Genomic DNA, 56,324 nt, shown 5'->3' with positions numbered 1-56,324 from the left:
TTGCGCCAGCGCTCGTCGGCGAGGAACTGCTGGAAGGTCATGGGGTGCCGCACGGGCGCGCCCTCGCCGCGGTAGTCGGGGATCCCGCTGTCCGTGCTCACGCCCGCCCCGGTGAGGACCGCGACCCGGCGGCCCTCGAGGACGTGCACGAGGGCGTCCAGCTCGGCGGGGTCGGGGTGGTGGCCCCCCTCTGGGCCGCGGGCCCCGGCGGGGGCCGGGGAGGTGGCGTGCGACACGGTCGTGCTCCTTCGGTGCGGTGCCAGGAGCCTACCGCCGGGCGGCGGGGCGTCCGTCGGGGGCCGGTACCCTGGGGTCGATCCGACGACCGGCAGGAGGCCCGGCCCGCGCCCGCCCCGCCGGTCCCGTCGGCCCGACCCCAGGAGCACCGTGCGCATCACCCGCATCACCGACCTCGACCGGCCCGAGCTCGCGGACTACTCGCGCCTCACCGACGTGGCGCTGCGGCGCGTCTCGGAGCCCGAGGGCGGCCTCTACCTGGCGGAGTCGTCGAAGGTCATCGAACGGGCGCTGGCGGCCGGCCATCGCCCCCGCTCGGTGCTGCTGACGGAGCGCTGGCTCGACGACGTCGCGCCGCTGGTCGCCGACCACGACGGCGAGCTGTTCGTGGGCGAGCCCGCCCTGCTCGAGACGCTCACGGGCTACCACCTGCACCGCGGCGCGCTCGCGTCCATGCACCGCCCCGAGCTGCCCGACGTCGCGACGGTGCTCCAGGGCGCGCGGCGGGTCGTCGTGCTCGAGGACGTCGTCGACCACACGAACGTGGGCGCGATCTTCCGCGCCGTGGCCGGGCTCGGCGCCGACGCCGTGCTCGTCACCCCCCGCTGCGCCGACCCGCTCTACCGGCGGAGCGTGCGGGTGAGCATGGGGACGGTCCTCCAGGTGCCGTGGACCCGCCTGCCCGACTGGCCGGAGGGGGCGGCGCAGCTGCACGACGCCGGGTTCCGCATCGCGGCGCTCGCCCTCTCGGACGAGGCGGTGACCCTCGACGCGTACGCGGCCGCGCCTCCTGAGCGGGTGGCCCTGCTGCTCGGCACCGAGGGCGACGGCCTCAGCCGCCGCGCCCTGGAGGCGGCGGACGACGTCGTGACGATCCCCATGCTGCACGGCGTCGACAGCCTCAACGTCGCGGCGGCCTCGGCGGTCGCGCTCTGGGCCCTCCGCGTGCCCGGCGGGGCGGCGTGACGGGCGACCCCCGCGCGCGGCGTGCCCGTCGGCTGACCGTCGCCGGGCTCGTCGCGCTCGTCCTCGTCGCCGTCGGCACGTACGTGCCCGTGGCCCTGCTCGTGCCCGTGGCGCCGACGGCGCCGTCCGTGGTCGAGCTCGCGCCACGAGCCGTCGACGCCCCGGAGCTCGCGCTGCCCGGCTACGGCGCGGCCGCGGTCGAGGCCCTCGACGTGCCCGGCACGCGGACCCTGGCCGGCGACCGGGGGCGACGGTCCATCGCCAGCATCAGCAAGGTCGTCACGGCCCTCGTCGTCCTCGACGAGCGTCCCCTCGACGGCGGCGCGGGGCCGAGGGTGACCTTCAGCGACGACGACGAGGCCCTGCGCGAGCGGTACCTCGCCGTGGACGGCAAGGTCGCGCCCCTGGCCGCGGGCACGGCCCTCAGCCAGCGACAGGTGATGGAGGTGATGCTCGTCGAGTCGGCGAACAACTACGCGACGGCCCTCGCCCGCTGGGCCTTCGGCGACGACGCCGCCTTCGTCGAGGCCGCGGGGGCCTGGCTCGCCGAGCACGACCTCGACGACACGACGATCGTCGAGCCGACGGGCCTGTCGCCCGACAACCGCAGCACGACCGCCGACCTGCTCGAGCTCGCGCGGATCGCGCTCGACGACCCCGACGTGGCGGAGATCGTGCGCACGACGAGCCTCGAGGTGCCCGGCGTCGGCACCGTCGAGAACAGCAACGGCCTGCTCGGCGTCGACGGGGTCGTCGGCATCAAGACCGGGACCCTCGACGCCGCCGGTGCCTGCCTGCTCTTCGCGGCCGACCAGGTCGTCGACGGCGGGGCCACGACGGTGGTCGGCGTCGTCCTCGGGGCCGCCGACCACCCGTCGCTCGACCGCGACGTGCGCGCCCTGCTGGCGAGCGTGTCGGCGCGCACCGTGACCGTGACGCCGGTCCGCGCCGGGGACGTCCTCGCGACCTACGAGGCCCCGTGGGGCGCGCGGGCCTCGGCGGTCGCCGCGGAGGACGCGACCGCCACCGTCTGGGGCGACGCCGACGCCCGGGCCGAGGCCGAGGTCGAGCCCGTGCGGGAGGGGACGGCCGGCGACGTCGTGGGCGACGTCGTGGTCGAGGTCGGCGACGAACGGGTCGCCGTGCCGGCCCGCCTCGACGGCGACCTGCCGGGCCCCGACGGCTGGTGGCGGCTCACGCACCCCGACCGGCTGTTCTGAGGGGCCGGCGCGTCTCGGCCCTGGCCCTGCGGCCCGCGGTCAGGCGCCGTCGTCGCCGCGGTAGAGCACGGTCACGGCCTCGGGCCGCTTCGGCAGCACGCCGTCGCCGCTCGACTGGTGCCGCAGGCGGCGCACGACCCACGGCACGAGGTACTCGCGGGCCCAGCTCGCGTCGTCGACCCGTGCTCGCCGCCAGGTCCGCTGCTCGAGGGGCTCGGGCCGCCACGGCTCGAGGTCGTTCTCGACCGCGAGCGACGCCAGCACCATGCGCGCGATCGTGTGGTGCCCGAGGGCGCTGAAGTGCAGCCGGTCGGGGGCCCACATGCGCGGATCGGCGAGCTCGCGCAGGGCCCACATGTCGGCGACGACGGCCTCCTGGCGCAGGGCGACCGCCCTCACGTTCTCGTTGTAGACCGCGACCTTGCCGCGCAGTCGGCCCAGCACGGGCGTCGCCCCGATGTCGGGCCCCGTGAAGACGACGACGGTCGCGCCCTGGGCGGACAGCCCTCGCACGAGGTCCTCGAAGCGCCCGGCCACCTCGTCGGGATCGGTGCCCGGTCGGAGGATGTCGTTGCCGCCCGCCGAGACGGCGACGAGGTCGGGGTGCAGCTCCAGGGCGGCGGGGGCCTGCTCCTCGGCGATCTGCCGCAGCAGGCGGCCCCGCACCGCGAGGTTGGCGTAGGCGAAGTCGTCCGTCGCGGCGCCCAGCACCTCGGCGACGCGGTCGGCCCAGCCGCGGTGACCGCCCGGCGTCCGCGGCTCGGGATCGCCGATCCCCTCCGTGAAGGAGTCACCGATCGCCACGAACCTCGACCACGGATGTTGCTGCGTCATGCCCGCGAATCTACCCTCGACCCGTGACCGACAGCGCAGCGATCCCTCCCGGCCCGTCGTCCGGGCCCACCGACCCGTGGGCGCCCGGGGCGGTGCTGCCCGACGCGTTCCTCGACGAGCTGCGCCGGCGGGCGGCGCGCCACGACGCCGACGGGACGTTCCCCCACGACGACCTGGCCGACCTGCGCGAGCGCGGCTGGCTGCGCCTGGCCGTCCCGGTCGGGTCAGGAGGCGCGGGGCTCGGCCTCGCCCCCGTCGCGGCCCTGCAGGCCCGGCTCGCCGAGGCCGCCCCCGCCACGGCGCTGGCGATCGGCATGCACCTCGTCTGGACGGGTTGCGCCCGCCTGCTGCAGGACCGCGGCGACGACGGCCTCGCCCTCGTCCTCGACGAGGCCGCGCGCGACGAGCTGTTCGCCTTCGGCGTGAGCGAGCCCGGCAACGACCTGGTGCTGCTCGACTCCGTCACCCGGGCGGAGCCCGCGGGCGACGGGGCCTACCGCTTCACCGGCACCAAGACCGCCACGTCGCTCGCACCGGCCTGGACCCGCCTGGGCGTGTTCGGCCGGGACGACGGCGACCCCGCGGCGCCCGCCCTCGTGCACGGCTTCGTCCACCGCGACCAGCCGGGTCACCACGACCTCGGCGACTGGGACGTGATCGGCATGCGCGCGACGCAGAGCCACACGACGGTGCTCGACGGGATCGTCGTGCCGGCGGAGCGGATCGTCCGGCGCCTGCCCGTGGGGCCCGGCCCGGACCTCCTGCCCTTCGGGATCCTCGTGGCGTTCGAGACGCTCGTGTCCGCCGTCTACCTCGGCGTCGCCCGGCGCGCCCTCCAGCTCGCCGTGGAGGCCGCGACGACGGGGCGCTCGCGACGGGCAGGGGGCGCGCCCCGCTCGGCCGACCCCGTCGTGCGCTGGCGGATCGCGGAGGCGGCGATGGTGCTCGACGGCCTCGAGGCCCAGGTCGCCCAGGTCGCCGCCGACGCGGACGCCCTCGTCGACCACGGTGCGGACTGGCCCCGGCTCGTGACGGGCCTCAAGACGCGCGTCACCGACGGCGCCCGCGCGGTCGTCGACCAGGCCGTCACGGTGGCGGGGGGCGCCTCGTACCGGTCCGCCTCGGAGCTCGGGCGCCTCCAGCGGGACGTGCTCGCCGGGCGCTTCCACCCCTCCGGCACCGACTCGGCCCACGCGACCGTCGCCGCGTCGCTGCTCGGCCCGCTCGACTGACCGCGGAGCCCGACCGGTCGGAGCCCGACCGGCAGGGGCCCCGCCCGTCGGCGGGCTCCGCGGCGCCCGCTGTCGGTGGTGCGTGCGAGGATCCTCCGGTGAGCAAGCAGGACGGCAGCGGCAGGCAGGTCACGACCGCGCCCACGGACGACGTGACGGCGACGGTCCTGCACGTCGACATGGACGCCTTCTTCGCCTCGGTCGAACTGCTCGACCGCCCCGAGCTCGTCGGGCGCCCGGTCGTCATCGGGCACCGTTCGGACCGCTCGGTCGTCACGGCCGCCACCTACGAGGCGCGGCGCTACGGGGTCAACAGCGCCATGCCCATGGCCGTCGCCCTGCGCCGGTGCCCCCAGGCCGTCGTGCTCGAACCGCACTTCGAGAAGTACCAGCACTGGTCGAGCGTGGTCATGGCGATGTTCGACGACGTCACGCCCCTCGTCGAGCGCCTCGGGATCGACGAGGCGTTCCTCGACGTCCGCGGCAGCATCCGGCTGCTCGGCACGCCGTGGCAGATCGCGACCGACCTGCGCCGCCGCGTGCACGCCGAGACCGGGCTGCACTGCTCGGTGGGGGCCGCCTCGACCAAGTTCGTCGCCAAGCTCGCCTCGAGCACGGCCAAGCCCGACGGCCTGCTCGTGGTCCCGCACGACGACACCCTCGCGTTCCTGCACCCGCGACCGATCAGCGCGCTGTGGGGGGTCGGCGGCAAGACGGAGGAACAGCTGCTGCGGCTGGGACTCCACACGATCGGCGACGTCGCCGAGGCCCCGCTCGACTTCCTGGTCCGCGCCGTCGGCCGCGCGGGCGGAGCGAAGCTGCACGACCTCGCCCGTGGGCACGACCCGCGCCCCGTGACGACGGGCGCCGACGAGAAGAGCGTCGGCAACGAGATGACCTTCTCGACCGACGTCACCGACCCCGAGGTGGTGCGGCGGGAGCTGCTGCGCCTCAGCGACAAGGTCGCCGGTCGCCTGCGACGCGCCGGCCTCGCCGGTCGCACGGTCGTGCTCAAGCTGCGCACGGCCGACTTCGCGACCATCACGCGGTCGCGCACGCTCGCCGAGCCGACCGACCTCGCGCGCCGCATCGCCGACGAGGTCCGCGCGGCCTACGAGTCCACCGGCAAGCAGCACGAACGCGTGCGCCTGGTGGGGGTGCGCGTCGAGCAGCTCGGCCCCGCGGGCGGCGCCGCCTCCGTCGCCCTGTGGGACGACGACGCCGACTGGCGGGGGACCGAGACGACGATCGACGCGCTCCGGGCACGCTTCGGGGCGTCCTCCGTCACGACCGCGTCCCTCCTGCGCCGACGCGACGACGGTGCCACGCCCGTGCCCCGCTCGACGCCCGACGAGAGCTCGGGGCGTCCCGGTGGCGGTAGGCTCTGATCCAGTGAGCACCGCGCAGACATCCGGCCCCGACGGGGGCGACGCCGCAACGGTCGAGGTCACCGAGCTCGGCGCGAACGCGGGCAACGCCGCTGCCGAGCAGCTGTCGCCGGCCTTCCCCGAACGCGCCGCCTGGGGCACCGCGGGCAAGCTCCGCGCCTGGCAGGCCGAGGCCCTCGAGAAGTACTTCCGCGACATGCCCCGGGACTTCCTCGCCGCGGCCACCCCCGGCGCCGGCAAGACGACCTTCGCCCTCCGCCTCGCCACCGAGCTGCTCTCGCGCGGCGAGGTCGACCGCGTGACGGTCGTCGCACCCACCGAGCACCTGAAGCGCCAGTGGGCCGACGCCGCCGACCGCGTGAACCTCCGGCTCGACCCGATGTTCAAGAACGCCGACGGCACCTTCGGCCGGCACTACCACGGCGTCGCCGTCACCTACGCGCAGGTCGGCACCAAGCCCGAGGTGCACAAGGCGGTCACCGAGGCCGGTCGCACCCTCGTCATCCTCGACGAGGTGCACCACGGCGGCGACGCCCTCAGCTGGGGCGACGGCATCCGCGAGGCCTTCGGCGGCGCGACCCGGCGGCTCTCCCTCACGGGGACCCCGTTCCGCTCCGACACCGCCCCCATCCCCTTCGTGCGGTACGCGCCCGACGCGAACGGCATCCGCACCTCCGAGTCCGACTACTCCTACGGCTACGGTCGCGCCCTCGCCGACGGCGTCGTCCGGCCCGTCCTCTTCATGGCCTACGCCGGGCAGATGCGCTGGCGGACCCGGATGGGCGACGAGATGAGCGCGAGCCTCGGCGAGCCGGTCACGAAGGACATCACGGCGCAGGCCTGGCGCACGGCCCTGTCCCCGCAGGGCGACTGGATGCCGGCCGTGCTCTCCGCCGCCGACAAGCGGCTCACCGAGGTCCGCCGGGGCGTGCCCGACGCCGGCGGCCTCGTCATCGCCACCGACCACACGGCGGCGCGGGCGTACGCCGCGCAGCTGACGGCCCTCACGGGGGAGCGCCCCACGGTCGTGCTCAGCGACGAGAAGGCGGCCAGCGACCGGATCGCCGCGTTCTCCACGGGCGACAGCCGCTGGATGGTCGCGGTGCGCATGGTGTCCGAGGGCGTCGACGTGCCCCGCCTGGCCGTGGGCGTGTACGCCACGAGCGCGTCCACGCCCCTGTTCTTCGCGCAGGTCGTGGGCCGCTTCGTGCGCGCCCGGCGCCGCGGTGAGACCGCCTCGATCTTCCTGCCGAGCGTGCCCAGCCTCATGGGGCTCGCGAACCAGCTCGAGCTCGAGCGCGACCACGCCCTGGACCGCCCCACCGATGCCGACGACGGCCTCTTCGCGCCCGAGGAGGACGTGCTCGCCGCGGCGAACCGCGAGGAGAAGGCCTCGAGCCTGCTCGAGCAGCAGCCCTTCGAGGCGCTGGACTCGCAGGCCTCGTTCGACCGCGTGCTCTACGACGGCGGCGAGTTCGGCACCGGCGGCGAGATCGGCAGCCTCGAAGAGCTGGACTTCATCGGGATCCCCGGCCTGCTCGAGCCCGACCAGGTGCGCGACCTGCTGCGCCAGCGCCAGGCCAAGCAGGCCCGTCGCGCGCCCAAGACGGGCCTGCCGACCGCCGCGCCGGCGCAGGAGGCCCGCCCGCTCTACCAGACGATCAAGGAGCAGCGGCAGGAGCTCAGCCGGCTCGTCTCGATCTGGTCCCGGCACTCCGACGAGCAGCACGGGGCGATCCACGCCGAGCTCCGCCGGATCAGCGGCGGCCCCGCCGTCGCCCAGGCGAGCACCGAGCAGATCCAGAAGCGGATCGACGTGCTCCGCGGCCGCATCGGCAACCGGCGGTAGGAGGCCCCGTGCAGACGTTCGTCCCCTGGCCCGACGCCGCCGAGAGCGCCCGGTCCCTCGACCAGGCACGGCTCGGCAAGCAGCGGGTCGAGGCGCTCCAGGTGCTCCGTGCGATCACGCTGCCCGCCTACGGGTGGCAGTCCCACCCGGCGATCGCGATGTGGCGCGGCCACCGCGCGGCGTTGACGGCGTACTCGCTCGCCGTCACCGACGAGTGGATCGCCCAGGGGCACGCCGACACGGTCCGACCGCAGATCGCCGAGTTCGCCCCCGGGGTCGAGGCCGACGCGTCGGGGCTCGAGCTGCCGGCGTGGTGGGGCGACGAGGCCGTGCACCTCAGCCACCGGTCCAAGCTCGTGCAGAAGGACCCCGAGCACTACCGCGGCGTGTTCCCCGGCACCCCGGAGGACCTCGAGTACGCGTGGCCGCCCGCCGACCCGGCGGCGCCCCGCCCGACGGACGACGACGCCCTCGCCGTCGAGCACGCCTGGGTGGTCCGCGCCCCGACGGCGGCCGCCCGTGAGGGGTGGCTGGCCTCCGGCGTCGTGACGCTGGGGGAGTCGTCGCCCCGCGGTCGCACGGGCACCGCCTGGCAGCACCAGCTCGAGGCCTTCGGCGCGCTGCCCGTCGGTGCCGACGTGCTCGTGCCCGACGCCGAGGGGCGCTCGTTCGCCCGTGGCACGGTGACGACGTCGGTCGTCGCGGCGCTCGACGACGACCGGGGGCCCGTCCTCCTGCGGCACGTCGAGCTCGCTGGCGAGCTGCTCCGCTCGGACCTGCCCGACGCCGCCCTGGCGCAGGACCCGCGCAGCGTCTTCCCCCTGGCCCTGCGCACCCGCGCGGCGGCCGACGTCGAGGGGCGTCGTGCTCGACCCGGCCGGTGAGGGGCGCTGGTTCGTGCGCCGCGACGCCGACGCGGCGGCCGAGGCCGTCGTGGAGCGGTTCGGGCAGGGGTACCGCCTGACGCCGTGGACCCTCGACGCGGCGGAGCCCGTGTCGCTCGGCGTCCACACGGCGGCGCACCTGGCCGAGACGGCCTGGTGGCGCCACCTCGACGCCGCCCCCTGAGCCCGGCCGCGAGGCGCTGTGCCGCCCCCGGCACCACCTCGACGCCGCGCCGCGGGACCCGCCCCGACGCGCGGCACCGGTCACCCGGCGAGCCCGGGCGAGAGCACGATCCCCACGCCGTCGTCCGAGCAGACGAGCAGGGCGTGCAGGCGCAGCGAACGGCCCTCGAGCCCGCTCGTGAGGGCGTCCGTCCAGGCGTGGTCCGACGCGCGCAGGAGGCCCGGGCCCGGCCGTTCGTGGACGACGACGACGCGGGTGGCCCCCACGTGGCGCCCCACCTGCTCGAAGGCGTCGAGCAGCGCGGCGAGGGGCTCGACCGCCGGACGGACGGGGATGCCCTCGACGGGCACGACCATGGGCAGTTGCACCAGGTCGTCGTCGAGGAAGCAGACCCAGAGCTGGCGGCGGAGCGCCTGGTGCAGGAACGCCCCGAACCGGTCGAGGAGCACGTCGGGCGTGCTGAGCGGACGGTGGTCGGTGAGCGGCGGGGCCGCGGGATCGAGATCGGTCACGGCACCCACCCTGGGCGCGGGACCCGCCGGGCGCCCCCGCCGCCTCCTGCGCTCGTGGACGGTCGCGATGGCGACCGCCCTGGGGAGGAGCAGTCGGGTCAGGCCTGGACGGCCGGCTCGCGCAGCTCGTCGCCCGAGAGGATCCGCAGCGCGCGCCGCAGGGCCGTGCTCGAGGTGCTCACCGTGTACGGGAAGTACACGACCTCGACGCCCACGGCCGCGAACTCGCGCTCCAGGCGGAGGCCCTTCTCGGTCCCGCGCCAGTCGTCGCCCTTGAAGAAGACGTCGAAGCGCAGCTCGCGCCAGACGTCCATCTTGTCGGGGACGGTCTCCGCGTGCACGGCGTCGACGACGTCGATGTGGCTCACGATCTCGAGCCGCTCGGCGAGCGAGACCACGGGCGTGATGCCCTTGGTGAGGGCCAGCATCTCGTCCGACACCACGCCCGCCACCAGGTGGTCGCAGTGCTGGCGCGCGTGCCGCAGGAGGTTGAGGTGCCCGACGTGGAAGAGGTCGAAGGCCCCCGCGGCGTAGCCCACGCGGGGTCGTCCGCCGCTGCGGGGCGCGCCGGCCGTGGCGGAGGTCGGGAGAAGGGTCGAGGTCACGGGTGCACGCTCCGGGTGGTGGGGCCGACGGTGCCGGCGAGGCTGGTCGAGGGGCGGGGGCCGACGACGTCGTCGACCGTCCAGGTGGGGCGGAGGAGGACGCGTCGCCGCGACGGGACGCCCGTCAGCACGACGCCGAGCGGCTGCACGCCGTGGCTCTGCAGCTCTCCCAGGAGGGCCCGGAGCTCGCCCACGCCGCTGCGGCCGGCCCGGGCCACGAGGAGCACGGCGTCGGCCTCGGGCAGGACGGTCCGCAGGGGCGTCGGCGTCGAGTCGGAGGCGACCTGCAGGACGGTCAGCTCGTACGTCGCCCGCAGGTCGGCGAAGAAGCGGTCCACGCCCGTCCGCCCGAAGCGCCGCGCGCTGGCCGTGACGACGTCCGGCACGGGCACCCGGTCGTAGCCGGTGGGATCGACGACCACGGTGCGGGGCAGCGCGAGGTCGGTGTCCGTGGCGGAGCGCGCCAGGTCGTGCGCCTCGGGATCGGCGTGCACCAGCGCGCAGGTCGCGCCGAGCTCGACGGCCGCCCGCGCCAGTCCGGCGTCGACGCCGACGGCCCCGGCCGCCCGGTCGCCGCGCGCCAGCAGGAGGACCTGGGGCAGGCGGTCGCCCGACAGCACGCGGACGTTCTGCACGGTCTCGCGCAGGGCCGTCCGGGCCTCCGGGTCCAGGTCGTGGCCGCCCTGCCGCGACGCCCGTCGCACCGACGGCGGCAGCTGGCCCACCACCGGCAGCCCCGTCGCCCGTCGGACGTCGCGGACGCCCGTGACGCGCTGCCCGGACCCGACCAGCAGGAGGGCCGTGAGGACCCCGGCGAGGACGCCGAGCAGCGTGCCACCGGTCCCCGGTGCGAGACCGGCGAGCACCGCGCCGACCGTGCCGCCGACGACGGCCGCCACGACGACGACCGCCCACCACCGCGTCGCGGGACGGACGCCCGCCTCGACGCCGGTGCGGTCGCGATGCGCGACCGGCCGGCGGGTCACGACGTGGACCCCTGGGCGCGGGCGACCGGTGCGGTGCCCGACGCGTCGCGCGGCGCCGCGGCGAGCTCGCGCCACCACTTGGGCAGGGCGAGGGCCAGGTAGAGCGTGTTGGCGACCGCGAGGGCCAGGTAGACGACCGTGAAGCCGGCCGGCCAGGCGAGCAGCGCGAAGGCGAGGCAGAGCAGGCCGTAGTCCGTGGGCACCACCGCGAGGCTGTAGAGCACGCCCGTGCGGGGGCGGCGGGGCTTCGCCTCGCCGCGGCGGACCGCCTCGGTCCGGCGGAGCTGCTCCGTGAGGATGATGGCGAAGAACGCGACCGTCGCGACCACCTGGTAGGCGAAGGGGACGGCCACCAGGCCGCCGCGGTCCTCCGGCGAGCGGATCCACGCGACGCCGACCGCGAGGTGCAGGACGGCGATCTTCGTGGCGTCGACGACGTGGTCGAGCCACTCGCCGGCGGGCGATCCGCCGCCGCCCAGGCGCGCCAGCTGGCCGTCGGCCGAGTCGAGCGCGTAGCCGACCACGAGCAGGAGGGGCACGAGCACGGCCACGAGCGGACCGGCGGGCAGCAGGGCCAGGAGGGCGATGCCCGCGAACGTGAAGACGGCGCTGACGGCCGTCACCTGGTTCGGCGTCGCGCGCAGCACCCAGGCGACGGCGGCGAGCCAGCGCCCGAGCCGGCGGTTGACGAACCGCGAGTACGCCGGGGCGCCGCTCGAGGTCTTCTGGGCGGTGGCGAGGGCAGCGAGGGCGGCGCGGACCGTCCGGGCGGGCGGACCCTGTCGATCGGCGACGACCGACGGGGCGGGGGAGACGGGCGCGGGCGAGGGGGTGAGCAGCTCAGGCATGCTGCACCGCCACGACCGGGGCGAGCGCGTGGCCGAGCTCGCGCTCGACGACCTCGACGAACCGGCCGCGCATGCGCTCCGGCGTGAAGCGGGCACGGTGCACCTCGGCGGCGCGCCGACCGGCGGTCGCGAGCGTCGGCACGTCCAGGGAGCGGAACAGGTCCGCGAGGGCCTCCGCGTCGCCACGGTCGAAGAGCCACCCGGTCTCGCCGTCCTCCACGACCTCCTCGGGGCCTCCTGAGCGACTGGCCACGACCGCGCGTCCCTCGCTGAAGGCCTCCAGCGCCACCAGGCCGAAGCCCTCGAGCGCGTCGGTGGGCAGGAGCACGCAGTCCGCCGACCGGATCCACTCCGTGGCGTCGTCGACCTCGCCCACCACGGTGACGGTCTCCGGACGGCTCACGACGGCCCGGACGAGGCCGGGCACGTCGACGCCGGTGCCCGCGGCCGGCGGACCGCCGAGCACGACGAGCTCGCCGGGGCAGCCCGCGGCGTTCCAGGCGGTGAGCAGCGTCGCGTGGCCCTTGTGCGGGTTCCAGCGGCTCGCGACGACGTAGCGCGGCCGTCGCTCCTCGCCGACGTCCACGGGGGTCGGGGCACCGAGCGGGACCCCGTTGTGGACCACGACGCTGCGGGCCTCGGCGGGCAGGGACGCCGTCTCGAGCACCGAGCGGGAGACCGCCACCACGGCGGTGCAGGCCCGCGCGAGGGGCGCGAGGCCGCGGCGGTCGCCGCCGGTCCAGGGCTCCTGCAGGTGACCGACGACGCTGGGCACGCCGGCCGAGCGCGCCAGGGGCGCCACCACCAGGCACGCGCTCGTGGCGCACCAGACGAGGTCGAAGCGCCCCGCGACGAGGCGCGCGCGCGTCCGTGCCGCGTCACGGGCCACGGCCAGGAGGCCGCGGACGTTCAGGTTGTTGCGCCGCAGGATCGGCAGCGGCGTGCGCTCCACGCGGGCGCCCCGGTCGCGCAGCAGGGGCCCGAGCGGGCCCCGGGCGACGTCGGAGGGCAACCAGACGGTCACGTCGAGGTCGTCCCGCCGTGCCAGCTCGTCCACGAGCTCCGCGACGATCCGGTCCGAGCCGTAGAGCTCGTCGGAGGAGTGGACCACCAGGATCCGCGTGCGCCGGGAGCCCCAGCGCCGCGCGGCGACGGGCACGTCCGCGACCGACGTGGCGCGGTCGGCGGGGGGAGCCGCGACGGACGCCGTGGTGGTCGGGGTGGTCGTGACGGTCGGGTCGAGTGCGATGGTCATGCGTGGTCCCCTGTGCTGGTGGTGCTGGTGGTGGTGCGGACGTCCCGGTGCGGGCGGGCTGGTGCGAGGGCGGGCGGTGCGGTCGTGGCGGTCACGGGTCAGTAGGCCCCTTCGTGGCGGAGCAGCACGCGGACGGTGCGCCAGATGATGACGAGGTCGCCCACGAGCGACCAGTTCTCGACGTACCAGAGGTCGAGGCGGACCCCCTCGTCCCAGCCGAGGTCGCTGCGGCCGCTGACCTGCCACAGGCCCGTGAGCCCGGGGCGGCAGGACAGCCTGCGGTGCACGTGCGTGGCGTACCCCTCGACCTCGGCGGGCAGGGGCGGGCGCGGCCCGACGATGCTCATCTCGCCCCGGAGGACGTTCCACAGCTGGGGCAGCTCGTCGAGGGACCAGCGCCGCAGGACGCGGCCGACGGTGGTGACGCGCGGGTCGGCGCGGAGCTTGAAGAGGAGCCCGGCGCCCTCGTCGAGGCCCCGGAGCTCCGAGAGCCGGGCCTCGGCGTCGACGACCATCGTGCGGAACTTGAGCATCTCGAAGACGCGACCGTCGAGCCCGACGCGGCGCTGGCGGAAGAACACCGGTCCTGCGCTGTCGACGCGGACGGCGAGGGCGACGGCCGCGGCCACGGGGGCCAGCAGCAGGAGGGCGGCGGCGGAGGCGAGGACGTCGAAGGCCCGCTTCGCGACGTGGCCGGGCCCGGCGAAGGTGGGCAGCTCGACGTGCACGAGGGGCAGCCCGTCGACGGGGCGGAACTGGACGCGCGGGCCCGCGACCTCGGCGAGCCTCGCTGCGAGCACGAGCTCGGTCGCGCGCCCCTCGAGCTGCCAGGCCAGGGTCCGGAGCTGCTCGTGGTCGGTCCAGGCCCCACCGGCGACGATGACGGACTCGGCACCCAGCCTCCAGACCGCGCGGTGGACGTCGTCCGGGCCGCCGACGACGGGGACCGAGCGATGTCCGACGAGGACGTCCTCGCGACCGCCGTCGGTGACGACGGCACCGACGACGTCGTAGACGCTGGACGCGGCCCGGTCGAGCCGGTCGACCACGTAGGCGACGTCGCTGCGCGTGCCGACGACGACGGCGCGGGCCAGGTGCTGGCCGGCGGCACGCCGGAGGGTCAACCAGCGGCGGAGCGCGCGCCGCCCCACGAGGAGCGCGACCGTGCCGAGCGGCAGCGCGAGGACGGGCACGTGCGGCGACCAGGCCACGCCGCCCAGGGCGAGGACGACCGCGAGGGCCACGAAGGCGACGACGCAGGCGTTGGCCACGCGCTTGTACTCCTGGCTCCCCGAACCGATGACGGCGAGGTCCCGGGTGCGGTAGAGCGCGAGGCAGGCCGCCCAGACGAGGCCGAGCCCGATCCCCAGGAGGATCGCGGGCGTCCCCGTCGCGTCGGGGGCGACCGGTCCGACCGCGACGGTCAGGGCCACGACGGCCGCGACGATCGCGTGGTCGACGAGGCGGACGCGACGACGGTACCGCAGGGCCCACCGGGCGCCCGTCTCCGTCTCGCCACGGCCGGCGCCGTCGGCGGGCGTGGCGGGGGAGAGCGAGGCGGCGGCCAGGGGTGCGGTCGACGACGGGGTCGCGGGGGTGCGCTGCATCAGGGACTCGTGCTCGGGTAGGCGACGACCCTCGCGCCTTCGGGGGCGCGTGGGGGCGGGGTGGGCGCCCGGCCGGTTCAGGACGGCCGGGCGCCCGGGGCGTCGGCTCCGGGGCGCTGCGCGGCGCAGGGGACGCGGCGCAGGTGGGTGCCCCGGTCGCCGACGGATCGGCTCGACGGCACTTCGGGGTGCTGGGTCGACCGACCACGGGGGCAAGCGGTTCGGGGTGGTGCGGGTGCCAGGTGCTCCGCCGCCGCCGAGGGGCTCGGCGGCGCGACCGCCAGGGGTTCGGGTCCCTGGGCGGGACGTCAGGGGTTCGGGTCCCGGACGACGGGGCGTCAGGGGTTCGGGTGCCTGACGACCGTGGGGCGCGACGTTTCGGGGCGTCGGCCGTGCGGATGGTGCGGTCCGGACGGGGTGGTCCGGGAGGCCCCGGTTTCGGGTCGGTGCCTCACGAGAACTGTACGGGGCGTGCACCCCCCGGTCCGCGCCCCCCGTTCGGGGGAGGGTACGCCCCCCGGGCGGGGGTACCACCCGCCCTCACCCTTCCGGGGGACAAGGGGTGGCCGTGCACGACCCCAGGGCGCCGGGCGCCGTGGGCGACGCCCGGGGCTGGAGCGCGGGGGTGCCGCCACGCCCCACGCCCGTCGCGAGAACCCCTGGTCACGGCGGTGACGAGGGCGGTCCGCGTCTCCCCGGCGAGGCCGGACCGACGCCGACCCCTTCGCCGACACCTGTCGCCCACAAGGGTCGAGCTGGGAAGCTGTCCCACGTGAGGGGGACAACTCCTGCCCCCCACGGTTCACCTGTCGTCTCACCCGCGGACACCACCCTGCCGGCGCGTCGCGCGACCGGCGCGGCGCGCCCGGGACCGGGTCAGGGGCGGGTGACGAAGCCCTGCTCGAGCATCCAGTCGAAGGCGACGTCGGCGGGCTCCTCGCCGCCCACGTCCACGCGCAGGTTGAGGGCCCGGAGGGCCTCGTCCGTGATCGCGGGCGAGATCTGCTCGAAGACGTCGGCGAGCTCCGGGTGCTCCTCGAGGGTGGCCGTGCTGAGCACCGGCGCCACGTTGTACGACGGGAAGAAGGCGGCGTCGTCCTCGAGCACGGTCAGGTCGAGGGCGTCGATGCGGCCGTCGGTCGTGAAGACCTCGCCGAAGTTGCACCGGCCCCGGTCCGTGGCCGTGTACACGGTGCCGGTGTCGAGGATGCTCACGTTGCTCGTGGGCACGCCGTCCGGCGCCCCCAGCTCGAGCCCGTAGTGCGCCAGCATCGGCGCGAACCCGTCGGCCCGCGAGTTGAACTCCGCCTCGACGCAGAAGGTGCGCTCCTCGACCGGCAGCGCGGCGATGTCCGACAGCGTCGCGACGTCGTCGAGCTCGGCCACGGCCTCCGAGCGCACGGCCATGGCGTACGTGTTGTTGAGCGGCGCGGGCTCCAGCCAGGTGAGGCCGTTCGCCACGTCCGCGTCGCGGACGGCCTCGTACTGCTCGGTCGTGTCGGGGATCCCCTGGGGCTCGCCCAGGTACGTCAGCCACGCCGTGCCCGTGTACTCGTACGTCATGTCGGCCTCGCCCGAGGTCATGAGCTCGCGCACGGCGACGCTCCCGGGCACGTTGGTCATGTCGGTGACGGTGAAGCCGGCCGCCTGCGCGGCGAGCACGGCGATCTTGCCGAGGATCAGCTGCTCGGTGAAGTTCTTCGCCGTGACCGTGATCCCGGTGCCCTCGGGGAGGGCGTCGACGCGCTCGATCGAGCCCGGTGCGACGGCGGGCACGAAGGCCGTCGCGGGCTGCAGGCCGCACCCGGCGAGCGTCGCCGCGGAGGCGGCGACGACGAGGGCGCAGGAGGCGCGGCGGACGCGGCGCAGGGCGCCGCCGCGGGACGAGGTGGCCGGCGGGTGCGTCATGCGGGGCTGAGTCCCTTCGGGCGGGCGACGTGCTCGACGACGCGCCCCACCCAGTCGATGAGGAGCGCGAGCAGCGCGATGAGGAGCGCGCCCGAGACGAGGACGCGCGGGAGGAACAGGTTCACCCCGGTGGTGATGAGCAGTCCGAGGCCGCCCGCCCCGATGAAGGTGGCGAGGGCTGCGGAGCCGACGAGCAGCACGAGGGCCGTCCGGATGCCGGAGAGCATGACGGGCACGGCCAGCGGCAGCTCGACCGTGAAGAGCACGCGGGTCGAGCTCATGCCCATGCCCCGGCCCGCCTCGACGAGTCGGGGGTCCACGCTCTGGAGGCCGATCATGGTGTTGCGCAGGACCGGCAGCAGGGCGTACAGGACGAGCGCGACGACGGCAGCGCGGAACGAGAAGCCGAGCCAGAAGGCCAGCAGCACGACGAGACCGATCGCGGGTGCGGCCTGCCCCACGTTGGCGACGGCGAGGACCGGGCCGCTGATCCGGCGGAAGGGTCCGCGGGTGAGCAGCACGCCGAGGGGGAGGGCCACGACGAGCACGATGACGGCCGACGTGAACGTCAGGGCGAGGTGCTCGCCCGTGTAGGCCAGGAGGTCCGCGGGGTTGAGCGTGGTCCGCTCGCCGTCGGTGAGGTCCGCGGTCCGCAGCCAGGCCACGAAGGCGGCCAGCACCACGAGCACCGCCAGCGGCTGCACGAGCAGGGCCCGGCGGGCGGCGGTCACGCGGCGGGCCCGTCGCCGACGTGCCCGGCGCCGGGGGCCGCCGGCAGGGAGGCCTCGAGGCTCCCGGTGTTCGTGCCGACCGGGGCGTCGCCCGCGACCGCCGCCGCCGCGCGCGCCTTCGTGATGGCCTCCATGACCACCTCGACCGTGATGACGCCGACGAAGGCGTCGCGGCGGCCGGTGACGAGGGCCGCGCCCGCGTTGCTGACGAGCATGGTGTCGAGCGCGTCGTTGAGGGTCGCGCCCTGCCCGACGACGGGCAGGGCCTCGTCGCGGCCCTCGGGCACGACCGGGACCTGCGCCAGGTCGCGACGGGAGGGCCAGCGCAACGGGCGGTCGCGCTCGTCGAGCACGACCGCGTGGCCGTGCCCGACGGCCTCGAGGCGCGACAGCACGTCGCTGGACCGCTCGCCCGGGCGCACCGTGACCGCCTCCGCGAGGTCGACGTGCCGCACCCGGGTGAGGGTGAGCTGCTTGAGCCCGGCCCCGGAGCCGATGAAGCGCTCGACGAACCCGTTCGCGGGCTCCGCGAGGATCCGCTCCGGCGTGTCGTACTGGACGATGTGCGCACCCTCGGAGAAGACGACGATCCAGTCGCCGAGCTTCACCGCCTCGTCGAAGTCGTGGGTGACGATGACGATCGTCTTCTGGAGCTCGGCCTGGATGTTGATGAGCTCGTCCTGGAGGCGCTGCCGCGTGATGGGGTCGACGGCGCCGAAGGGCTCGTCCATGAGCAGCACGGGCGGGTCGGCGGCCAGGGCCCGGGCGACGCCGACGCGCTGCTGCTGACCGCCCGAGAGCTCACGGGGGTAGCGGTCCCGGTAGGTGTCCGGATCGAGCGAGACGAGCTCGAGCAGCTCGTCGACGCGCGCCGCCGTGCGCTCCTTCGACCAGCCGAGCATGCCGGGGACGAGCCCGATGTTCTTGGCGACCGTCATGTGCGGGAAGAGCCCGCCCGCCTGGATGACGTACCCGATGCGCCGGCGCAGCTCGTCGCCGTCGATGCTCGTGACGTCGTCGCCCCCGAGCACGATGCGCCCCTCGGTGGGCTCGATGAGGCGGTTGATCATCTTCAGCGTGGTGGTCTTGCCGCAGCCCGACGGACCGACGAGCATGACGATCTTGCCCTCGGGGATCTCGAGCGTGATGCCGTCGACCGCGGGGCGGTCCTGGCCGGGGTAGCGCTTCGTCACCTGGTCGAGCAGGATGCTGCGCCCCGAGACGCCCTCCGCCTGGGTGCCGGTCGTGGTGTCAGTGCTGGACATGGAGGCCTCGCGAGATGGTCAGGCGGCCGAGGCCGACGAGCAGGAGATCGAGCAGGAGCGCCAGGAGGACGACGCCGACGACGCCGGTCACGACCGAGGCGAGCGCGTTGGCGCCGCCGAGACGGGACAGCCCCGAGAAGATGAAGCCGCCGAGGCCGGGGCCGAGCGCGTAGGCGGCGACGGCCGCGATGCCCATGACCATCTGCGCGGCGACGCGGATGCCGGTGAGCACGACCGGCCAGGCGAGCGGCAGCTGGACCGTGAGGAACGTCCGCGCCGGGCCCATGCCGAGCCCTCGGGCGCTCTCGACGAGCGCCGGGTCGACCTCGGACAGGCCCACGACGGCGTTGCGGAGGATCGGCAGGGTCGCGAAGAAGGTCACGACGATCACGCTGGGCACCACGCCGAAGCCGACGGGCGCGATGAGGAGGCCGACGAGCGCGAAGGACGGCAGCGTCAGCCCGACGGCGGAGACGCCGTTGGCGAGGCCGCTCAGGCGACCGCTCCGGTGCACGAGCGCCGCCAGGCCGACGGCCAGGACGACCGCCAGCGCCAGGCACTGCACGACGAGCCAGAGGTGCTGCCAGGAGGCGAACCAGATCTGGTCCCACCGGTCGACCACGAAGTCCAGGCCCATGCGCTCGCTCCCCGCGTCGGTCGCGCCGCCCCGGCCGGGACGACTGCACCACCCTAGGCCGGGGGCGGGGAGCAGCGACGGGCCCGAGGCGGGGTCGGGGCACCGGGCGACCGATCCCGGGACCGGGTCGTCCTCGCGGGGAACCCCCGGTCAGGGACGCCTTCCGGCCGAGGGGCCAGGGCGGGGGTCACGATTGCCTGTGAAGCGCGCAGCGAGTCGCCCGACGCCTGCCGGGCGTCCGCCGCACGCCTCCTCAGGCTCCCTCGCGGGCCTCCGGCCGGACGCGATGCCGGGCGTCGGGGTGCTCGTCGGGGAGGCGGTCGCCGGCCCCGAGGAGCTTGTGCCGGAGCGTGCCCGCCTCGTACGCCGTGGGGTACGCGCCGCGCGCCTGCAGGACGGGCACGACGTGCTCGACGACGTCCTCGAAGCTGCCCGGCGTGATCGCGTACGCGAGGTTGAAGCCGTCCACGTCGGTCTCCTCGACCCAGGCCTGCAGCTCGTCGGCGATCTCCTCGCCCGAGCCCACGATGCGCGGACCGAGGCCGCCGATGCCCGCGGCCCGAGCGATGTCGCGGATCGTCCACGCCTCGCCCGAGGCGCCGCTGCCGGCCTGGAAGTTCGCGACCGCGGAGCGGATCGCGTTGCTCTCGACGTCGCCCACGGGGTCGTCGAGGGAGTACGTCGAGAGGTCGACCCCCATCCAGCCGGAGAGCAGCACGAGCGCGCCCTCCTCGCTCGCGTAGCGCTGGTACTCCTCGTGCTTGGCGTGCGCGGCCTCGCTCGTGGCGTCGGTGATCACCGTGAGCAGCGTGTAGACGCGCGCCGCGTACCGGCCGCGCCCCGCCGCCTCGAGGGCGTCGCGGATCGCCGTGACGGTCTCGCGGAGCCGCTCCTTCGTGTGGGCGGCGACGAAGATCGCCTCGGCGTGGTCGGCGGCGAAGCGGATGCCGCGCGGCGACGCCCCCGCCTGGTAGATCACGGGCGTCCGTTGCGGGCTCGGCTCGGCGAGGTGGATGCCGGGCACCCGGAAGAACCGGCCCTCGTGCCCGATCGGGTGGACCTTCGTCGGGTCGGTGAAGACGCCCGTCGCGCGGTCGCGCACGACGGCGTCGTCCTCCCAGGACCCCTCCCACAGCTTCGTCACGACCTCGAGGTACTCGTCGGCGTGGTCGTACCGGTCGTCGTGGTCGAGCTGGTCGTCGGCGCCGAGGTTGCGCGCGGCGCTGGGCAGGTACCCGGTGACGACGTTCCAGCCCACGCGGCCGTCGGTGAGGTGGTCGAGCGTCGACATGCGCCGCGCGAAGGGGTACGGGTGCTCGTAGGCGGTCCCCGCGGTGACGCCGAAGCCCAGGTGCTCGGTCGCCGCCGCCATGGCCGACACGAGCAGCAGCGGGTCGCCGACCGGCGTCTGCGTTCCCTGGCGGAGGGTCGCCTCGTCCGTGCCCCCGTACACGTCGTAGGTCCCGAGCACGTCGGCGAGGAAGAGGCCGTCGAAGACGCCGCGCTCGAGCAGCCGCGCCAGGTCGGTCCAGTACCGCAGCGAGGTGTACTCGGCCGAACGGTCGTCGGGGTGCCGCCAGAGCCCGGGGGACTGGTGGGCCACGCAGGTCATGTCGAAGGCGTTGAGCCGGATGCGTCGGGTCATGCACCCCATGGTCACGCCTGTCGCCGCCCCGTCGCCCGGCGCGCGTCACGCGACGTCACGAGGGCCGCAGGAGGCGCGCCCCGCGACGGCAGGAGGCGCGCCCCCGGTGCGGGGACGCGCCTCCTGCGCTCGGGTGGTGGGCCCGCCTACGCGTCGACCTTCTTGGTGACCTCGAGGAACCCGGCACGCGGGTCGGCGAGGGCCTTGATCGGGGTCTGGTCGCGGCCGCCGACGAAGTTCGTCACCCAGCCGCTGAGGATGCGCCACTTCCGGTTGACCGTGGGCATGGCGTAGAGGTGGTAGCCGCGGTGGGCGAGCCAGGCGACGACGTTCTTCACCTTGACGCCCTTGAGGATGCCCGCCCCCTTGCCGATGCCGTAGCTGGCGACCGTTCCGACCGACTCGTGGCGGTACTCGGCGAGCTCGCCGCCGGCGAGGGTCGCGAGCACGTTGTCGGCGACCAGGGCCGCCTGGCGGACGGCGTTCTGCGCGTTCGGCGGGTAGTAGGCCGGCTGCGTGGTCGAGAGCAGGTTCGGCACCTGCGCGGCGTCGCCGAGGCCCCACACGCCGTCGAGGACGGTGCCGTCCTCGGTCGCGACCTGCAGGGACGAGTTCACGTTCAGGTGGCCCTTGGGGCCGAGCGGCAGGCCGAGGTCGCCGAGGACCGGGTTCGGCTTGACGCCGGCGGTCCAGACGATCGTGCCCGCCGGGATCGTCTCGCCGTCGCTGAGCACGACGTCCGCGTCGACGCACGAGGGCATCGTGGTCTGCAGGCGCACGTCGATGCCGCGCGAGCGCAGCTTGCCGAGGGTCCACTTGCTGAGCTCCGGGCCGACCTCGGGGGCGACGCGGTCGAGGGCCTCGACGAGGACGAAGCGCAGCTCGTCCCGGGAGAGCGTGGGGTGCTCGTCGACCGCGGCCTTGGCCGCGTCGTCGAGCTCCGCGAGGGCCTCCACGCCGGTGTATCCACCGCCGACGAAGACGACCGTCAGCAGGCGACGGCGGACGGCCGGGTCCTTCGTGCTCGCGGCCTCGGTGATGTTGCCGAGGACCCGGTTGCGCACGTAGGAGGCCTCCTCGACGCTCTTGAAGCCGACGCCGTGCTCGGCGAGGCCGGGCGTGGGGAAGGTGCGCGTGACGGCGCCGAGCGCGACCACCAGCTGGTCGTACTCGATCTCGCTCGTCTCGCCGTCGGGCGAGGTGACCGTGACCGTCTTCGCGTCGGCGTCGAGCGCGCTCACCGCGGCCTGGACGACCTTGGTCTTGCGCAGCGCCTTCTGCAGGTCGACGGTCACGTCGCGCGGAGCGATGTGACCACCGGCGACCTCGGGGAGGAACGGCTGGTACGTGTAGTACGGCGAGCGGTCCACCAGCGTGATGCTGGCGTTCTGCGGCGGCCGCTTCTTCTGCAGCTCGAGGGCCGTGGTGAGCCCTCCGGCGCCGCCGCCGAGGATGACGATGCGCTGTGTCATGTGGTGGTGTTCCTCCCTGTGGTGACCGTGGTGCCGCTGGGTGCGCCGTGCGCGCCGGTCAGCGGTCGCTCGGGACGTCCGAGTCGGTGTAGCTGCCGTCGGGCTCTCCGTCGTGGGGGCCCGCGGTGGTCGTGGTGTCGTCCGGGAGCTGGGCGTCGACGTACGACCCCTCGTCGTCTCCCGACGTGGCGCGGCGGTCGCGGTCGTCGTGCTCGTCGGCTCGGCCGTGGTGCTCGGTCATGGTGGCTCCCGTCCTGTCGTGGCGCGCGACGTCGTCGTCGCCCGTCGGTCCACCCTATTCCGGCGCACCGCCCCGCGTCGCGCCCCGGGTCAGAACCCCTCGGGCTCCCGGGTCACGTAGGGGGACTCGAGGCGGTCGAGCTCCTCGTCGCTCAGCCACAGGTCGACCGAGGCGACGGCGTCCGCGAGGTGGTGCGGCTTCGTGGCCCCGACGATCGGCGCGCTCACGACCTCCTGCTGGCGCACCCAGGCCAGGGCGACCTGTGCCCGGGGGACCCCGCGCTCCTCGGCCACGGCGGCGACCGCGGCCGCCACCTGCCGGTCGGAGTCCTCGCGCTGGCGGTAGAGGGTGCCGCCGAAGGCGTCCGTGGCGGTGCGTTCGGTCTCCGCGTCCCAGTCGCGGGTGAGCCGACCGCGGGCCAGCGGGGACCAGGGGATCACGCCCACGCCCTGGTCGAGGCAGAGGGGGTGCATCTCGCGCTCCTCCTCGCGCTGCACGAGGCTGTACTGGTCCTGCATCGACACGAAGCGCGTCCAGCCCCCGAGGTCGGCGGCGTGCTGGGCCTTGGCGAACTGCCAGGCCCACATGCTCGAGGCGCCGATGTACCGGGCCTTCCCCGAGCGCACGACGTCGTGCAGCGCCTCCATCGTCTCCTCGATCGGCGTCGCGTCGTCCCAGCGGTGCACCTGGTAGAGGTCGACGTGGTCGGTGCCCAGTCGGCGGAGGCTGTCGTCGATCGCGCTCATGACGTGGGCCCGGCCCAGCCCGGCGCCGTTCGGTCCGGGGCGCGTCCGGCCGTGCACCTTCGTCATCAGCACGACGTCGTCGCGGTCGGCGAAGTCGCGCAGCGCCCGGCCGACGATCTCCTCGCTGGTGCCGTCGCTGTAGACGTCCGCGGTGTCGAAGGCGGTGACGCCGGCCTCGAGGGCCTGCCGCACGAACGGGCGGCTCTCCTCCTCGGGCAGGCTCCACGGGTGGGCGCCCCGGTCGGGGACGCCGTAGCTCATGCAGCCGAGGACGATCCGTGAGACGTGCAGGCCGCTGGTGCCGAGGCGCGTGTACTCCATGGCACCGGAGGCTACGCCCGGGAACGAGGAAGGGCCCCGCTCTCGCGGGGCCCTTCTCTGCCGTTCTCACGGCTACTGTCTCAACACAGTGTGTCCGAGGGGGGACTTGAACCCCCACGCCCTATACGGGCACTAGCACCTCAAGCTAGCGCGTCTGCCATTTCCGCCACCCGGACTGGATGGTGTCGGGCTGACCCGACCCCGAAACACTAGCACGGCTCCGGAGGTGCTCGTGACCACGCCGACCGCGACCCCGTCCGACGGGGGTCGCGGAGGTAGCGTGGGGCGCATGACGACCGACCACGAGCCCGAGCTCGACGAGACCGCCCGGATCGCCCGCGACCTCATCCGCTTCGACACGACGAACTGGGGCGGCGGCAGGGCGCGCGGCGAGGCCGAGGCGGCGGAGTACGTGGCGGCGCACCTGCGCGACCTGGGCCTGCGTCCCGAGCTGGTCGAGTCCGAGCCGGGTCGCACGAGCGTGGTGGCTCGCGTCGAGGGAGCCGACCGCTCGGCCCCCGGGCTCGTCGTGCACGGCCACCTCGACGTCGTGCCGGCCGACCCCGCGAACTGGAGCGTGGACCCCTTCGGCGGCGTCGTGCGCGACGGCATGCTCTGGGGCCGCGGGGCCGTCGACATGAAGAACATGGACGCCATGGTCCTCACCGCGCTCGGCGACCTCCTGAGGGCGGGGGAGCGGCCGGCCCGCGACCTCGTCGTCGCGTTCTTCGCCGACGAGGAGGCGGGGGGCATCCTGGGCTCGCACCACCTCGTCACCCACCGCCCCGACCTCTTCGAGGGCGTGACGGAGGCGATCAGCGAGGTGGGCGGCTACTCGACGTACGTGGACGGCCGCCGCTCGTACCTCCTGCAGACGGGCGAGAAGGCCCTCGTCTGGGTGACCCTGCGCGCCCGCGGGACCGCCGGCCACGGCTCGCAGATGATCGAGCGCAACGCCGTGACGCGCCTCGCCGAGGCCGTCGCGGCCCTGGGCCGGAAGGAGTGGCCGATCGCCCTCACCGGCACCACGACGGCCCTGCTCGCCGAGGTGGCGCGGATCCTCGACGTCGACGTCGAGCAGGTCGCCCCCGACGAGCTCGTGCTGCGGACCGGCACGGCCAGGGGCTTCATCCGCGGTTCACTGCGCACGACGACGAACCCGACCATGCTGGCCGCCGGCTACAAGCACAACGTCGTGCCCGACACCGCCGAGGCCCGCGTCGACATCCGGTGCCTGCCGGGCACGGAGGACCAGGTCCTCGCCGAGGTGCAGGAGCTCGTCGGCGACGACGTCGAGATCGTCACGGTGCACCGCGACGTCGGCCTCGAGACCCCCTTCGGCGGTCCGCTGGTCGAGGCGGTCAAGGCCACGCTCGAGCGGCACGACCCGGGCGCGCCCGTGCTGCCGTACCTGCTCTCGGGCGGCACGGACAACAAGGCCCTCAGCCTGCTCGGCATCGCGGGCTACGGCTTCGCGCCGCTCCGCCTGCCGGAGGACATGGACTTCCCGGCGATGTTCCACGGCGTCGACGAGCGCGTGCCGCTCGAGGCGCTAACCTTCGGCAGTCGCGTCCTGCGCGACCTCCTGTCGACGTACTGACGCCGTTCCGTCGACGCACCGCCACGACGCTCGCCACCGCCGCCGACGTCCCGCACCTCGACGCCCCGGCGTCGCAGCACCAGAAGGGTCCACCGCGTGGAGCATCTCCTCCAGGCACTCCTGCTCGGCCTCGTCCAGGGCCTCACGGAGTTCCTCCCCGTCTCGTCCAGCGCCCACCTCCGGCTCGTGGGCCTGCTCTTCCCCACCGCTGACGGAGCGGGCGAGTTCGACCCCGGTGCGACCTTCACCGCCATCACGCAGCTCGGCACCGAGCTGGCCGTCGTGATCTACTTCCGCAAGGACATCGGGCGGATCCTCGGCCGGTGGTCCCGCGGCGTCGCCGGGAAGCTCCCGCAGAGCGACCCGGACGTGCGGATGGGCTGGCTGGTCATCATCGGCACGGTGCCCATCGTCCTGGCCGGGTACTTCTTCCAGGAGGCCATCCGGTCCACGTTCCGCTCGCTCTGGATCGTCGCGATCGTGCTCATCGCGTTCGGCCTGCTGCTCGGCCTGGCCGACCGGCTCGGTCGCCAGGAGCGCCGGTTCGAGCAGATGTCGTACCGCGACGGCATCGCCGTCGGGTTCGCCCAGGTGCTCGCGCTCGTCCCGGGGGTGTCCCGGTCCGGCGCGACCACGACGGCCGGCCTGGCCCTCGGGTACTCGCGGCCGGCGGCGGCACGCTTCTCCTTCCTGCTCGCCGTGCCGGCCGTGTTCGGCAGCGGGCTCTACGAGCTGCTCCAGAGCTTCTCGGAGCCGGGCCCCTACTCGCTCGTCGAGACGTTCGCCGCCACCGCCGTCGCCTTCGTGGTCGGGTTCCTGGTCATCGCCTTCTTCATGAACTACATCTCGCGCCGCAGCTTCACGCCCTTCGTGGTCTACCGCGTCGCCCTGGGCGTCGTCCTCCTCGTGCTGCTCTCGCTCGGGGTGGTCTCCGCGTGAGGAGCTGGAGCCGCCCCGAGCTGCCCGTGCTGCCGGGCACCGGCCGGACGCCCCGCCTGCACGACACGTCGACCGGGGAGCTCCGCGAGACCCGCGTCGTCGACGGCCGCGCGGGCCTCTACGTCTGCGGCATCACGCCCTACGACGCGACCCACCTCGGCCACGCCGCGACCTACCTGGCCTTCGACGCGCTCGTGCGCACGTGGCGCGACGCGGGGCTCGAGGTCACGAGCGTGCAGAACACCACCGACGTGGACGACCCGCTGCTCGAGCGGGCCGCCGCGACGGGCGTCGCCTGGCGCGACCTGGCGGCCTCCCAGACCGATCTCTTCCGCCGCGACATGGAGCAGCTCGCGGTCGTGCCGCCGGACCACTACGTGGCCGTCACCGACGTGGTCGGCGACGTGGCGGAGGCCGTGGCGGGGCTCCTCGACGGGGGCTTCGCCTACCGCGTGCCGACCGACGGGGCGGACGACGACGACGTGTACTTCGACGTCCGCCGTGCCGCCGAGCGGACCAGCTGGCACCTCGGCCAGGAGAGCCGCTACGACGCCGCGGCCAGGCGCACGGCCTTCGCCGAGCGCGGGGGAGACCCCGAACGGCCCGGCAAGCGCGACGAGCTCGACCCCCTCCTGTGGCGCGCCGCCCGAGCGGACGAGCCCTCGTGGCCGACGGTGCTCGGCCACGGTCGCCCCGGGTGGCACATCGAGTGCACCGTCATCGCCGAGCAGCACCTCGCGACGCCCTTCAGCGTGGCGGGGGGCGGCAGCGACCTCGTGTTCCCGCACCACGAGATGAGCGCGGCGCACGGCATCGCGCTCACCGGTCGCCCCCACGCCGACCTGCACGCGCACGGGGGCATGGTCGCCTACCAGGGCGAGAAGATGAGCAAGTCGCTCGGCAACCTGGTCAAGGTCAGCGAGCTCGTCGCCGCGGGCACCGACGCCCGGGCGGTCCGCCTGGCCGTCACGGCCCACCACTACCGGAGCGACTGGGAGTGGACCCCCGACGACCTCGAGCGCGCCGAGGCCCGGCTCGCCGCCTGGCGCGCCTGGGCGGTCGGGGCAGGAGGCGCGTCCGGGGACCGCGCCGAGACCGCCCTCCTGCGCTCGCTGCGCGCCGCCCTCGCCGACGACCTCGACGTCCCGCGCGCGATCGCTGCGGTCGACGCGGTCGTCGCCCGGGGGGACGGGCCCGCGTCGGCCGTGGACGTCGACGCCGTGCAGGCCCTCCTCGGGGTCGACCTGCGCTCCTGACCCGGTCGCGCCCGGCCTCGAGGGAGGCTCAGGACGACGCGGGCCTCCGCTACCCTGACGAGGTGAGCCAGCTCGCGCCGCCGCCCGCCGCCGACCACGACGTCGACCCCGAGGTCCGTCGTCCCCTGACGCGGCGCGACCACCGCGTCGACGCCTTCGTGGCCTCGGCCCTGACCGCGCTGGGTCTCGGGACGATCGCGCTCGGCACGGAGGCGCACGCGGTGTCCGGTCGCGACGTCGCCACCCTCCCCGTCAGCATCGCCTGCCTGGTGGCCCTCGTGGTCCCCGTCGCGCTGCGGCGGCGGCGTCCCGTCCTCGCGCTCGTGCTCGTCTCCGCAGCGTTCCTCGGCGGCCAGGCCCTGGGCTACCCCGACGTCCTCACGCCCGCCGTCGCGGAGTTCCTGGTCATCTACACGGCCAACGCGTGGGCCGCGTCGCGGCGCTCGGCTCTCGTCGCCAGCGCCGCCGCCGCGGCGGTCCTCTTCGCCTGCTTCGGGGCCGTGTTCGCCGTCGAGGCCCTCCGGACGGCCGACGAGGTCGGCGGCGTCCGACCCGCCTCGGCCGTCGTCGCCGTCGTGCTCGTCTCCAACGCCCTCTACTTCGCGACGGCCATCGCCTTCGGTCGGGCCACGCGGGTCTCCGCCCAGCGCCTGCAGGCGCTGGAGCAGGCCGGGGTGGAGCTCCGCGCGGCACAGGAGCTCGTCGCCGAACAGGCCATCGTCGAGGAGCGCAGCCGCATCGCCCGCGAGCTGCACGACGTCGTGGGCCACCACGTCGCGAGCATCGGCATCCAGGCCGGCGCCGCGCGGCGCGTCCTCGACCAGCCCGACGTGGCGCGCGAGGCCCTGGCCGCGGTCGAGACCACCACGCGCGCGACGATGGACGAGCTCGCGCGCCTGCTCCTGCTGCTGCGGGACCGCGACGGCGACCGGGCGACCCTCCGGGGACCGGCCGACGTGCACGCCCTCCCCGAGCTCGTGCGCTCGACGCGGGCCCTGGGCCTCGACGTGCGCCTGGACGTCAGCGGGGCCGAGCGCCCCCTGCCCGAGAGCGTCGGGATCACGCTCTACCGGGTCGCGCAGGAGGCCCTCACGAACACCCTCAAGCACGCCGGCGCACGGTCCGCGGTGGTCGCCCTGCGCTACGAGGAGAGGTCCGTCTCCGTCGAGGTCGACGACGACGGGCACGGCGGACGACTGCCGTCCGGCGCCGGCCTCGGCCACCGGGGCATGCGGGAGCGCGTGGACCTGCACGGCGGCGCGCTCGAGGTCGGCCCCGGTCCCACGGGCGGCTTCCGCGTGCTCGCGGTCCTGCCCCTCGCCCCGGCCCGGCCGGTGGCCGCCGGCGACCCCGTGGGGGCGCCCTCGTGACCGTGCGCGTCCTGCTGGCCGACGACCAGGACCTCGTCCGCGCCGGGTTCCGCATCATCCTCGGCTCCGCTCCGGGCATCGAGGTCGTCGGCGAGGCCCGCGACGGGGCGGAGGCGGTCGCGCTCACGGCCGCTCGGCGACCCGACGTCGTCGTCATGGACATCCAGATGCCCGGGACCGACGGGCTCGAGGCGACGCGACGCCTCCTGGACCCCACCGCGGACCGCGACCGCGCGGCGACGGGAGCACCGCGTCCCGTCGTGCTCGTGCTGACGACCTTCGGCCGCGAGGACTACCTCTTCGAGGCGCTGCGCGCCGGTGCCAGCGGCTTCCTGCTCAAGACCGCGACCCCCGAGGAGCTGATCGAGGCGGTCGGCGTGGTGCACCGGGGGGACGCCCTGCTCGCACCGCAGCTCACACGCTGCGTCGTGGAGCGCGCCCTGGGCCGGGCGGGCGTCCGGCCCGCCCCCGTGGCCGCCCTCGCGACGCTCACCGACCGGGAGCGCGAGGTGCTCGACCGCCTCTCGCTGGGCCGGAGCAACGCCGAGATCGCCCGCGACCTCTACCTCGGCGAGGCCACGGTGAAGACCCACGTGTCGAACGTCCTCGGCAAGCTCGGCCTCCGGGACCGCACGGCGGCCGTCGTCTTCGCCTACGAGCACGGGGTCGCCGTCCCCGGCGGGGACGCCCCGGGCACCTGACGGCTCCGCCGGCTCAGGGGAGGGGCGGCCTGCCCGGGCCCTCGGGTCCGCCCTTGCCGTCCCGGCGCCGGAGGTACCGTTCGAACTCCTCGGCGATCGCGTCGCCGCTCGCCTCGGGGGAGTCGACCGTGTCGCGCGCCTGCTCCAGCTGCTCGATGTAGCCCGCCATGTCGTCGTCCTCGGCGGCGAGGGCGTCGATGTTCTGCTCCCAGGCCTCGGCCTCGGCCTCGAGGTCGCCGCGGGGCACCGTGAGCCCCGTGAGCTGCTCGAGCTGCGCGACGAGCGCGAGGGTCGCCTTGGGCGAGGGGGACGCCTGGACGTAGTGCGGCACGGACGCCCACACCGAGACCGTGGGGATCCCGGCGCGCGCGATCGCGTCGGCCAGCACGGAGAGGATGCCCACCGGCCCCTCGTAGGTGCTGCGCTCGACCTCGAGCTCGGCGCGCACCTGCTCGGAGTCGCTGCTCGCGAAGGTCGAGATCGGTCGGGTGTGCGGCACGTCGGCCAGCATGGCGCCGAGCAGGACCACGGACGAGACGTCGTGCACGTCGACGAGGTCGACGACCTCGGACGCGAAGCTCCGCCAGCTGCGGGAGGGCTCCGCACCGACGAGCACGAAGGCCTCCGTGCCGCGGTCGGTCGGGTCCGTCACGGCGAGGGCACCGGCCGAGCCCGGCGGGGCCCAGAGCTGGATGCGCGGCCAGACGAGCACCCGCTCGCCGTCGTCGTCGGTCGCCAGCTGGGGTCGGTTGAACTGGTAGTCGACGTACCGCTCGCCGTCGAGCTCGGCCACGGCCTCGAGCCCGTAGGCCTCGACGAGCGAGCGGGCCACGCCGCTCGCGGCCTCGCCGGCGTCGTTCCAGCCCTCGAACGCGACGACCAGCAGTCGCCCGGTCGCGAATCTCGACGTGTTCGTCACCTGTGTCCTCACCGCGCCGGGGAGGGGGCGTCCCGGCTGTCCGCCCTCCACGATAGCCGGACGTCCCGCGGGCGGGAGGCGCGGACCGGGCCGGGCGGACCGCTGTCGTAGAGTGGTCCGTCGTGACCGATCAGCTGCCCGCCGCCGTCCTCTGGGACATGGACGGCACCCTCGTCGACACCGAGCCCTACTGGTTCACCAGCCAGGTCGAGCTGGTCGAGGCCCACGGGGGCACGTGGTCCCGGGCCGACGGCGACGCGCTCGTCGGGACCAGCCTCTGGCACTCGGCGGCCGTCCTGCGGGCGCACGGGGTCGACCTCGGGCTCGACGAGATCATCGAGCACCTCACCTCCGACGTCCTCCGTCGCGTCGCCGACGACGTCCCGTGGCGCCCCGGCGCCAAGGAGCTCCTCGCCGAGCTCCGGTCGGCAGGGGTCCCGACGGCCCTCGTCACGATGTCGATCCGGCGCATGGCGGACTTCGTCGTCGCGGCCGTCGACTTCCCCGCCTTCGACGCCGTCGTCGCGGGCGACGAGGTCGAGCACCACAAGCCGCACCCCGAGCCCTACCTGCGCGGCGCGGCGATGCTCGGCGTCGACGCGGCCGACTGCGTCGCCATCGAGGACAGCCCCCCGGGCCTCGCCTCCGCCGTGGCCGCCGGCACGGTCGCCCTGGGCGTGGAGCACCACGCACCCCTGGTCGACGGCGCGGGGTACCTGCGGCGCGACACCCTCGTCGGCGTCGGCCTCGACGAGCTCCGCGCGATCCACGCCGCCGGGCGGGCCGCGCGCGGCACCGGCGGCGTCGACTCCTGAGCGTCCTCGCGACGCCCCTCCACCCGTCCAGCCCCTCGTCCCCCGGGAGCCCCACCGCATGACCGCCACCCGCCGCCAGTCCGGCCCCTTCCTCGAGGGCGACAAGGTCCAGCTCACCGGCCCCAAGGGCAAGCTGAACACGATCGTGCTCACCGCGGGCGGGGTCTTCCACACGCACCGCGGCATGCTCGCCCACGACGACCTCGTGGGCCTGCCCGACGGGTCGGTCGTCGCCAGCACGACCGGCGACGAGTACCTGGCGCTCCGCCCGCTGCTCACCGACTTCGTCATGTCCATGCCCCGCGGTGCCGCGATCGTCTACCCGAAGGACGCGGCGCAGATCCTCGCCTTCGCGGACGTCTTCCCCGGCGCCACGGTCGTCGAGGCGGGCGTCGGCTCCGGAGCGCTCTCGCTCTGGCTGCTCCGCGCGATCGGGCCCGAGGGGCGCCTGAGGTCCTTCGAGCGCCGCCAGGAGTTCGCCGACGTCGCGACCGGCAACGTCGCGAGCTTCTTCGGGGCCGAGCCCGAGAACTGGAGCGTCACCGTCGGCGACCTCGTCGACGAGCTCCCGGGCGCGGTCGCCGACGGCAGCGTGGACCGCGTGGTCCTGGACATGCTCGCGCCCTGGGAGTGCGTCGACGCGACCGCCGCCGCCCTCACGCCGGGCGGCCTCGTCGTCTGCTACGTGGCCACGGTCACCCAGCTGTCCCGGACCGCCGAGGCGCTGCGGGCCTCCGGTGCCTTCACCGACCCCGAGTCGAGCGAGACCCTCGTGCGCGGCTGGCACGTCGAGGGCCTCGCGGTGCGGCCCGACCACCGGATGATCGGCCACACGGGCTTCCTGGTCACCGCGCGCCGGCTCGCGCCGGGGTCCGTCCTCCCGCAGCTCAAGCGCCGCCCGTCGAAGTCGGACTACTCCGACGCCGACGTCGAGGCGTGGACCCCCGGCGCCCTGGGGGAGCGCAGCGCGAGCGCGAAGAAGCTCCGCAAGACGGCCCGTCAGGCCCACAGCGCGGCCGACGCGGCCGCCGGGGCCGCCTCCGTCGACGCGCAGGCGTCGGCCGACGCCTCACCCGACGAGCCCCGATAAGCTGAGCCGACCCCTCGCGCACGCTCACCGGAGCCCGTGCGCGCCGCGGACCACCAGAAAGAAGACTGCCGTGCGCAAGATCCCCGCCCTCGTCGTGTCCGTCGGCCTGCTCGCCTCGTTGACGGCCTGCGCCTCGCAGCCGCAGCCGGGCGACGACGGGTGCCCGCGCACGGGCGACGCCTCCGGCGTGGTCACCGTCTCCGGGGCCTTCGGCGAGGAGCCCGACGTCCAGGTGCCCACCCCCATCGTCACGCGCAGCACCGACGTCACCACCGTGCTGCGTGGCGACGGGCAGCGCATCGTCGACGGGACCCCCGTGGTGATCGACTACGCGCTCTACGACGGCACGACGGGCGAGAAGGTCGAGGACAGCGGCTACGACGGCACCTCGTCGAACCCCATCACGGTCGGCGGCGCGACCCTCGGCCCGCTCGCCGACGCGCTCGAGTGCTCGACGGTCGGGTCCCGCGTGGTCGTCGCCGTCAAGGGCAGCGAGCTCCAGGGGTCCACCTCCGGTTCCGCCGTCGAACCGGACGACGAGGCCGACACGGCCTTCATCGCGGTCGTCGACGTCCGCGACGCGTTCCTGCCCCGGGCCGAGGGCGCCCCCCAGCTCGGCACGTCCGGCATGCCCGCCATCGTGACGGCCCCGGACGGCGCCCCCGGCGTGACCATCCCCGACGCCGACGCGCCCACCGAGCAGCGCACGGCCCTCACGGTGAAGGGCCACGGCCCCGAGCTCACGGCCGACGACACCGCGGTGGTCCAGTTCACGGCGGTCTCCTGGAGCCCCGAGCCCAGCGTCCTCGGCTCCACCTGGACGAGCACGGGCACCGCCACGGCGCTGCCGCTCGCGCAGGCGGACCTCCCCGAGTACGTGCGGACCGCCCTCGTCGGGCAGCCGGTCGGCTCCCAGGTCGTGACCGTCGTCCCCGCCGAGCTCACGGGCGGCACCGAGGCGGCCGTCTACGTCTTCGACGTCCTCGGCGTCCTCTGAGCGCCACGTCGGCGCAGCGCGGTCCCGCGACCGTGGTGGCCTAGGATCATGCGCGTGCCCGCCGCCCGCACCCCGCGCGTCCCCGTCGAGGAGCGCTTGTTCAGCCTCGTCCTCGCGCTCCTGGCCACCGACCAGGGGCTCACCAAGGGCGAGATCCTCAGCACCGTCCAGGGCTACCGGCAGCGCTGGTCCCCGACCGGCGACAACGTCGCCCTCGAGCGGCAGTTCGAGCGCGACAAGGACGACATCCGCGAGCTGGGCGTGCCGCTCGAGACGATCGACGACCCCGCCTCCGCCGGCAACAACCAGGCACTGCGCTACCGCATCCTCCGGGGCAGCTACGAGCTGCCGGACGACATCTCGTTCTCGTCCGAGGAGACAGCACTGCTGACCCTCGCGGCGATGGTGTGGCGCGAGGGGACGCTCTCCGGTGAGTCCCGTCGCGCGCTCGTCAAGCTGCGCGGCCTGGGCGGGACCGCCAGCGTCCCGGAGCTCGCCTACGCTCCCCGCGTCCGGTCGAGGGACGCCGCCTTCGAACCGCTGCGCACCGCCCTCGACCGCGGCGTCGTGGTCGAGTTCGACTACCTCAAGCCCGGTGACGAGGCCCCGCGTCGTCGGATCGTGGCCCCGTACGCCCTGGTGCAGCACCAGGGACGCTGGATGGTGGCGGCGGTGGAGTCCTCGACCGGCCGGAGCAAGACCTTCCTCCTCTCCCGCGTCTCGGGCGACGTCCGCCTGACCCCGCGGACCCTGCCGGTCCCCGAGGGCTGCACGGCGGGCGCCGCCCTCGCCGAGCTCGACCGCCTCTGGGACGAGCGCCGCGCCGTCGTGGGCGTGGCTCCCGACTCCGACGCCGAGACCCGCCTCACCAAGCGCCGCGGCAGCGTCCGCCTCGGCGACGACGCCCTCGAGGTGCACTACGTCGACCTGCACGTCCTCGCCGAGGAGCTCGCCTCCTTCGGACCCGAGGTCGACGTCCGCGGACCGTCCGCGCTGCGGGACCTCGTCGACCGGAGGCTGCGCCGCGTCGCCGCGGTGCACGGGGGAGGCCCGCGTGGCTGAGCGGCGCAGTGCGACCCAGGCGACCGACCGGCTGGCCTTCCTCCTCACCCTCGTGCCCTGGCTCATCGACCAGGGCCGGGTGAGCGTGGGCGCGACGGCCGCGCACTTCGGCGTCCCCGTGGAGGAGATCCGCCGTGCCGTCGCGCTGATCGCCGTCTCCGGCGTCCCCGGCGAGACCCGCCAGTACCAGCACGGCGACCTCTTCGACATCGCGTGGGACGACTTCGAGCAGCACGACGTCGTGCAGCTGACCAACCTCGTCGCCATCGACGACGCACCGCGCTTCTCGGCGCGGGAGGCGGCGGCCCTCATCGCCGGGCTGCAGTACCTCTCGGCCCTGCCCGAGCACGCCGACCGCGGGGCGGTGGCGACGCTCATGTCGAAGCTCTCGCGCGGGGCGTCCGCGACGCCGAGCCAGGTCGCGATCGGTGCGGGGGAGTCCAGCGAGGTCCTCGACCTGGTGCACCGGGCCGTCGAGGGCGGCGTCCAGCTCGAGTTCGACTACGCGGGGCTCCGCGGCCAGGTCGAGCGACGACGGGTCGACCCCCTGCGCGTCGAGTCCGTCGACGCGGACTGGTACCTCCGTGGGTGGGACCACCTCCGCGAGGCCGTCCGCACCTTCCGCCTGGACAGGATCGCCCGCCCGGCCCTCACCGACGCACCGGTCGAGCACCGCACGGCGGACGTCGCCCTGCCCGACACCCTCTTCGAGGGCTCCTCGGACGACGTCGTCGTCACCCTCGAGCTCGACGCCGCGGCCGCGCCCCTCCTGGCCGACTACGCGCCCACCGACGCGGAGCCGCTGCCGGGCGACCGCGTGCGGCTGCGCCTCCGGGTCACGCGCCTCGCGACCGTCGCACGGCTCGTCGCGGGACTGCCGGGCGACCCCGAGGTCGTGTCGCCGGCCGCCGCGCGCGAGGCCGCCCGGGACTGGGCGCTGGCCGCCCTGCACCGCGCCGGCACCGGGCCCACCGGCGACGCGGGTTAGACTCGACACCCGTCCGCTCAAGGAGGCACACACATGCTCGGCAACCTCACCGGCTGGCACATGATCATCATCCTGGCGATCATCCTGCTGCTCTTCGGCGCCCCGAAGCTCCCCGCCCTCGCGAAGAGCATCGCGCAGTCCATGCGCATCTTCAAGAACGAGATCGGCGACGACAAGAAGGGCGACGGCACGTCCGGGTCGACGACGACCACGACGACGACGTCCTCGACCGACGGCGACCTGCCGCCCAAGCACTGACCCGATGGCCACGACGACGACTCGTGGCCGCGGCGCCCGCACCCGGGGCGAGCGTGGGCGGATGTCCCTCGGGCAGCACCTGCTCGAGCTCCGCAAGCGGCTCTTCGTCGCGGCCCTCGCGGTGATCCTCGGCAGCGTCGCCGGCTGGTTCCTCTCCGACCTCGTCCTGGACTTCCTGCGCGGACCGGTCCAGACGATCGCCGACGCCGGCGGTCGCACCGCCGAGCTCAACTACTCGAACGTCACGAGCGGCTTCGACCTCAAGCTGCAGATCTCGGTGACCGTCGGGGTCATCATCTCCAGTCCCGTGTGGCTCTACCAGGTCTGGGCCTTCGTGGTCCCGGCGCTCGAGCGCCGGGAGAAGCTCTACGCCGTCGGCTTCGTCTCGGCGGCGCTGCCGCTGTTCCTCGCGGGCTGCGCCGCCGGCACGTTCGTGCTGCCGAACATCGTGCGGGTCATGACGGGCTTCATCGCCCCGGAGGACGCCAGCATCATCGAGGCCAAGACCTACTACGACTTCGTCCTCAAGCTCGTCCTCGCCGTCGGGATCGCGTTCGTGCTGCCCGTGTTCCTCGTGCTGCTCAACTTCGTCGGCGTCATCACGGCCGCGCAGATCCTCAAGGGCTGGCGCGTCGCGATCCTCGTCATCGCGCTCTTCACGGCGATCGCCACGCCCGCCGCCGACATCTTCTCGATGTTCCTGCTGATGGTCCCCATGATCGTGCTCTACTTCGTCGCGGCCGGCGTGGCGTGGCTGCACGACCGCCGCGCGGCCAAGCGCGTGGCGGCCCTCGACGCCGAGCTCGCGGCAGGATGACCGGGTGACCGACACCGGACCCAGCCCCGCCGAGCGCTTCGCCGCCTCGCGCGGCCGTACCCGCTCGCCCCAGCTCCAGGCCTTCCGCAGCCGCCTCTCGTTCTCCCTCGACCCGTTCCAGGTCGCCGCCTGCGAGGCCGTCGAACGCGGTGACAGCGTGCTCGTGGCCGCGCCGACCGGGGCCGGCAAGACGCTGGTGGCGGAGTTCGCGATCCACCTCGCCATGCAGGACCCGCGCGACAAGGTCTTCTACACCGCGCCCATGAAGGCCCTGAGCAACCAGAAGTACCAGGAGCTCGTGGCCGAGTACGGCGCCTCCGAGGTGGGTCTGCTCACGGGCGACACGAACGTCAACTCGCGGGCCCGCATCGTCGTCATGACGACCGAGGTGCTCCGCAACATGGTCTACGCGGGCTCCGACCTCCTCGACGACCTCCGCTGGGTGGTGCTCGACGAGGTGCACTTCCTGGCCGACCGGTTCCGGGGCGCCGTCTGGGAGGAGGTCATCATCCACCTGCCGCTCGACGTGCGGCTCGTCTCGCTGAGCGCGACCGTCTCGAACGCGGAGGAGTTCGGCGACTGGCTGCAGACCGTCCGCGGCGGCACCGAGGTGATCGTCTCGGAGGAACGCCCCGTCCCGCTCGACCAGCACGTGCTCGTCGGGGGCAAGTTCCTCGACCTCTTCGACTCGAGCGGACAGGCCGCCACGAACCGGGTCAACCCCGAGCTGGTCAGGGCCACGACCCTCGGTCGCCGTGGCGGCTCGCGGGGCGGTCCTCGCGGGGGCGGGCGAGGCGGCGACGCCTTCGGCCCGCGACGGGGCGCCCGCGGCCACGTCGTGCCGCCCGTGCAGCACGGACCGGGCCGGCTCGACCGCTGGAAGATCGTCGAGATGCTCGGCGACCAGAACCTCTTGCCCGCGATATTCTTCGTCTTCAGCCGCAACGGCTGCGACCAGGCCGTGCACCAGGTGCTCCGCTCGGGCATCAGGCTCACCACGGCCGAGGAGCGCCAGGAGATCCGCGAGCACGTCGAGGCCCGCTGCCGCACGCTGCGCGACGAGGACCTCGCGGTCCTGGGCTACTGGGCCTGGCTCGACGGTCTCGAGCGCGGCGTCGCGGCGCACCACGCGGGCCTCCTGCCCGCGTTCAAGGAGGTCGTCGAGGAGCTCTTCCAGCGCAAGCTCGTCAAGGTCGTCTTCGCGACCGAGACCCTCTCGCTGGGCATCAACATGCCGGCGCGCACGGTCGTGCTCGAGAAGCTCGAGAAGTTCAACGGCGAGGCGCGCGTGCCCATCACGCCGGGGGAGTACACGCAGCTGACCGGCCGCGCGGGCCGTCGGGGCATCGACGTCGAGGGCCACTCGGTCATCCAGTGGCAGCACGGACAAGACGTGCAGGCCGTCGCGTCGCTGGCCTCGCGCCGCAGCTACCCGATGAACTCCAGCTTCCGCCCCACCTACAACATGGCCGTCAACCTCGTCGAGCAGTTCGGCCGGAGCCGCACCCGCGAGGTGCTCGAGACGTCGTTCGCCCAGTTCCAGGCCGACCGGGCGGTCGTCGACCTGGCCCGCAAGGTCCGCACCCAGCAGGAGTCCCTCGACGGCTACGCGGCGGCCATGGAGTGCCACCTGGGCGACTTCCGCGAGTACGCCCTCCTGCGCCGCGAGCTCGGCGACCTCGAGCGGCAGGGGGCCGCCCGGGCCGAGGCCCAGGGCCGCGGCGAGCACGACGCGCGCCAGCGACGCCTGGGCGACGTCCGTCGGCGCCTGCGGCAGCACCCCTGCCACGCCTGCCCCGACCGTGAGCAGCACGCGCGCTGGTCCGAGCGCTGGCTCAAGCTCGAGAAGCAGACCTCCCAGCTCTCCGGGCAGATCCGCAACCGCACCGGCGCGGTCGCCAAGGTCTTCGACCGCGTCACCGACGTCCTCCTGGACCGCGGCTACCTGGTCCCGACCGCAGGAGGTGCGGGCACGGCGGGCGCGTCCGGCTCCGTGGGCAGCGCGGTCGGCACCGTCCGGCGCACGGACGAGGTGCGGGTCGCCCCGACGGGGCGCCTGCTGCGCCGCATCTACGGGGACCGCGACCTGCTCGTGGCCGAGTGCCTCCGCACGGGCGCGTGGGACGAGCTCGACGTGCCGTCGATGGCCGCCATGGCCGCGACGCTCGTCTACGAGCCACGTCGCGACGAGGGAACGCTGTCCGAGCGGTCCCTGCCGCGGGGCGCCTTCCGCACCGCCCTCGACCGCACGCAGACGTTGTGGGCCGAGCTCGACGACCTCGAGCAGGAGCACCGGTTGCCGGGCAGCCAGCCGCCGTCACCGGGGCTGGCCCTGGCCATGCACCGATGGGCCCGCGGCGCGTCCCTCGACTCCGTCCTGGAGGACGCCGAGCTCGCGGCGGGAGACTTCGTCCGCTGGACCAAGCAGACCATCGACCTCCTCGACCAGTTGTCCGTCGTCGCGGACCCGCCCGTGGGGCCCGTCGCCCGGCGGGCCCTCGAGGCGGTGCGCCGCGGCATCGTGGCCTACTCCGCGGTCTGACGGCAGGACGTCGGCTCGTGGCCCGACGCACGGCGGGCGACGAGGAGGGGCCACCTAGACTCCTCGGGTGCCCACCCGAGACACCGATCCCCGCCTGCCGCTCTGGCTCGCCGTCCTCGTCGCCGTCGGCGCCGGGCCCGTCCTCGACCGGGGCTTCCCCGACGGCGACGCGTGGCCGCTGGCCTTCGCCGGGATCGCGCTCGTGCTCCTGGCGCTGCGCGGCCGACGCGTCGGCGGCGCCTTCCTGGTGGGCCTCGTGGCGGGGCTCTCGTTCTACCTCGTGCACATCGAGTGGGTGAGCCTCTACCTCGGCCCCGTGCCCTGGGCGGCCCTGTCGACCCTCGAGGCGCTCTTCTTCGCCCTCGGCGCCGTGCTCGTCACGCTCGCGTACCGCTGGGTGCCGCGGGCTTGGCCGACCCTCCTGGGCCGCACCGTGCTGCTGCCGGTCGTCGTCGGCGGCGTCTGGACGCTGCGCGAGATGGTGGCGGGCACGTGGCCCTACGGCGGCTTCGCCTGGGGCCGCGTGGCGCTCAGCCAGTCCACGAGCCCCTTCGCGTCGCTCACCGCCTGGATCGGCATCTCCGGCCTGTCGTTCGTCATGGTCGCCCTCGTCGCGGCCCTGCTGCAGCTGGCCCTGCTCGTCGAGGTCCGCCGCTCGACGCGCGCGCTCGTCGCCGCGGTCGCGGTCGTGGCCGTCCTCGCCGTGCCCGCCTGGCCCACCCGGACGTCGGGGACCGCGACGATCGCCTCCGTGCAGGGGAACGGACCCGCGGGCTACTTCGACGAGCGCGAGCAGGGCGACCTCGTCAACGCGCAGGTGCTGGCGATGCAGGGCCTGCCCGTGGGGGAGCCGCTCGACCTCATCGTCTGGCCCGAGGGCGCGAGCGACCGCGACCCGACCCGGGACGCCTTCGGCCGCTACGTCTTCGACACCCTCACCCGGGCCTACGACGCGCCCCTGCTCAGCGGCGTCATCACGCAGTCCGACGACGGTGGCACGGTCTGGAACTCCTCGGTGCTCTGGGACGACGGACGGGTACGGGGCCAGTACGACAAGAAGCACCCGATCCCGTTCGGCGAGTACGTGCCCGACCGCGCCTTCTGGCGACCCTTCGCGCCGGACCTCATCGACCTCATCGCCCGCGACTACACGCCGGGCACGCGCGACGAGGTCGTCGACGTGGGCGGGTTCCTCGCCGGCGTGTCGATCTGCTTCGACATCGTCGACGACCAGCTGGTGCGGAACATGGCGCGCGGGGGCGCGCAGGTGATCGTGGCGCAGACCAACAACGCCGACTTCGGCGAGACCGACGAGAACCAGCAGCAGCTGGCCATCGCGCGCCTCCGGGCGATCGAGACGGCCCTCCCGCTCGTCAACGTCTCGACCGTCGCCTCGAGCCGCGTGCTCGACGCGCACGGGCGCACGATCGACGAGATCCCCGACTTCGAGGCGGGCACGTCCGTGACCACGGTCGAGCTCGGCTCGGGCACCACTCCCGCCGTGCTGGCGGGCCGTGCCCTCGAGCTCGGCGTCTCGGGGCTCGGCCTGGCCGGCCTCGTCCTGGGCGGCCTGCTCGGTGCCACGCGGGGCGCCCGCCGCAGGGAGGCCCGGGCCTCCTGGCCGGTCGACCGCAGGCTCACCCGCTGACGCGGACGCACGAGGGCCCGGTCACCCTGGGGTGACCGGGCCCTCGAGGCGCCGAGGTGGTGTCAGGCGCCGATCTTCTGCTGTCCCTTGCGCGCCCGGAGGTGGTCGAGGCGCTCCTGCAGCAGCTCCTCGAGCTCGGCGCGCGTGCGCCGCTCGAGCAGCATGTCCCAGTGGCTCCGGGGGGCCTTGACGTCGCCCTCGTCGATCGTGACGGGCTTGCCGTCCGCCGACAGCAGACGACCCTCCTGCCCGCTCTTGGGCGACTGCCACACGTCGGGGACCTCCGCCTCCTCGGCGAAGACCATCTCGAAGGTGGTGCCGTCGGCCGTCTGGTAGACGGCCCTCTTGCGGGGCGAGAACTCCACGCCCTCCTCGCTCTGGAGACTCTGGCTCCCGAGCCTCATGCCGCGCAAACTGCGATCTGCCATGGTGCGGTCTCCTCTCGCGATGCGAACACCCGTTGTAACCCGTCGGTACCCGCGTCCCGTCCCGGGCGGAGACATCTCACAGACGATGCCCAGTCCTCAGACGGCAGGAGGCGGCGCCAGGGTCTCGAGCGCGAGGTCGGTCCGGTCCGTGACGATGCCGACCACGCCGAGGCGCACCAGGCGTCGCACGTCGTCGGGGTCGTCGACCGTCCAGACGTGCGTCTCGATCCCGGCCGCGGCCCAGTCGGCGACGCGCTGCTCGGTGGCGATCGTGAGGCGCCACCACCTCTCGGGCACCTGCACGGCGTCGAACCCGCGGGTGACGAGGCGCAGCCCGAGGCGTCGGAGCGGACCGCGGGGGAGCGTGCTCGCGACGAGGGCGGCTCCCACGCCCCAGGACGACGCCGACGAGGCGACGCCGGGCAGGAGGCCGGTGACCGCCCGTCGACGCTTGGTCGAGAACGACGTGACGAGCACCCGGTCGACGGCGTCCGCGCGGACGATCGCCTCCGCCGTGGGGCGCACCGCCTCGTCGGCCTTCACGTCGATGTTGAAGAAGGCGTCGGGGAAGGCCTCGAGGGCCTCCTGCAGGGTGGGCACGGTCTGGTCCTCGGGCAGGCGCACCGCTCGGACCTGCTCCAGCGTGAGCAGCGACAACCGTCGACCGTTGCCCGCGACCCGCCCGAGGTCGGCGTCGTGGCTGATGATCGCGACCCCGTCGAGCGTCGCGTGGACGTCGGTCTCGAGGTACGGCGTGCCCAGTGCGAGCGCCCGCGCGAACGCGAGGAGCGTGTTCTCGGGGGCGTCGACCGCGAAGCCGCGGTGGGCGAGGACCCGGGGGACCGGGGCGTCGAAGAAGCGCGTCACGCCCGCGGGCCGCCGTCACCCTCCGGCGCGACCTCGCCGTCGGTCGTGGGGGCACCGCCCGCGGCGGAGCCCCGGCCGGCTCCCGTGGTGGGGAAGCCCAGGTCGGGCTCCGCGTGCAGGTCGGTGGTCTCGGCGAGGTCCGGCGTCGTCGGCATCTCGGTCACGTCCGTGGTGCTGCGCGGCTTCCAGCCGGGGGCGTCGGGGTCCCGCGGCGCGAAGAAGCCACCGCTGATGCCCTTGAGGGCGTCGGTGAGCTCGCTGGGGATCACCCACAGCTTGTTGGCCGATCCCTCGGCGAGCTTGGGCAGGGTCTGCAGGTACTGGTAGGCGAGCAGCTTCGGGTCGGGGTCGCCAGCGTGGATGGCGTTGAAGACGGTCTGGATCGCCTCGGCCTCGCCCGTGGCGCGGAGCACCTGCGCCTTGGCGTCGCCCTCGGCCTTGAGGATCGCGGACTGGCGCTGCCCCTCCGCCTCGAGGATCTGCGACTGCTTGGTGCCCTCGGCGGTGAGGATCGCCGCGCGCCGGTTGCGCTCGGCGCGCATCTGCTGCTCCATGCTGTCCTGGATCGAGGCGGGCGGGTCGATCGCCTTGAGCTCGACCCGGCCCACGCGGATGCCCCACTTGCCCGTCGCCTCGTCGAGCACGATGCGCAGCTGCCCGTTGATGTTGTCGCGGCTGGTCAGCGCCTCTTCGAGGTTGAGCCCGCCGACGACGTTGCGGAGCGTCGTCGTCGTGAGCTGCTCGACGGCGCCGAGGTAGTTGGCGATCTCGTACGTCGCGGCCCGCGCGTCGGTGACCTGGAAGTAGACGACCGTGTCGATGGAGACCACGAGGTTGTCCTCGGTGATGACCGGCTGGGGCGGGAACGAGACGACCTGCTCGCGCATGTCGATCAGCGGACGCACCCGGTCGATGAAGGGGACGAGCAGGTTGAGGCCCGGGTTGAGGGTCTTGTGGTACCGGCCGAGGCGCTCCACGACGCCGGCGCTGGCCTGCGGGATGATCCGCACGGAGCGGAAGAGCACGACGAGGGCGAGCACGACGGCGACCGCGACGACGGCGACCGTCACGATCGTGCCCGGGTTGGTGGACGGGTCCATGGATCAGGTCCTCTCGATGGGGACGACGAGTGCCGTCGAGCCCTGGATGGCGGAGACGACGACGGGGGCGCCCGTGTCGAGGTCGGCGGTGCCCGTGGGGGAGAGCAGGCGGGCGGTCCACGTCTCGCCGTTGGCGAGCTTGACCTGGCCGGCTCCGTCGCGCACGGGCACCACGACGACGCCCCGGAGGCCGAGCAGGCCCTCGACGTTGCTCGGGGTCGGATCGCCGCCCCGGCGGAGCGCCCGCAGCAGCGGTGGCCGCACGGTGAAGAGCAGGAGGACCGCGAGCACGGCCGCGACGAGCACCTGCGCCCACCACGGTGCGCCGAGCAGCCCCGTGGCGAGCCCGCCGAGGCTTCCGACGGCCAGCATGAGGAAGGTGAGCTCCAGCGTCGTGACCTCGATCACGACGAACAGCAGGAGCAGTGCGATCCAGATGATCCACGCGTACTGCGTCACGGCGTCCACGACGACTCCCTTCGTCCCCCTTGCCGTGACGCTACCATCGGCGGCCGACGGCCCGGGGGAGCGGAGGACGGATCGGTAGCATGGACGAGGCCCTCGTGGCCGCCACCGTCCGAGCACAGTCTGGAGCCCCCGTGTCCAACCCCCTCGCCGCAGGATCCCTCACCGGCAAGCGCGCCCTCGTCACCGGTTCGTCGCGGGGGATCGGCGCCGACACGGTCCGGTACCTGGCCGAGGCCGGCGCGAGCGTCGTCGTCAACTACCGCAACAAGGAGAAGCGCGCGCTGCAGCTCGTCGACGCGATCGCGGCCGCCGGCGGCACCGCGATCGCCGTCGGGGCGGACCTCACCGACGCCGCCACCGTCGACGCCATGATGGACCGCGTCCGCGACGAGCTCGGCGGGCTCGACGTGCTCGTCATGAACGCGTCGGGCGGCATGGAGTCCGGCATGGCCGAGGACTACGCGCTGCAGCTGAACCGTGACGCCCAGGTGCGCCTCCTGCGCTCCGCCCTGCCGCTGCTCGCGCCCGGCGCGCGCGTGGTGTTCGTCACGAGCCACCAGGCGCACTTCATCCGCACGACGCCGACGATGCCCGAGTACGAGCCCGTCGCCCTGAGCAAGCGCGCGGGGGAGGACGCCCTCCTCGAGCTGCTGCCCGAGCTCGAGGCCGCCGAGGTCGAGTTCGTCGTCGTCTCGGGCGACATGATCGAGGGGACCATCACGGCGACGCTGCTGGAGCGCTCGAACCCCGGTGCGATCTCGCAGCGCAAGGAGAGCGCGGGCAAGCTCTACAACGTGGCCGAGTTCGCCGCCGAGGTGGCCACGGCCGCCGTCGCACCGGTCCCGGACGACCACGTCGTGCTCGTCGGCGACGTCAGCGACTTCACGCCTCTGTCGTGACCGAGCGGGTCGTCCGCGCCACGAGCCGCCTCGTCGTCCTCGACGAGCACGACCGGGTGCTGCTCATGGACACCGTGGCGCCGACGACCGACCGGTCGCACCGCTGGATCACCCCGGGCGGCGGCGTCGACCCCGGCGAGGACCACGTGCAGGCCGCGATCCGCGAGCTGCACGAGGAGACCGGCCAGGTCGTCGACGACGTGGGCCCGGTGGTCCACGTCGACGACTTCGAGGTCGCCTGGGACGCCGCCGACCACACGCACGGGCACGCCGAGTTCTTCGTCGTGCGGCTGCCGCACTTCGACGTCGTCACGGACGACTGGACGGACGACGAGCGCGTCGACATCCTCGCGTCGCGCTGGTGGACGCTCGACGAGCTCGAGGCCACCGCCGAGGCGTACGAACCCGAGGCGCTGGTCGACATCGTGCGCGGCGCGCTGCACGCCGCGGACCAGACCCGGTAGCGCCTCCCTCATGGGTCGCGGTGAACGCCGATAATGCACATTATGTCAGGTCGAGTCCTGGGAGCACCCCCGTCAGGCTCGTCCTGGCGCTCGTCCGTGGTGCTCACGGGCGCTCCCCGGCCCGTCGCGGTTGAGTGGCGGACATGAGCGACGACGCCGACGCGACCACGACCTCCGGACCAGCCGCCACCGACGGCGGGGCGACCCGCGACGGCACGGTGGCACCCGACGCGCCCGACGGGCCCGACGCCGCGCACCGCCGACCCGACGGCGTCGACGACGCCACCGTCGCGGCGCTGGGCAAGCTCGGCGAGGCGCTCGAGGTCGTCGAGGACGCCCGGGGTTCGCTCTACCGCTTCCACCGGCTCACGGGCAAGGCCGACCTGGCGCTCGGCGAGGCCGTCGAGGCGTTCCGGGACGCCGGCCACGGCGACGTGGCCGACCGACTGGACCGCGACCTCGTGGGCCGCAACGTGCTCCGCGACCGCTGGACCTTCCAGGTCGTCGAGGACTACGACGACGACTACTGGGGCCCGTTCCGCGACGCCGAGCGCCGCGCTCGCGACGAGCTCGCGGGCGGACGCCGGCACCTCTTCGAGGCCGAGATGAAGGAGGACCGCCGCACGCACGGTCGCCACCACCACGAGGCCCGCCCGCCGGAGGCCCCGGCCGGGACTGCTTGACTGGTCGCCATGACCTGCCCCTCCGTCCCCGGTCCCCCCGCCGACCGTGAGCCCGCCGACCGCGCCCCCGTGGACCGGGCCCGCGTGGAGGCCGCCGTCTCGGAGATCCTCGCCGCCGTCGGCGAGGACGCCGCTCGCCCGGGCCTGTCGGCCACGCCGAGGCGCGTCGCCGACCTCTACGCCGAGCTGTTCTCGGGCCTCGGCGTCGACGAGGTCGAGCTCGTCCGGGCCGGTTCCGTGCCGGCCGGGGCCGGCCAGCTGGGCGAGGTCGTCGTGGTGCGCGACGTCGAGTTCCGCTCCGTCTGCGAGCACCACCTCCTGCCCTTCACGGGCGTGGCCCACGTCGCCTACGTGCCCCGCGACGCCATCGTCGGGCTGGGCGCGATCCCCCGCGTCGTCGACGCCGTCGCCTCCCGGCCCCAGTTGCAGGAACGCCTCGGCGAGGAGCTCGCCGACGCCTTCGCCACCGGTCTCGACGCCCTGGGCGTGCTCGTCGTCCTCGACGCCGCCCACGGCTGCGTGACGACGCGCGGTCCCCGCCAGGTGCGGAGCACGACCGTCACGCTCGCCAGCCGTGGCGTCCTCGGCGACGCGGCGGCCCGCGCCGAGGCGGTCGCGCTCATCGGGGCGCCGCGTGGCTGAGCCGGGCACGGGGCCGGCCGCCGCCTCCGGACTGCCGCTCCCCCGCCTCCTGCACCCCGTCCGCACGATCGGCCGGCGCCGGTTCGACTTCGACCGGCAGGTCGCGGTGATGGCCGTCGTCAACCGGACCCCCGACTCGTTCCACGACCGCGGCCGTACCTTCGCCCTCGACCGGGCCGTCGAGGCGGCCCTCGTCGCCGTCGACGAGGGCGCCGACTGGGTCGACGTCGGCGGCGTGCCCTTCGCCCCCGGGCCCGAGGTGCCGCCGCGCGACGAGCTCGCGCGCGTGCTGCCCGTCGTCGAGGCGCTCGTCGACCGCACCGACGTGGTGGTCTCGGTCGACACCGCACGGGCGGACGTCGCCGAGGCCGTCCTCGCCGCGGGGGCCGCGGTCGTCAACGACACGAGCGGGCTCGCCGACCCGCGCCTCGCCCCCGTGGTCGCCGACGCGGGGGCGACGCTCGTCGTGACGCACAGCCTGGCGCCTCCGCGACGGCCGCACCCGCTCCCCCGCTACGACGACGTCGTGACCGAGGTCGTCGACGCGCTGCGCCGCCGCGTCGACGTGGCCCTCGCCGCCGGGGTCGGCGAGGACCACCTCGTGGTCGACCCGGGGCACGACCTGCACAAGACGACGGTGCACACGCTCGAGCTCACCCGCCGACTGGCCGAGGTCGCCGCGCTCGGCCACCCCGTGCTCGCGGCCGTGTCGAACAAGGACTTCGTCGGCGAGGCCCTGGGTCGGCCCCGCGGCGAACGGCTCGCCGGCTCCCTCTCGGCCGCCGTCACGAGCGTGCTGCTCGGCGCCCGCGTCGTCCGCATGCACGACGTCCGCGCCTCCGTCGACGCCGTGCGGATGGTCGAGGCCGTCCTCGGCTGGCGCGACCCCCTCGAGGCACGGCACAACGTCGTGCCGGCCGTCCACCCCCAGGAGCACGCATGAGCACCGACGACCCGATCCGTCAGCTGCACCCCCGTCCGGACGAGCTCCGCGACCTCGACGACGAGGCCCTGCTCGCGCTCTACGCACCCCGACCCGGGACCCTCCGGGTCAACTTCGTCGCCACGGTCGACGGGTCGTCGACGACCGACGGCCTGAGCGGGCACCTGGGCGGGGCCGCCGACCGCCGCGTGTTCGGCCTCCTGCGCCGTCTCTGCGACGTGGTCGTCGTCGGGGCCGGCACCGTGCGCGACGAGGGCTACGGCCCGATGGTGCTCTCCGAGGACGACGTCGCGTGGCGCACGGCCCACGGCTATGCGGCCCAGCCCGTGTTCGCCCTCGTCTCGCGCTCGGCGCGCCTGGACGCCGACAGCCGGATCTTCACCGGGGCGCCCGTGCGCCCCCTCGTGCTCACCTCGGGAGCGGCCCCCGCCGAGCGCCGCCGTGCCCTCGAGGCCGTCGCGGACGTCGTCGAGTGCGGCGACGACACGGTCGAGCCCGCCCGCCTGCGGACCGCCCTCGCCGAACGGGGGCTCGCCCGGGTCCTCTGCGAGGGCGGGCCGTCGCTGCTCGGCGACCTCGTCGCCGGGGACGTCGTGGACGAGCTGTGCCTCACCCTCGCCCCCCAGCTCGAGGGCGGCACCGGCCCGCGCATCGCCACGCGCGAGGGCGACGCCGTCGACCTGCGCGACCTGCGGCTCGACCTCGCCCTGCTCGCCGGGAGCACGGTGCTCACGCGCTGGGGCCGCGACCGCTGAACGGCGGAGGGCCGCCGCGCTGCTGCGCGACGGCCCTCCGGCAGGGTCGGGCCCGGGTCAGACCCAGTCCTCGCCGAAGCCGGACTCGATCGCGGCCACGAGGTCGTCGACGGCCGCCTCGGCGTCGGGTCCCGTCGCCATGAGGTGCACCGTGGACCCCGCCGGCAGGCCGAGGCCCATGATGCGGATGAGGCTCTTGGCGTCGACGCCGTTCAGCGTCACGTCGCTCTGCCACGCCGCCGCCCGCTTCACCAGCTCCGCCGCCGGCCGGGCGTGGAGGCCGCTCGCGTTGACGATGACGGCCGAGCGCTCGACCGCGTCGGCCCCGCGCAGGAGGCGCTCGTCAGCGTGCGGCGCCGCCACCCCGGTCGCGCTGCGGGCCGCCTCGGCGACCGCGGCGAGGTCGCCCCCGGTCTCGGCGGCGACAGCCGCGGCCACGGTGCCCTCGACGATGGGCGCGTCGGCGATGACCACGCGGGCGCGCTCGGCGTCGTCGAGGAAGTCCAGGGCCGTCTCGGTCGTGAGGATCGCCGAGCCCAGGTCGCAGAGCACGACGACCTCCGCTCCCCCGGCGCCGGCCGTGGCGAGGGCGGCGCTGACGGCGTCGAAGCTCGTGCCGATGCCACCGTCGTCGGTCCCGCCGACGGCGACGAGCCGGGTCGTCGGAGCCATCTGACGCGCGAGCGCGACGGTGCCCTCGGCGATCGCCCTGCTGTGCGAGACCACCACGATGCCAGTCACGAGCGCACCCCCTCGGCAGCGTCGGCCGCCGCGACGAGCAGGTACGACGAGGACTCCGCCCCGGGGTCGCGGTGCCCGATCGCCCGGTCGCCGAGGTACGACGCCCGCCCCTTGCGGGCGACCAGCGGCTCGGTGGCGACCGCGCCGGCCACGGCGGCGTCCGCGGCGGACCGCAGCACGGCCTCGGGTGCGGCACCGCCCTCGGCGGCGGAGCGCGCCGCGTCGACCGCGGGGGTCCAGGCGTCGACCATCGTCGCGTCGCCCGCCTCGGCCTTGCCGCGCAGCACGAGGCCGTCGCGGGCCGCCTCGAGGAACGCGACCACGCCCCCGGCGTCGAGCTCGGCGCGACCGGCGACCGCCTGCGAGCCCTTGAGGAACGCGGTGCCGAGGAGCGGCCCCGAGGCGCCGCCCACCGTCGAGATGAGGGTCGTGGCGACCGTCTTGAGCACGTCCGCCGGGACGGCGTCGTCGCCCAGGCCGTCGAGCTTCGCCAGCACGGCCGCGAAGCCGCGCTGCAGGTTCTCGCCGTGGTCGCCGTCGCCGATCTCGCGGTCGAGGTCGACGAGGTGGGCGCGGCGCTCGGACACGACGGCCGCGGCCGTCCTGACCCAGGCGAGCGCCCAGTCGGTGTCGAGGGGCATGGGGTGGTCCTTCCCTGGTCGGGTGATGGGGTGCGGAGGGCTCAGCAGGGTCACGGTCAGCGCCCCCAGCGGAGCGCGGCGGTCTGCACGGGAGCGTCCCACAGGGCCGTCGTGGCCTCGTCGAGGCGCGTGACGGTGATCGAGGCCCCCTGCATCTCGAGGCTCGTGACGTAGCTGCCGACGAGGCTGCGGGTCACGCGCAGGCCGTGCTCCGCGAGCACCTCGGCCGCACGGCGGTAGACGATGTAGAGCTCGCTGAGCGGCGTGCCGCCCATGCCGTTGACGAAGAGCAGGACGTCCTCGCCGGAGGCGGCGCCCACGTCGTCGAGGACCGGCCCGAGGAGGCGGTCCACGAGGCGGTCGGCGGGCTCCAGCGCCACGCGCTCGCGGCCCGGCTCGCCGTGGATCCCGACGCCGATCTCGACCTCGTCGTCGCCGAGGTCGAAGCCGGGACGACCCGCGTGCGGGACGGTGCCCGCGCTGAGGGCGACGCCCATCGAGCGGGTGGACGCCACGGCGCGGCGCGCGACCTCGGCGACCTCGTCCAGGGAGTCGCCGCGCTCGGCGGCCGCGCCGGCGAGCTTCTCGACGACGACCGTCCCGGCGACGCCACGACGCCCCGCGGTGTAGAGCGAGTCCTGCACGGCCACGTCGTCGTCGACCACGACGGTCGCGACGCGCACGCCCTCGGCGTCGGCGAGGTCGGCCGCGGTCTCGAAGTTGAGCACGTCGCCCGTGTAGTTCTTGACGACGTGGAGCACCCCCGCTCCCCCGTCGACGGCGAGCGTCGCGGCGAGCACGGGGTCGGGCGTGGGCGAGGTGAAGACGGGGCCGGGCACGGCCGCCGCCAGCATCCCCGGCCCGACGAAGCCGGCGTGGAGGGGCTCGTGGCCGCTGCCTCCCCCGCTCAGCACGGCCACGCGGCCGGGCGTCGGGCCGGAGGCGCGGGCGACGTAGAGCGGATCGGTCGACACGGTCACCAGGTCGGCGTGCGCGAGGCCGAAGCCCGCGACCGACTCGGTGACGACGTCGTCCACGGCGTTGACGAGCTTCTTCATGCGTGTCCCCTCTTCGGTGGACCGGGACGTCCACGGCCCGGTGCCGGCCACGCTACCGCGCCACGCCCGAAGCGCCCTGTTGCACACATGTGCAGAAGCGGTGCACCGCGGCCGTCCCCAGGGTCCTCCCAGCGCTAGGGTGTGGGCACACGCTCACCGCGGGGCGCATCGACGCACCCCGCCGATCGACAAGGAAGGTCGACGTGGAACTGGGAACGATTTTTCTTTCAGAGACGGTGGGCACGGGCCTGCTCCTCCTCCTCGGCGGTGGCGTCGTCGCCAACGTCGCGCTGACGAAGACGAAGGGCTTCAACGGCGGCACCCTCATGGTCAACTTCGGCTGGGGCCTCGCGGTCTTCGTCGGCATCCTGACCTCGTACTCGTCGGGGGCGCACCTCAACCCGGCCGTCAGCATCGCGCAGCTGATCCTCGGCAACATCGACGGCGTCGAGTTCCTCGTCTACGTCGCGGCGCAGATGGTCGGCGCGATCATCGGAGCGACCTTCGTCTGGCTCGCCTACAAGCAGCACTTCGACGACGAGCCCGACCCCGCCACGAAGCTCGGCGTCTTCTCGACGGGCCCGGCGATCCGCAGCTACGGCTGGAACCTCGTCACGGAGGTCATCGGCACCTTCGTGCTCGTCTTCACGATCATCGCCATCACCAACGGCGGCACGCCCGACGCCGCCAACCTCGGACCGCTCGGCGGACTCGCCGTCGCCCTGCTCGTCGTCGGCATCGGCGCGTCGCTCGGTGGCCCCACGGGGTACGCCATCAACCCGGCCCGTGACCTCGGACCGCGCATCGCGCACGCCCTCCTCCCCATCAAGGGCAAGGGCTCGAGCGACTGGTCCTACGCCTGGGTGCCGATCGTCGGCCCCCTGGTCGGCGGCGCCCTCGCGGCCGTCCTGAGCTACCCGCTGCTCCCCCTCGCGGCCTGATCCGCACCCTGCCGACACCATCAACGACGAAGGAGACCACCCCGTGAGCGACCAGGACTACGTCCTCGCCATCGACCAGGGCACCACCAGCACCCGCGCGATCATCTTCGACCACTCCGGGTCGATCGTCTCGAGCGGCCAGAAGGAGCACGAGCAGATCTTCCCGCGCGCGGGCTGGGTCGAGCACGACCCGCTCGAGATCTGGAAGAACACCCGCGAGGTGATCGGCCAGGCACTGTCGCGGGCCGACGTCACGCGCCACAACATCAAGGCCGTCGGCATCACCAACCAGCGTGAGACCGCCGTCGTCTGGGACCGCACCACGGGCCAGCCCGTGTACAACGCCATCGTCTGGCAGGACACCCGCACCCAGGCGCTCGTCGACCGGCTCGCCGCGGGCGACACCGACAAGTACAAGGCCGTCGTGGGCCTGCCCCTGGCGACCTACTTCGCCGGCACGAAGATCATGTGGATCCTCGAGAACGTCGAGGGCGCCCGCGAGAAGGCCGAGGCCGGCGACCTGCTCTTCGGCACCACCGACACCTGGGTGCTCTGGAACCTCACGGGCGGCACCGACGGCGGGGTCCACAAGACCGACGTGACGAACGCGTCGCGCACGCTCTTCATGGACCTCGAGACGCTCCAGTGGCGCGACGACATCCTCGCCGACTTCGGCGTGCCGAAGTCGATGCTCCCCGAGATCGTCTCGTCCTCCGAGGTCTACGGCCACGTCGAGTCGTCCAGCCTCCTCCGCGAGGTGCCCATCGCGGGCATCCTGGGCGACCAGCAGGCCGCCACGTTCGGTCAGGCCGCGTTCGACCAGGGCGAGTCGAAGAACACCTACGGGACCGGCAACTTCCTGATCTTCAACACGGGCACCGACATCGTCCGTTCCGAGAACGGCCTGCTCACGACGGTCGGCTACAAGCTCGGCGACCAGGAGACCCACTACGCGCTCGAGGGGTCGATCGCCGTCACCGGCTCGCTCATCCAGTGGCTCCGCGACAACCTGGGCCTCATCGGCAGCGCCCCCGAGGTCGAGGCGCTCGCCCGCACGGTGGACGACAACGGCGGGGTCTACGTCGTCCCGGCCTTCTCCGGCCTGTTCGCGCCCTACTGGCGTTCCGACGCCCGCGGTGCGATCGTCGGGCTCACGCGCTTCGCGAACAAGGGCCACATCGCCCGCGCGGCCCTCGAGGCGACCGCGTTCCAGACGCGCGAGGTCCTCGACGCGGTCAACGCCGACTCCGGCGTGGACCTCACCGAGCTCAAGGTCGACGGGGGCATGGTGCAGAACGACGCGCTCATGCAGTTCCAGGCCGACCTCCTGAACGTGCCCGTGGTGCGTCCGGTGGTGGCTGAGACGACGGCCCTCGGCGCGGCCTACGCGGCCGGCCTCGCCGTCGGCTTCTGGGGCTCGCTCGACGAGCTCCGCGCCAACTGGCAGGAGGACAAGCGCTGGGAGCCCCAGCTCGACGCCGACGAGCGCGAGCGCGAGCTGCGCCTCTGGAAGAAGGCCGTCACCAAGACCTTCGACTGGGTCGACGAGGACGTGCGCTGACCCCGGCGCCGCGTTGACAGCAGAGGGCCCGTCCGCGAGGACGGGCCCTCCGTCGTCCGTGCCGTCAGGAGGCCGGGGCTCGGCCGGGCGCGCAGGCCCGCTCCGTCACGCCCGCGTCGCCGCGACCCACTGCTCGAGCTTGGCCGAGGCCGCGCCGGAGTCGACGGCCTCGGCGGCCACCGTGAGCTGCTCGCGGAACCGGGCGACGAGGGGACGGTCCCGTTGCGTCGGGTCCGCGGCCAGGCGGTACGAGACCAGGCCGGCCGCCGCGTTGAGCAGGACGATGTCGCGGACCGGTCCCCGCTCCCCCGCGAGGGTCCGGCGGGCGACCCCCGCGTTGTGCTCGCCGTCGCCGCCGAGGAGGTCCTCGATGCGCGCGCGCGGCACGCCCAGCTCGAGCGGGTCGAGGTCGTGCTCGGTGACCGAGCCCGCCGAGACCTCCCAGATGTGGCTGTGCCCCGTCGTCGTGAGCTCGTCGAGCCCGTCGTCGCCGCGGAAGACCAGGGCCGTCGCGCCGCGGGTCTGGAAGACGCCGACGATGAGCGGGACCTTGTCGAGCGCGGCGACGCCCACGGCGCTCGCCTCCGGTCGGGCCGGGTTGCAGAGCGGGCCGAGGAAGTTGAACACCGTCGGCACGCCGATCTCCCGGCGGACGGCCGCGGCCTGGCCGAAGCCGGGGTGGAACGCGCCCGCGAAGGCGAAGGTCATGCCCACCTCGGCGAGCACCTCGGCGACCCGGTCGGCGGACAGCCCCAGGTCCACGCCGAGCGCGGCGAGGACGTCGCTCGAGCCGGAGGACGAGCTCGCGGCGCGGTTGCCGTGCTTGATCACCGGGACCCCGGCGGCCGCGACGACCACGGAGGCCATCGTCGAGACGTTGACGGTGCCGAACCGGTCACCGCCCGTGCCGACGATGTCGACGGCCATGGTGTCGACCGGCAGCGGCACCGCGTGGGCCAGGACCGCGTCGCGGAAGCCCACGATCTCGTCCACGGTCTCGCCCTTGGCCCGGAGGGCCACGAGGAACGCGGCCAGCTGGGCGGGCGTCGCCTCGCCCCGCATGACGCGCTCCATGCACCAGGTCGCCTCGGCGATCGAGAGGTCGCGCCGGGCGAGCAGCGCGTCGACGACGGAGGGCCAGGAGAGCTCGGAGGTCATGCCCGCCAGGCTACTGGCCGGGGAGGCCCGCACATTTGTCTCGACGTCGACGCAGATTCCGGCACCCGGTGTTCCCTGCGCAGATGCAGGGCGAGTTACCAGGCATAATGGGACCCGTGACAAGCACCTCACTCTCGAGACCCTCCACCGGCCCGGTCGTCAACCGACCCAGCACGGTCGCCGTCGGCACCATCGTGTGGCTCGGCAGCGAGGTCATGTTCTTCGCCGGCCTCTTCGCGATCTACTTCACGCTGCGCTCCACGTCGCCCGGCCTCTGGGCCTTCGAGACCGAGAAGCTCAACGTACCGTTCGCCCTCGCGAACACGATCACGCTGGTGCTCTCCTCCGTGGCCTGCCAGTTCGGCGTGTTCGCGGCCGAGCGCATGCAGGCCCGTCGCACGGGCGGCCTCCTGCAGTTCGGTCGCTGGGGCATGGTCGAGTGGTTCTTCCTCACCTACGCGATGGGCGCCGTCTTCGTCGTCGGCCAGGTCTTCGAGTACGCGGAGCTCGTCCACGAGGGCGTCACGATGAGCTCGAGCGCCTACGGCTCCGCCTTCTACATGACGACCGGCTTCCACGGAGCCCACGTCATCGGTGGTCTCATCGCGTTCCTCCTGACCATCGGCCGGGCCTACGCCGCGAAGAACTTCGGGCACAAGGAGGCGACGACGGCCATCGTGGTCTCGTACTACTGGCACTTCGTCGACGTGGTGTGGATCGGCCTCTTCCTGGTCATCTACGTCCTCAAATAGGCATCGGAAAGTCTGCACAGCATGTTCTCCAAGAACCCGTCCTCCCGCACCGCGACGAAGAAGACCGGACGCCGTGGCCCCGTCGCCACCGCCAGCCTCCTGCTCGTCGGCCTCCTGACCACCGGCGGCGCCTACGCGCTGTTCTCCTCGACCGCGACCGCCGACGAGAGCGCGACCACGGCCGCCTCGCAGCAGATGCTCGACGAGGGCCAGAAGCTCTTCGCGTCCAACTGCGCCACCTGCCACGGGCTCGAGGCCCAGGGCACGGACGACGGCCCCAGCCTCATCGGCGTGGGCGCGGCCTCCGTGGACTTCCAGGTCGGCACGGGGCGCATGCCCCTCGCCCTCTCCGGCCCGCAGGCCGAGGAGAAGCCGGTGCAGTTCACCGACGAGCAGACCAAGCAGATGGCGGCCTGGGTCGCGTCGCTGGCCCCCGGGCCCGGCATCCCCGACGAGGAGTACCTCGGCGGCGACGGCGACGCCACCAACGGCGCCGAGCTCTTCCGCATCAACTGCGCGATGTGCCACAACGTGGCCGGTGCCGGCGGAGCCCTCACCGAGGGCAAGTACGCCCCGCCCCTGCACGACGTCGAGTCGAGCCACATCTACGAGGCGATGCTCACGGGCCCGCAGAACATGCCCGTCTTCAACGACCTCAACATCTCGCCCGAGGACAAGGCCGACATCATCACGTACCTCAAGTACCTCGACGCGAACCCGTCGCCCGGTGGCTTCGAGCTCGGCAGCCTGGGCCCCGTGGCCGAAGGCCTCTTCATCTGGATCTTCGGACTCGGCGCGGTCGTGGCCGTGACGATCTGGCTCACCGCCCGATCGAACTGACCCGACCCCCTCGCACCGCACGAAAGGCACAACACATGGCACAGCACGACGACGACGCCCCTCTGGCGGGCTCGGCTGTCGAGAAGCATGAGCCTCGACGGGTGTCGGCCGGCACCGCAGTCGTGACCGACGACGTCTTCGAGAACCCCGGCGAGCCGCCGCACCGCGACCGCGTCACCGACAAGGACCCGGTCGCCGAGAAGCGCGCCGAGCGTCAGGTCAGCCTCTTCTTCTTCCTGTCCCTGGTCGGCACCGTCGGCGCCCTGGCCGCGTACGTCGCCTTCCCCATCACCTCGGGCGACAGCGGCTCCGTGCGGCTCAACAACCTCTTCCTCGGCCTGGGCATCGCCCTCGGCCTCCTCTCGATCGGCATCGGCGCGGTCCACTGGGCCAAGACCCTCATGCCCGCGCGCGAGATCACGGAGATGCGCCACAGCACCCGCGGCTCGGACGAGACCCGTGAGAAGGCGCTCGAGGTCTTCGCCCTCGGCAACCAGGAGTCCGGCTTCGGTCGGCGCACGCTGATCCGCAACAGCATGATCGGCGCCCTGGTCGCCGCCCCCCTGCCCGCGGTCGTGCTCTTCCGCGACCTCGCCCCGTCGGCGGACCCGAACTCGGTCCTCCGTCACACCCTGTGGGAGCGAGGGATGCACCTCACCCTCGACCCGTCGGGTGCCCGCATCAAGGCATCGGACGTCACCTTCGGGTCGGCGTTCCACGTGATCCCCGAGAGCCTCAACGAGTCCGAGGACCTCCTCGAGGAGAAGGCCAAGGCCGCCGTCCTGCTCATGCGCCTCCAGCCCGAGGA

The 56,324-nt window shown here is 74.3% G+C and carries 57 protein-coding genes and 1 tRNA gene (2 of these 58 running past the window's edge); 32 read left to right on the top strand and 26 right to left on the bottom strand.

Going from position 1 to position 56,324, the window contains the following annotated elements; all coding sequences use genetic code 11:
• On the bottom strand, window positions 1–161 hold the beginning of the coding sequence (locus ACYVHQ_RS02950) for an NAD-dependent protein deacetylase (RefSeq protein WP_460511225.1). Its footprint begins 658 nt before the window's first position; 161 of the gene's 819 nt are visible here — the first part of the coding sequence; the start codon lies at window positions 159–161; its stop codon lies off the left edge, out of view.
• A 226-nt stretch (window positions 162–387) separates the two neighbouring features.
• Here ACYVHQ_RS02950 and ACYVHQ_RS02945 point away from each other — a divergent pair, with 226 nt between their 5' ends.
• Together ACYVHQ_RS02945 and ACYVHQ_RS02940 are read left to right on the top strand one after the other, a co-directional pair.
• Window positions 388–1,203: a TrmH family RNA methyltransferase gene (locus ACYVHQ_RS02945; protein ID WP_460510638.1), complete on the top strand. Its 816-nt coding sequence runs from the start codon at window positions 388–390 to the stop codon at window positions 1,201–1,203.
• On the top strand, window positions 1,200–2,423 hold the full coding sequence (locus ACYVHQ_RS02940; protein WP_460510637.1) for a D-alanyl-D-alanine carboxypeptidase family protein: 1,224 nt from the start codon (window positions 1,200–1,202) through the stop codon (window positions 2,421–2,423). Before ACYVHQ_RS02945 ends, ACYVHQ_RS02940 begins: the two co-directional genes overlap by 4 nt.
• 39 nt (window positions 2,424–2,462) lie before the next feature.
• On the opposite strand, the gene ACYVHQ_RS02935 is transcribed toward ACYVHQ_RS02940, so the two are convergent.
• On the bottom strand, window positions 2,463–3,257 hold the full coding sequence (locus ACYVHQ_RS02935) for an SGNH/GDSL hydrolase family protein (RefSeq protein WP_460510636.1): 795 nt from the start codon (window positions 3,255–3,257) through the stop codon (window positions 2,463–2,465).
• 23 nt (window positions 3,258–3,280) lie between these two features.
• Here ACYVHQ_RS02935 and ACYVHQ_RS02930 point away from each other — a divergent pair, with 23 nt between their 5' ends.
• From ACYVHQ_RS02930 to ACYVHQ_RS02910, 5 genes are all read left to right on the top strand, one after another.
• On the top strand, window positions 3,281–4,489 hold the full coding sequence (locus tag ACYVHQ_RS02930) for an acyl-CoA dehydrogenase family protein (RefSeq protein ID WP_460510635.1): 1,209 nt from the start codon (window positions 3,281–3,283) through the stop codon (window positions 4,487–4,489).
• A 98-nt stretch (window positions 4,490–4,587) separates the two neighbouring features.
• Window positions 4,588–5,877, top strand: a complete 1,290-nt coding sequence (locus ACYVHQ_RS02925; RefSeq protein ID WP_460510634.1) for a DNA polymerase IV — start codon at window positions 4,588–4,590, stop codon at window positions 5,875–5,877.
• A 103-nt stretch (window positions 5,878–5,980) separates the two neighbouring features.
• Window positions 5,981–7,726 carry a DEAD/DEAH box helicase gene (locus tag ACYVHQ_RS02920; protein WP_460511224.1) on the top strand — a complete coding sequence of 582 codons (1,746 nt, stop codon included), beginning with the start codon at window positions 5,981–5,983 and terminating at the stop codon, window positions 7,724–7,726.
• Window positions 7,727–7,734: 8 nt separating this feature from the next.
• A complete protein-coding gene (locus ACYVHQ_RS02915) occupies window positions 7,735–8,610 on the top strand; it encodes an MSMEG_6728 family protein (RefSeq protein ID WP_460510633.1) in 876 nt (291 codons plus the stop codon).
• Window positions 8,591–8,794, top strand: a complete 204-nt coding sequence (locus ACYVHQ_RS02910; protein ID WP_460510632.1) for a hypothetical protein — start codon at window positions 8,591–8,593, stop codon at window positions 8,792–8,794. Before ACYVHQ_RS02915 ends, ACYVHQ_RS02910 begins: the two co-directional genes overlap by 20 nt.
• Window positions 8,795–8,874: 80 nt before the next feature.
• Here the strand turns inward: ACYVHQ_RS02910 and ACYVHQ_RS02905 are convergent, their stop codons facing one another.
• From ACYVHQ_RS02905 to ACYVHQ_RS02835, 15 genes are all read right to left on the bottom strand, one after another.
• Window positions 8,875–9,306, bottom strand: coding sequence for a hypothetical protein (locus ACYVHQ_RS02905; protein ID WP_460510630.1), 432 nt, complete (start codon window positions 9,304–9,306; stop codon window positions 8,875–8,877).
• Between the two features lie 98 nt (window positions 9,307–9,404).
• Window positions 9,405–9,845, bottom strand: a complete 441-nt coding sequence (locus ACYVHQ_RS02900; RefSeq protein WP_460511222.1) for an adenylyltransferase/cytidyltransferase family protein — start codon at window positions 9,843–9,845, stop codon at window positions 9,405–9,407.
• Between the two features lie 62 nt (window positions 9,846–9,907).
• Window positions 9,908–10,897 carry a hypothetical protein gene (locus ACYVHQ_RS02895; protein ID WP_460510629.1) on the bottom strand — a complete coding sequence of 330 codons (990 nt, stop codon included), beginning with the start codon at window positions 10,895–10,897 and terminating at the stop codon, window positions 9,908–9,910.
• Window positions 10,894–11,745, bottom strand: a complete 852-nt coding sequence (locus ACYVHQ_RS02890) for a CDP-alcohol phosphatidyltransferase family protein (RefSeq protein ID WP_460510628.1) — start codon at window positions 11,743–11,745, stop codon at window positions 10,894–10,896. The genes ACYVHQ_RS02895 and ACYVHQ_RS02890 overlap by 4 nt, the downstream gene beginning before the upstream one ends.
• Window positions 11,738–13,000, bottom strand: a complete 1,263-nt coding sequence (locus ACYVHQ_RS02885; protein WP_460510627.1) for a glycosyltransferase family 4 protein — start codon at window positions 12,998–13,000, stop codon at window positions 11,738–11,740. The genes ACYVHQ_RS02890 and ACYVHQ_RS02885 overlap by 8 nt, the downstream gene beginning before the upstream one ends.
• A gap of 98 nt (window positions 13,001–13,098) precedes the next feature.
• The gene (locus ACYVHQ_RS02880) at window positions 13,099–14,607 is read right to left on the bottom strand and encodes a sugar transferase (protein WP_460510626.1); all 1,509 of its coding nucleotides are present in this window, start codon (window positions 14,605–14,607) and stop codon (window positions 13,099–13,101) included.
• A gap of 876 nt (window positions 14,608–15,483) precedes the next feature.
• A complete protein-coding gene (locus ACYVHQ_RS02875) occupies window positions 15,484–16,515 on the bottom strand; it encodes a glycine betaine ABC transporter substrate-binding protein (protein WP_460510625.1) in 1,032 nt (343 codons plus the stop codon).
• Window positions 16,512–17,246, bottom strand: a complete 735-nt coding sequence (locus ACYVHQ_RS02870; RefSeq protein ID WP_460510624.1) for an ABC transporter permease — start codon at window positions 17,244–17,246, stop codon at window positions 16,512–16,514. The genes ACYVHQ_RS02875 and ACYVHQ_RS02870 overlap by 4 nt, the downstream gene beginning before the upstream one ends.
• Entirely contained in the window at window positions 17,243–18,511 is a 1,269-nt protein-coding gene (locus tag ACYVHQ_RS02865; RefSeq protein ID WP_460510623.1) for an ATP-binding cassette domain-containing protein, read from the bottom strand. The genes ACYVHQ_RS02870 and ACYVHQ_RS02865 overlap by 4 nt, the downstream gene beginning before the upstream one ends.
• Window positions 18,498–19,148 carry an ABC transporter permease gene (locus ACYVHQ_RS02860; RefSeq protein WP_460510622.1) on the bottom strand — a complete coding sequence of 217 codons (651 nt, stop codon included), beginning with the start codon at window positions 19,146–19,148 and terminating at the stop codon, window positions 18,498–18,500. The genes ACYVHQ_RS02865 and ACYVHQ_RS02860 overlap by 14 nt, the downstream gene beginning before the upstream one ends.
• Window positions 19,149–19,401: 253 nt before the next feature.
• Window positions 19,402–20,793, bottom strand: a complete 1,392-nt coding sequence (locus ACYVHQ_RS02855; protein WP_460510621.1) for an LLM class flavin-dependent oxidoreductase — start codon at window positions 20,791–20,793, stop codon at window positions 19,402–19,404.
• A 146-nt stretch (window positions 20,794–20,939) separates the two neighbouring features.
• Window positions 20,940–22,265, bottom strand: a complete 1,326-nt coding sequence (locus ACYVHQ_RS02850) for an NAD(P)/FAD-dependent oxidoreductase (RefSeq protein ID WP_460510620.1) — start codon at window positions 22,263–22,265, stop codon at window positions 20,940–20,942.
• A 58-nt stretch (window positions 22,266–22,323) separates the two neighbouring features.
• Window positions 22,324–22,506, bottom strand: coding sequence for a hypothetical protein (locus ACYVHQ_RS02845; RefSeq protein WP_460510619.1), 183 nt, complete (start codon window positions 22,504–22,506; stop codon window positions 22,324–22,326).
• An 89-nt stretch (window positions 22,507–22,595) separates the two neighbouring features.
• A complete protein-coding gene (locus tag ACYVHQ_RS02840) occupies window positions 22,596–23,573 on the bottom strand; it encodes an aldo/keto reductase (protein ID WP_460510618.1) in 978 nt (325 codons plus the stop codon).
• A gap of 91 nt (window positions 23,574–23,664) precedes the next feature.
• Window positions 23,665–23,749, bottom strand: a tRNA-Leu gene (locus ACYVHQ_RS02835).
• Between the two features lie 113 nt (window positions 23,750–23,862).
• Here ACYVHQ_RS02835 and ACYVHQ_RS02830 point away from each other — a divergent pair.
• From ACYVHQ_RS02830 to ACYVHQ_RS02810, 5 genes are all read left to right on the top strand, one after another.
• Window positions 23,863–25,173 (top strand): M20/M25/M40 family metallo-hydrolase, encoded by a 1,311-nt coding sequence (locus ACYVHQ_RS02830; protein WP_460510617.1) that lies wholly within the window; start codon window positions 23,863–23,865, stop codon window positions 25,171–25,173.
• Window positions 25,174–25,269: 96 nt separating this feature from the next.
• Entirely contained in the window at window positions 25,270–26,112 is an 843-nt protein-coding gene (locus ACYVHQ_RS02825; RefSeq protein ID WP_460510616.1) for an undecaprenyl-diphosphate phosphatase, read from the top strand.
• Window positions 26,109–27,368, top strand: a complete 1,260-nt coding sequence (gene mshC / locus ACYVHQ_RS02820) for a cysteine--1-D-myo-inosityl 2-amino-2-deoxy-alpha-D-glucopyranoside ligase (protein WP_460510615.1) — start codon at window positions 26,109–26,111, stop codon at window positions 27,366–27,368. Before ACYVHQ_RS02825 ends, mshC begins: the two co-directional genes overlap by 4 nt.
• Window positions 27,369–27,430: 62 nt before the next feature.
• Window positions 27,431–28,738, top strand: coding sequence for a sensor histidine kinase (locus ACYVHQ_RS02815; RefSeq protein WP_460510614.1), 1,308 nt, complete (start codon window positions 27,431–27,433; stop codon window positions 28,736–28,738).
• Complete coding sequence (locus tag ACYVHQ_RS02810) at window positions 28,735–29,439, top strand: response regulator (protein ID WP_460510613.1); 705 nt, start codon at window positions 28,735–28,737, stop codon at window positions 29,437–29,439. The genes ACYVHQ_RS02815 and ACYVHQ_RS02810 overlap by 4 nt, the downstream gene beginning before the upstream one ends.
• Before the next feature lie 13 nt (window positions 29,440–29,452).
• Here ACYVHQ_RS02810 and ACYVHQ_RS02805 read toward each other — a convergent pair whose 3' ends face one another.
• Complete coding sequence (locus tag ACYVHQ_RS02805; protein WP_460510612.1) at window positions 29,453–30,358, bottom strand: PAC2 family protein; 906 nt, start codon at window positions 30,356–30,358, stop codon at window positions 29,453–29,455.
• Between the two features lie 122 nt (window positions 30,359–30,480).
• On the opposite strand from ACYVHQ_RS02805, the gene ACYVHQ_RS02800 reads away from it, so the two are divergent.
• From ACYVHQ_RS02800 to lnt, 9 genes are all read left to right on the top strand, one after another.
• Window positions 30,481–31,173: an HAD family hydrolase gene (locus ACYVHQ_RS02800; RefSeq protein WP_460510611.1), complete on the top strand. Its 693-nt coding sequence runs from the start codon at window positions 30,481–30,483 to the stop codon at window positions 31,171–31,173.
• A 58-nt stretch (window positions 31,174–31,231) separates the two neighbouring features.
• Window positions 31,232–32,263, top strand: coding sequence for a tRNA (adenine-N1)-methyltransferase (locus ACYVHQ_RS02795; protein ID WP_460510610.1), 1,032 nt, complete (start codon window positions 31,232–31,234; stop codon window positions 32,261–32,263).
• A 70-nt stretch (window positions 32,264–32,333) separates the two neighbouring features.
• Window positions 32,334–33,260 (top strand): FKBP-type peptidyl-prolyl cis-trans isomerase, encoded by a 927-nt coding sequence (locus tag ACYVHQ_RS02790; protein WP_460510609.1) that lies wholly within the window; start codon window positions 32,334–32,336, stop codon window positions 33,258–33,260.
• Window positions 33,261–33,308: 48 nt separating this feature from the next.
• On the top strand, window positions 33,309–34,322 hold the full coding sequence (locus ACYVHQ_RS02785; RefSeq protein ID WP_460510608.1) for a helix-turn-helix transcriptional regulator: 1,014 nt from the start codon (window positions 33,309–33,311) through the stop codon (window positions 34,320–34,322).
• Complete coding sequence (locus ACYVHQ_RS02780; RefSeq protein ID WP_460510607.1) at window positions 34,315–35,310, top strand: helix-turn-helix transcriptional regulator; 996 nt, start codon at window positions 34,315–34,317, stop codon at window positions 35,308–35,310. The genes ACYVHQ_RS02785 and ACYVHQ_RS02780 overlap by 8 nt, the downstream gene beginning before the upstream one ends.
• Window positions 35,311–35,343: 33 nt before the next feature.
• Window positions 35,344–35,568 carry a twin-arginine translocase TatA/TatE family subunit gene (tatA, locus tag ACYVHQ_RS02775; protein WP_460510606.1) on the top strand — a complete coding sequence of 75 codons (225 nt, stop codon included), beginning with the start codon at window positions 35,344–35,346 and terminating at the stop codon, window positions 35,566–35,568.
• Window positions 35,569–35,629: 61 nt separating this feature from the next.
• Window positions 35,630–36,385, top strand: coding sequence for a twin-arginine translocase subunit TatC (gene tatC, locus ACYVHQ_RS02770; protein WP_460510605.1), 756 nt, complete (start codon window positions 35,630–35,632; stop codon window positions 36,383–36,385).
• Between the two features lie 4 nt (window positions 36,386–36,389).
• On the top strand, window positions 36,390–38,927 hold the full coding sequence (locus ACYVHQ_RS02765) for a DEAD/DEAH box helicase (RefSeq protein ID WP_460510604.1): 2,538 nt from the start codon (window positions 36,390–36,392) through the stop codon (window positions 38,925–38,927).
• Window positions 38,928–38,994: 67 nt separating this feature from the next.
• On the top strand, window positions 38,995–40,575 hold the full coding sequence (gene lnt, locus ACYVHQ_RS02760) for an apolipoprotein N-acyltransferase (RefSeq protein WP_460510603.1): 1,581 nt from the start codon (window positions 38,995–38,997) through the stop codon (window positions 40,573–40,575).
• A 62-nt stretch (window positions 40,576–40,637) separates the two neighbouring features.
• Here lnt and ACYVHQ_RS02755 read toward each other — a convergent pair whose 3' ends face one another.
• The 4 genes from ACYVHQ_RS02755 to ACYVHQ_RS02740 form a co-directional block, all read right to left on the bottom strand.
• Window positions 40,638–41,003: an RNA polymerase-binding protein RbpA gene (locus ACYVHQ_RS02755; RefSeq protein WP_460510602.1), complete on the bottom strand. Its 366-nt coding sequence runs from the start codon at window positions 41,001–41,003 to the stop codon at window positions 40,638–40,640.
• 96 nt (window positions 41,004–41,099) lie between these two features.
• Complete coding sequence (locus tag ACYVHQ_RS02750; protein WP_460510601.1) at window positions 41,100–41,870, bottom strand: glycerophosphodiester phosphodiesterase family protein; 771 nt, start codon at window positions 41,868–41,870, stop codon at window positions 41,100–41,102.
• A complete protein-coding gene (locus tag ACYVHQ_RS02745; RefSeq protein WP_460510600.1) occupies window positions 41,867–42,970 on the bottom strand; it encodes an SPFH domain-containing protein in 1,104 nt (367 codons plus the stop codon). Before ACYVHQ_RS02745 ends, ACYVHQ_RS02750 begins: the two co-directional genes overlap by 4 nt.
• Before the next feature lie 3 nt (window positions 42,971–42,973).
• Window positions 42,974–43,438 carry an NfeD family protein gene (locus tag ACYVHQ_RS02740; protein ID WP_460510599.1) on the bottom strand — a complete coding sequence of 155 codons (465 nt, stop codon included), beginning with the start codon at window positions 43,436–43,438 and terminating at the stop codon, window positions 42,974–42,976.
• A gap of 131 nt (window positions 43,439–43,569) precedes the next feature.
• Between ACYVHQ_RS02740 and ACYVHQ_RS02735 the strand changes: the two genes are divergently transcribed.
• The 6 genes from ACYVHQ_RS02735 (at window position 43,570) to ACYVHQ_RS02710 (ending at window position 47,824) form a co-directional block, all read left to right on the top strand.
• Window positions 43,570–44,337 (top strand): SDR family oxidoreductase, encoded by a 768-nt coding sequence (locus tag ACYVHQ_RS02735; RefSeq protein WP_460510598.1) that lies wholly within the window; start codon window positions 43,570–43,572, stop codon window positions 44,335–44,337.
• On the top strand, window positions 44,334–44,801 hold the full coding sequence (locus ACYVHQ_RS02730; protein ID WP_460510597.1) for an NUDIX hydrolase: 468 nt from the start codon (window positions 44,334–44,336) through the stop codon (window positions 44,799–44,801). The genes ACYVHQ_RS02735 and ACYVHQ_RS02730 overlap by 4 nt, the downstream gene beginning before the upstream one ends.
• Window positions 44,802–44,944: 143 nt before the next feature.
• Window positions 44,945–45,484 (top strand): hypothetical protein, encoded by a 540-nt coding sequence (locus ACYVHQ_RS02725; RefSeq protein WP_460510596.1) that lies wholly within the window; start codon window positions 44,945–44,947, stop codon window positions 45,482–45,484.
• 9 nt (window positions 45,485–45,493) lie between these two features.
• Window positions 45,494–46,126, top strand: a complete 633-nt coding sequence (gene folE, locus ACYVHQ_RS02720) for a GTP cyclohydrolase I (RefSeq protein ID WP_460510595.1) — start codon at window positions 45,494–45,496, stop codon at window positions 46,124–46,126.
• Window positions 46,119–47,069 carry a dihydropteroate synthase gene (folP, locus tag ACYVHQ_RS02715; protein ID WP_460510594.1) on the top strand — a complete coding sequence of 317 codons (951 nt, stop codon included), beginning with the start codon at window positions 46,119–46,121 and terminating at the stop codon, window positions 47,067–47,069. The genes folE and folP overlap by 8 nt, the downstream gene beginning before the upstream one ends.
• Entirely contained in the window at window positions 47,066–47,824 is a 759-nt protein-coding gene (locus ACYVHQ_RS02710) for a pyrimidine reductase family protein (protein WP_460510593.1), read from the top strand. Before folP ends, ACYVHQ_RS02710 begins: the two co-directional genes overlap by 4 nt.
• 57 nt (window positions 47,825–47,881) lie before the next feature.
• Here ACYVHQ_RS02710 and dhaM read toward each other — a convergent pair whose 3' ends face one another.
• From dhaM to dhaK, 3 genes are read right to left on the bottom strand one after another with little or no spacing between them, the layout of a single operon-like run.
• Window positions 47,882–48,565, bottom strand: coding sequence for a dihydroxyacetone kinase phosphoryl donor subunit DhaM (gene dhaM, locus ACYVHQ_RS02705; protein ID WP_460510592.1), 684 nt, complete (start codon window positions 48,563–48,565; stop codon window positions 47,882–47,884).
• Complete coding sequence (dhaL, locus tag ACYVHQ_RS02700; protein WP_460510591.1) at window positions 48,562–49,206, bottom strand: dihydroxyacetone kinase subunit DhaL; 645 nt, start codon at window positions 49,204–49,206, stop codon at window positions 48,562–48,564. Before dhaL ends, dhaM begins: the two co-directional genes overlap by 4 nt.
• A gap of 56 nt (window positions 49,207–49,262) precedes the next feature.
• A complete protein-coding gene (gene dhaK, locus ACYVHQ_RS02695) occupies window positions 49,263–50,264 on the bottom strand; it encodes a dihydroxyacetone kinase subunit DhaK (RefSeq protein WP_460510590.1) in 1,002 nt (333 codons plus the stop codon).
• 203 nt (window positions 50,265–50,467) lie between these two features.
• Between dhaK and ACYVHQ_RS02690 the strand changes: the two genes are divergently transcribed.
• Window positions 50,468–51,205: an MIP/aquaporin family protein gene (locus ACYVHQ_RS02690; RefSeq protein ID WP_460510589.1), complete on the top strand. Its 738-nt coding sequence runs from the start codon at window positions 50,468–50,470 to the stop codon at window positions 51,203–51,205.
• A gap of 43 nt (window positions 51,206–51,248) precedes the next feature.
• A complete protein-coding gene (gene glpK, locus ACYVHQ_RS02685; protein ID WP_460510588.1) occupies window positions 51,249–52,766 on the top strand; it encodes a glycerol kinase GlpK in 1,518 nt (505 codons plus the stop codon).
• 105 nt (window positions 52,767–52,871) lie between these two features.
• Here glpK and trpD read toward each other — a convergent pair whose 3' ends face one another.
• Window positions 52,872–53,924, bottom strand: a complete 1,053-nt coding sequence (gene trpD / locus ACYVHQ_RS02680; RefSeq protein ID WP_460510587.1) for an anthranilate phosphoribosyltransferase — start codon at window positions 53,922–53,924, stop codon at window positions 52,872–52,874.
• A gap of 116 nt (window positions 53,925–54,040) precedes the next feature.
• Here trpD and ctaE point away from each other — a divergent pair, with 116 nt between their 5' ends.
• The 3 genes in view from ctaE to qcrA are tightly spaced (at most 35 nt apart) and all read left to right on the top strand, a layout consistent with a single transcriptional unit that may run on beyond the window.
• Window positions 54,041–54,676: an aa3-type cytochrome oxidase subunit III gene (ctaE, locus tag ACYVHQ_RS02675; protein ID WP_460510586.1), complete on the top strand. Its 636-nt coding sequence runs from the start codon at window positions 54,041–54,043 to the stop codon at window positions 54,674–54,676.
• Between the two features lie 21 nt (window positions 54,677–54,697).
• Window positions 54,698–55,516: a cytochrome bc1 complex diheme cytochrome c subunit gene (gene qcrC / locus ACYVHQ_RS02670; protein WP_460510585.1), complete on the top strand. Its 819-nt coding sequence runs from the start codon at window positions 54,698–54,700 to the stop codon at window positions 55,514–55,516.
• A gap of 35 nt (window positions 55,517–55,551) precedes the next feature.
• Window positions 55,552–56,324, top strand: the 5' portion of a protein-coding gene (qcrA, locus tag ACYVHQ_RS02665) for a cytochrome bc1 complex Rieske iron-sulfur subunit (protein ID WP_460510584.1). 295 nt of this gene lie beyond the right edge of the window; 773 of the gene's 1,068 nt are visible here — the first part of the coding sequence; it begins with the start codon at window positions 55,552–55,554; the stop codon falls past the right edge of the window.

It is taken from the genome of Frigoribacterium salinisoli, from assembly GCF_054781095.1.
This window is presented reverse-complemented; position numbering and strand designations above follow the sequence as displayed.

Bases quoted from the DNA above. Each gene is read 5' to 3' on its own strand.
- ACYVHQ_RS02745 (WP_460510600.1), bottom strand. From the start codon at position 42,970: ATGGACCCGTCCACCAACCCGGGCACGATCGTGACGGTCGCCGTCGTC.
- ACYVHQ_RS02795 (WP_460510610.1), top strand. From the start codon at position 31,232: ATGACCGCCACCCGCCGCCAGTCCGGCCCCTTCCTCGAGGGCGACAAG.
- ACYVHQ_RS02885 (WP_460510627.1), bottom strand. From the start codon at position 13,000: ATGACCATCGCACTCGACCCGACCGTCACGACCACCCCGACCACCACG.
- dhaK (WP_460510590.1), bottom strand. From the start codon at position 50,264: ATGAAGAAGCTCGTCAACGCCGTGGACGACGTCGTCACCGAGTCGGTC.
- ACYVHQ_RS02935 (WP_460510636.1), bottom strand. From the start codon at position 3,257: ATGACGCAGCAACATCCGTGGTCGAGGTTCGTGGCGATCGGTGACTCC.
- ACYVHQ_RS02855 (WP_460510621.1), bottom strand. From the start codon at position 20,793: ATGACCCGACGCATCCGGCTCAACGCCTTCGACATGACCTGCGTGGCC.
- ACYVHQ_RS02755 (WP_460510602.1), bottom strand. From the start codon at position 41,003: ATGGCAGATCGCAGTTTGCGCGGCATGAGGCTCGGGAGCCAGAGTCTC.
- ACYVHQ_RS02860 (WP_460510622.1), bottom strand. From the start codon at position 19,148: ATGGGCCTGGACTTCGTGGTCGACCGGTGGGACCAGATCTGGTTCGCC.
- ACYVHQ_RS02725 (WP_460510596.1), top strand. From the start codon at position 44,945: ATGAGCGACGACGCCGACGCGACCACGACCTCCGGACCAGCCGCCACC.
- ACYVHQ_RS02850 (WP_460510620.1), bottom strand. From the start codon at position 22,265: ATGACACAGCGCATCGTCATCCTCGGCGGCGGCGCCGGAGGGCTCACC.
- ACYVHQ_RS02785 (WP_460510608.1), top strand. From the start codon at position 33,309: ATGCGCGTGCCCGCCGCCCGCACCCCGCGCGTCCCCGTCGAGGAGCGC.
- tatC (WP_460510605.1), top strand. From the start codon at position 35,630: ATGTCCCTCGGGCAGCACCTGCTCGAGCTCCGCAAGCGGCTCTTCGTC.
- tatA (WP_460510606.1), top strand. From the start codon at position 35,344: ATGCTCGGCAACCTCACCGGCTGGCACATGATCATCATCCTGGCGATC.
- ACYVHQ_RS02845 (WP_460510619.1), bottom strand. From the start codon at position 22,506: ATGACCGAGCACCACGGCCGAGCCGACGAGCACGACGACCGCGACCGC.
- ACYVHQ_RS02710 (WP_460510593.1), top strand. From the start codon at position 47,066: ATGAGCACCGACGACCCGATCCGTCAGCTGCACCCCCGTCCGGACGAG.
- ACYVHQ_RS02880 (WP_460510626.1), bottom strand. From the start codon at position 14,607: ATGCAGCGCACCCCCGCGACCCCGTCGTCGACCGCACCCCTGGCCGCC.
- qcrC (WP_460510585.1), top strand. From the start codon at position 54,698: ATGTTCTCCAAGAACCCGTCCTCCCGCACCGCGACGAAGAAGACCGGA.
- ACYVHQ_RS02865 (WP_460510623.1), bottom strand. From the start codon at position 18,511: ATGTCCAGCACTGACACCACGACCGGCACCCAGGCGGAGGGCGTCTCG.
- dhaL (WP_460510591.1), bottom strand. From the start codon at position 49,206: ATGCCCCTCGACACCGACTGGGCGCTCGCCTGGGTCAGGACGGCCGCG.
- folE (WP_460510595.1), top strand. From the start codon at position 45,494: ATGACCTGCCCCTCCGTCCCCGGTCCCCCCGCCGACCGTGAGCCCGCC.
- ACYVHQ_RS02830 (WP_460510617.1), top strand. From the start codon at position 23,863: ATGACGACCGACCACGAGCCCGAGCTCGACGAGACCGCCCGGATCGCC.
- ACYVHQ_RS02840 (WP_460510618.1), bottom strand. From the start codon at position 23,573: ATGGAGTACACGCGCCTCGGCACCAGCGGCCTGCACGTCTCACGGATC.
- ACYVHQ_RS02890 (WP_460510628.1), bottom strand. From the start codon at position 11,745: ATGCCTGAGCTGCTCACCCCCTCGCCCGCGCCCGTCTCCCCCGCCCCG.
- ACYVHQ_RS02875 (WP_460510625.1), bottom strand. From the start codon at position 16,515: ATGACGCACCCGCCGGCCACCTCGTCCCGCGGCGGCGCCCTGCGCCGC.
- trpD (WP_460510587.1), bottom strand. From the start codon at position 53,924: ATGACCTCCGAGCTCTCCTGGCCCTCCGTCGTCGACGCGCTGCTCGCC.